We start from the raw sequence: 57,671 nt of genomic DNA on the forward strand, positions 1-57,671 counted from the left end.
GGAGATTTGAGAAGTAAGATAGAGAATTATCATTTTAAGGAGGAAAATTATTATGAAATTCATACAGGGAAAATATAATAATGCTAAAGTATTTACTGATAACATAGAAAAAGAAGCAATAGAACAATTGAGGGAGCTTTGTAATCAACCTTTCATAGAGGAATGTAAGGTTAGAATAATGCCTGATACGCATAAAGGAGCTGGTTGCGTTATAGGATTCACAGCAGATTTAGGCGATAAAGTAATCCCTAATATTGTGGGCGTTGATATTGGTTGTGGTATGTTAACGGTTAGCCTCGGTAAAATAAATATAGATTTGGAGTTATTAGATGAAATTATAAATAAGTGTATACCTTCTGGAAAAAACACTCACGAAGGCAGAACAGTTAAATTTGAAAAGTTACAAGAATTAAAATGCTTTCGCAGTTTAAAGAATTCAAAAAGGATTGAGAGAAGTATAGGGACTTTAGGGGGAGGAAACCACTTCATTGAAGTTGATAAAGGTGAAGATGGAAATCTTTATTTAGTAATTCATTCAGGAAGTAGAAATTTAGGAACACAAGTGGCAGATCTTTATCAGAACTTAGCTATAGATTTATGTGCAGGAAAAGAAGATTACTTTATTAAAAGAGATGAAATTATTAGAGTGTTTAAAGAGCAAGGAAGAAGAAAAGAAATAGAAAAGGAACTAAAGAAATTAAAAAAACAATATGATGAATTAATGCCATCATACCCAAGAAATTTATGTTTTTTAACAGGAAGGTATAGAGAAGAATACCTTCACGATATGAACATATGTCAAGAATATGCTACTCTAAATAGAAATGTTATGGGAGAAATTATTCTTAATAAACTTTTAGGTAAAGGATTAAAGGAATTTGAATCATTTACAACCATTCATAATTACATTAATTTTAAAGATAACATTATTAGAAAAGGCAGTGTGTCTGCATATGAAGGTGAAAAGTTACTTATTCCTATAAATATGCGAGATGGAAGTCTTATTTGCATTGGAAAAGGTAATGAAGATTGGAATTATTCCGCCCCACATGGAGCAGGAAGAATAATGAGTAGAACAAAAGCTAAAGAAAAAATTAATTATGAAGAATATAAAAAAGCTATGGAGGGAATATATTCTACTTCTGTAACAGAAGAAACAATAGATGAAGCGCCTATGGCTTATAAGTCTATGAAAGAAATTATAGAAAATATTAGTGAAAGTGTGGATGTTATTGGTATAATTAAACCGATATATAATTTTAAGGCTCAAGGGTAATTTATAAAAGAGAGGTGCTAAATGTTTGCTGATTTTATAAAACATTATGATCTTATACGTTCTATATTAAGAGATGTATTTTTATATGGCTGCTTTTCAAGAGATGACTATGAGAGTAAAAAAAGAGGAAGCTCTAGAAAAGTGAGCTATGAAATGAGAAGAATACAGCAATATATAGAAAAGGATTTTATTAAATTTGATAGAGATGGAAAAACGAAGCTATTAAGCTTAAGTTATGACTCCATTACAAATACTAAAAATTTTTTAGTTAGCACCTACCTAAATAAGAGCTTTACTAAATCTGATTTAAAACTTTATTATTATATACTACTAACGTTGAACCAATGTGATAGAGTAATTAATCTTAAGGAATTAGAAGTATTTTTAATAGAGAATGAGCTTTTAGATTTTGATAAAATAAGTAGTAAAACTATAGAGAGAAAATTAAGCGAACTTTGCAATTCAATGGGTTTAGTTGATATTGAAAAACAAGGTAGATGTAAAGCATATAGATTAGCTGATGATATCTTAAGAGAAATAACTGATGAAGAATTAATTAGATTATATTTATTAACTTCATTATATAAAAACATACTTTTCCCTAATATTGGAGGGTATTATTTTGAGGATACCTTAAGGCAATATATGAATTTCCATAGAAATATAACTGAAGATTATGATGATATTTTTCAGTATCAAAATCTTCATTTTCACCCAATTATAGAAGAAGAAATACTGTGGACGTTAATTAAAGCTATAAATGAAAATAGAAAAATAAAATTAGATTATAAGATAAACGAGAGTAGAAGAGCGCGATATAATCAAGAGACAGTCATACCTTATAAAATTCGTTATGACATAAATTGTGGTAGATTTTATTTGGTGGCCTTTCAAAATGAAAGGTGTTTTATTTCTAGGCTTGATAGAATTCATAAAGTTAAGATTTTAAATGAATACTACCATGAAGATGGATTATCAGAAAAATATAATCTTTCCATGGGAAATAGCTGGTCATCTGTTCATTTAAATGGAGAAAGTACACCTCAAACCTTAAAGTTTAAAATAACTATTAATAACAAAAGTGAAATGTATATTATAGAAAGAATAAAAGGCGAGCTTAAAACCTATACTGTTGAACAAGATGGTGAAGATAAGTTCCTCTTTACAAAAGTGGTTAACGATTGCTATGAAATGATACCTTGGATAAGAGGATATGCTGGTAAAATAGAGATTATAGAACCAAGCTATATAAGAAGAAAGATAGATAATGATTGGAAGGAGATGCTTAAAAACTATGGAGTTATTTCATGAGTATAAAAATAGATATTTTAATTTAGTTTTTAAGTTATTGAATTTATCAAAATATGGGTTATCTCAGGAGGAAATACTAAAAATAATAGATAAAGAAGCCTACGATGAAAAAGTAATCGGAAAGGATTTTTTAACTTTTGAAGGATTAGTTTTAAATAAGTATAAAGTTGAAGATAATCTTAATCTACTTAAGGAAGTAGATGGAAAGTACTATCCAATACTAGAAAATGATAAGGATATCCCCTTAGCTATTAGATTCTCTAAAATTGAGAAGCAATGGCTTAAGAGCATGTTAAGGGATAATATGGCAAGAGAACTTTTAGGTGAAAGGTTAGTATTAAAGCTAGAAAAAGAGTTAGTAAATGTACATTCTATTAAAAATGAAGTAATAGAAAAAACTAATAGATTTTTAAAAGAAGAAGCAAGTGATATTACGAGTATAAGAGAGACTTTTTTTACAGCAATTGAAGGAATAATAAAAAATTGTCCTATAAGATATACAAGTACAGGTAAGAATGGCAGTGTGTATAAGGATAGGCTAGCTTTACCTATTAGAATAGACTATTCATTAAGAGACGAGTTGTTAAGGCTATCAATGTACTCAATTGATGAAGATAGACCTATTATGCTTTTATTAAGAAATATTAAAACTTTGAAATTAGAACCTAATGTTAAAGTTAATAAAAGTAGAGATGAAATGCTTAAACGACTAAAAGATGAAAAGTATTCTAAAGAGCCAATAGTTATGGAACTTGTTGATGAGAGAGGATCTATGGAAAGATGTTTTATGGGGCTTTCATCTTATGAAAGAAGTACTAGAAATTTAGGTGGCAATAGATATGAGGTGAAAATTTATTATTATTTATTTAATGAAGATGATGTTATAAGAAGAATATTATCCTTAGGACCTTATGTAGTGGTAAAATCTCCTGAATATATAAGGGACAAGATTATTAATATTTTGAGAAATGCCATATGAAAACTTTATAATTATATAAGGAGTATTATATGAATAAATTGAAATTTTTAGGAAGAGGTTCTGGATATCATTTTACTGAAGCTAATACATCGGCATATATTAAAGAAAATAAAACTTTGTTGTTAATTGATTGTGGAGAAACTGTATTCAAGAAAATTTTAGAAAAAGATTTAATGGATGGGGTTAAGGAGGTTCACATATTAATTACTCATATGCATTCAGATCATGTAGGCTCCTTAGCTGGGTTTATTGGATTTTGTTATTGGAAGTATAAGATAATATCAAAAGTATACTTTAAAGAAAAAGAAAAGATAAAAGTATTTTTAGAGTTACTTGGATTAAAAGAAAATGAGAGTTTTTCAGTTTATAATCCTGATGGAATTAGAATTGAATCATTGAATTTAGAAATAAACTCAATTTTAACTAAGCATGTAAAATCAGTTAATGCTTATTCATATATTCTAGATTTTGATAAGTCAAACAGTATCTTTTATAGTGGAGATACTTCTGAAACGAATATTGATGTAATCACCTTTTTAAAGAATGGCAATTTAATATATCATGATACATGTCTTGATGATGCAATAGATAATGTACACACATCTTTAAGAAAGTTATGTGAATTAGTACCTAATAAATATAGAAGCCAAGTTTATTGTATTCATATTGACGGAGATAATTTTATTGAAGAAGCGAACAGACAAGGATTCAAAATAGTTTTTGTAGATTAAATTATTTATTTTTTTATAGAAAAGGTTAAAAGGATTTTTATGAAGCTGCACTTATGTTCTGTAGTGACTTCTTCACAGGTCTTACTAGAATCCTTTTAGGAACGCTTCTACAGAGCTCAAGGTTCTTAAATTTTTTAGAATATAAGAATAAAAGAAGCTAACTTCTTTTATTCTTTTAAAGATTACTTCTTAAGAAGTTTTATTCTTACTAAACCATGCCTTACTAAGGAGTTGAATACCTTCAGTAATCTCACTTTCAGTCATCCTACCGAAACCAATAAAAACCATATTATTAGTGTATTTATCTTTTTGTAACCAAAATATGGACACTGGATAAACTAAAACACCATATTCTTTAGCTTTTTCTATTAGTTCTTCTTCAGATAATCCATTATTTACTTCTAGTAAAACGTGTAAACCTGCATTTTTACCATGAATGATAACATTATCGCCCATAAATTCATTGATTGAATGTATTAAGATATCGTGTCTTCTCTTATTTTTAAGAGATATTTTTCGCAGATGACTTTCCCAATGGCCTAAATGCATAAACCGTTGAATTATTTTTTGCTCAACTATTGGAACAGAAGTTTGGTATGTACTAAATAATGTATCATATCTTTCTAGTAATGATTGAGGTAATATCATGTAGTTTAATCGTAAGCTTGGAGACAAAGACTTTGAAAAAGTTCCAATATATACAACATAGTCTTTTGAATCAACACCTTGTATTGAAGGTATAGGTCTAGAGTTATAACGAAGTTCACTGTCATAATCATCTTCAATAATAATTCCATTTACTCTTCTTGCCCAATCTAATAGTTGTAATCTTTTTTGAATAGGCATCACTGAGCCAGTGGGGAATTGATGAGATGGCGTTACATAAACAACTTTTGCAGAACAGCTTTCCAGTTCTTTAAGATTTATTCCATCCTTTTCTAAGCTAATTGGGAGGACATCAAAGCCGTGGTTATATAAAATCTCTTTCACACCTCTGTAGCCTGGATCTTCTACAGCTATTTTAGAAGAAGTATTTCTAAACATTTGGCATAATAAACTTAAACATTGCTCGAAGCCTGAAGTAATAATAATTTGTTCTGGGTTGCAGGAGACACCTCTAGATTTATTTAAATAATCTATTATTTCTATACGTAATTCTTCTTCACCTTTATTGTTTGTGTAGGATGTCATCATCTCAGCATCAATAGATGCTAAACATTTATTTGATATTCTTTTCCATAAGCTTAAAGGAAAATCAGAAGCACTTAGGTCTCCATATTTAAAATTATATTTATAATTATTATCATAATTAACATCAGATAATTTAGTTTTATATTCTTCAATATTTATAGAGGGCTCTCTCTTTAACTTAGCAATTAACATACTATCTAGTTTTTCAACTATAAATCCGCTACCTGCTTTACTTTTAATATAGCCTTCTGAACAAAGCTGTAGATAAGCACTTTCAACTGTATTTCTACTGACATTTAATGATGTTGCAAGGCTTCGTGTTGAATATAGTTTGCTGCCCTCTGAAAGTTGTCCTGAAACTATACTTTCTTTTATTTGTTCATATATTTGCAAGTATAATGGAACTACTGAATCACTATTCAAAACAATCATTCTTTAAAACACTCTCCTTACAAACTGTATCCAATAAAATAAAAATAATTGGCACTTTTGATGATTACACTTTGATTGTATAATTATCTCATAGGAAAGTCAATGTGCACAAATTGAGGCTTTTAAAAAAATTTAATGTAATTAAATTTACAGAATTGCATAGGAGGAATTTAAATGTTAAATGAAAAATTACTTGAGGTTATATCACATGAAGGGGTAGTAGCTATAGTATCTTGTAGTAACAACGAAGCGCATGTAGTTAATACTTGGAATTCATATCTTGTTGCCACTGAAGATGGAAGACTATTAATACCAGCAGGTGGAATGAGAAAAACTCAAAAAAACATAGAACAAAATAATAAAGTTAAGGTAACTTTAGGAAGTAAAGAAGTAATGGGACATACTCATATGGGAGCAGGATTCTTAATAGAAGGAACTGCTAAATACCTTGAAGAAGGTTCAGATTTTGATATGATGAAAGAAAAATTTGCTTTCATAAGTAGAGTATTAGAGATAACTGTTGTATCTGCTAAACAAACAATATAGTTATAATAGAATAGGATTTTCAAAATTTATAGCCTTAGACATTAAAGTGATTTGTCTAAGGCTATTTTTCTCATTTAATTATCTAAAGATTTTAAATGTTTATCAAATTTAAAGAAACAGCATCCTAAAAAGCCTAGAATAGCTATTAGAATATAGATTAAACCATTACCTGATCCTGTGCCATTACCAACAATATAAGAAAAAAATAATTGTAAGGTTGATGGCTTGTTCATAAATGGCACGAGTAGTTTATCAGTTAAAATACCACCAAGGATGTATCCAACTGGTATAGAGAAGTATTGTAAGGTATTTCTCGCTGAAAAAACTCTTCCTTGCATCTCTATTGGTATTTCTGTTCTCATAATATATTCCACGTTAGCTATTAAAAATGGAATTAAACAATTACCTAAAAAAACAGCAATCATCCATACCTTATATTTACGACCAATTCCCAGCATACTGTTACAAATTAAGAATGAAAATATCATTGTATTTATAATAGCAGGAATTCTTTTCTTTGGCTGTTTCATTAATGTTACAATAATACTTCCAATAATTCCGGCTATGCCTATCATACTGCTAACCATACCAAGTTCTAATTTATTATTTTCATTCCTAGATAAAATCATAGGTGCTAAGTTACTGTTATATATAGATGCAATAAAGTTTACAAAGGCCATAAAAATTATAAGATGGAAAATATCTTTTCTACCTAGAATATAATTAATTCCTTGTTTGCAGTTTGCAAAAAAACTTTCTTTTTTATCATTATTTTTTATAATATTATTTGGAATACTCACAAAAAATAACAAAGATATAAATGCAAATATAAAGCTGAACAAATCAAAAACAATAATTACTTTTAGCCCTACCAAAGCATAAAGTCCTGTAGAAACAATAGGCACAAATGTAGTGCTAAAGGAAGTTGTAAAAGAACGAATACCACTTATCTTTGTGTAATGTTCCTTTGGAACTATTATTGATATCACAACATTTGAGGTTGGTTCTTGAAATGCATCAACCACGCCTAAGGTAAAGTTAATTAAATATAAGTAACTAATATTTAATTGATTGAAAGAGATTAATACTAATGTTATCAAAGAAAAAATAGTTGCAATCACATTAGATATAAGCATGACCTTTTTCTTATTCCAACCATCAATAAAACTACCTGCAAAAAAACTAAGTGATATAGACGGAAGTAATGTGCAAACGGTTAAAGCTGATGCTGATATCACGGAACCACTATTTTCGTATGTCCACATAACTAATGCAAAACTAGTCATTTTATTACCAAATTGCGAAATAAATTGTCCTAATTGTAATATATAAAAATTTTTTAGTTCATTATTAAATTTTAAGTTTTTCATTTTAACTCCACTCCTTAATTATATTAGTAATTAAAGATGCAAAGTCAAAGTTTAATAGATTATTACTCCATGCAATCTCTATTTTTAATGACTTTGCATGGAGTGAAATCAACAGTAAATTTCATAAAATTCACCTCTTTTGCTAGCGATTTAAATTAAAGTTATAAATTTAGTATAACATTAACTTTTATTGATTTACAATGCTATTTAAAGTTATGATAGCCTCTTTTTATCTATCTAAAAATAACACTACCTTTTAAATTAAAATACTAGTTACTTGATACAAGTTCATAATAAGGAATGGCAGCACACTCCTCAAAACCTATACTTTTTGCTAACTTAAATGACCCCATATTTTCTTTATGACAAGCCCAAACAGGCACATAGTTATTATTTTTGCAGAAGTTCAACATCTCAATGCATGCATATTTTCCTAAACCCATACCTCTATAGCTTTTTGAGGTTTCAACACCTATTTCTAAATAATTTCCAATTATACAGGAAGAAAAGGCTATAGATACTATATCATCACCTTTCATTAAGGCGTATCCAATGCCATCGGATAGAAATTGCTCTTTAGAATTCCAAAGATATTTGGGTATAACGACTCCTTCAATATTATCATAAATATCTGAGTCTATTTGCTTAAGACTATACTTAGCTGGAGGTTCTGAATTTACATTAAATTCTTTATATTTAAGGTTTATTCTTGTCCATTTAATCAAGTGTTTTTTTCTATTTTTTTCAATGAGTATATCAAGATTTTTCTTATCATTTGTGTGTTCTAATTCAGAATAATCTATTATCCTATTATTTACTATTTGTTTTAATTTATCATTCCACTTATCAGGATACACTTGGAGCCATTCTGGTTTTATTCTATGAGGAACTACATTTAACATATAATCAGAAAGACTTTGGTTAAAAGTTTCATTTTCAGTTTCTCCAAATAAGAGAGACATTCCATAAAAATTAGCAATATAAAAAGTTTTAGGTTCGTAAATATTATCAACAAAAACACTTCCAGGGGTTTTGGATTCTAGTACAGCACATGCAAACATTGTATTAAAAGGAATCTCCTTTAACTTTTTTATTATTTCTTCATATTGGGCTACTTGTACTAATATCATTCCATTTTTCATACTAACACCTCTTTTATTTCTTTATTACTTACTATTTTAATTGGTATAGGTTGAGTATATAATATAAAATATGGTAGTTCAATTATGTAAAATAAAATCTGTACTACTACAGAACTGAGGAATTATGAATAACATAAGTAAAACAGATATAGTTAAAGAATTTATATTTAAAGAGATAAAAGAAGGCAAAATAAAGAAAAACATGCGTCTTCCAAGTTGTAGAGATGTTGCTTCAAAGCTTTCATTAAATAAAATCACTGTAAATAAAGCATATAATGAACTTGAAAGAGAACATAAAGTATATAGCATTCCACGAGGTGGATTTTATCTTGTAGATTATGAAAAAAATTATTCAAATCAAGATACTGAAGTTGACTTTGCTACGGTGAAACCAGATAGCAAACTGATTCCCTATAGAGAATTTGCACATTCAATTAATAATGCAATAGAAGAGTATAAAAGTACCTTACTTGATTACGAATCAACTATTGGATTACTGTCTTTTAGAGAATCACTTAAGAATGAATTTGAAAGCAAGGGAGTATATACAACTTCAGACAGGATTATTGTGACTCATGGAGCACAGCAGGCTATAAGTTTGGTATTTCAGGCTATTTTTAAAAATAATAAAGGAAAGTTACTTGTAGAAGTTCCTACATATAGCATTGCATTAAACTTAGCTAGTTATTTAGAAGTAGATGTTGTGGGAATTGAAAGAAAAGAAGATGGATTTGATTTTAAGAAGATTGAGATGTTATTTAAGAAAGGTGATATCGCTGCATTTTATGTGATACCAAGACATCATAATCCAACAGGGTATAGTCTTTCTGAAAGCAACAAGAAAAGACTTGCTGAACTTTGTAATAATTATAATATCATTGTGATAGAGGATGACTATTTAGCTGATTTAGGATATAAGAAGGGTTCTATGCCTATTCATTATTATGATATAACTAAAAGTACGGTTTATATAAAGAGTTTTTCTAAAACCTTCATGCCTGGATTAAGATTAGGGGTAGCTGTACTGCCTCAAAAATTAGCTGAATATGTAGTAAATCTTAAATATATAAGTGACCTTAACACCTCAAAACTTACCCAAGCAGCTTTAGATATTTTTATAAAATCAGGTATGTACGAAAAACACGTTAAAAAAGTAAAAAAATCCTATGAAGCGAAACTAAGAAGAGCAAAGGATATTATAGATACTTTAAGCCCTAATAACCTCCTTTGGTATGTTCCAGTGAACGGAATATTTATTTGGGCTAAGTTACCTAAATATATAGATATAAATTTGCTTAAAAATAATCTTAAAAACCGCGGAATATTAATAAACTCAACGGAAGAGTACTTTTTGAAAGAAGAATGGGAAAAAAGAGATTTTAATTATTTAAGATTATGCATTTCTAGCATTCCAGAAGAAGATATCAGAAATATTACTGATATCATTTCAGAAATTCGAGCTTTAATGGAAGCTCATGGTGAGGGGGATGTGACTTAAGGGATTTGATAGAATAAAAAATAGTTGAGTCCAACTTTTCTTGGATCTACTATTGTTTAATTATACATAATACTAGTTCACTGATATATATAAGTGTAGAAGGTGCATGAATGCTATATATTTATATATTTATTTAAATAAAAGAAGTTAAGTTCTTAAAATCTTAACTTCTTAAGATTTTAGCTTCTTGTGTTATATCGATAAATTGTAGAAGTTCTTCGAACTTCTACTGAGCAGCATGAAGAAGGAATTTGGTAGGGTTACCTCGAATTTATATTGGGAAGAGGGTAATGAACATGATGATTCTCTTCTAACCTTATAATAAACAGAGGTGTTTAAGTTATGAATGATAGAATTCCATGCGTTAATGTAGGGTGTAAATCTACAATATTGCAATCAACAGCTGATAGAACAGGTGGTTATTGTATGCCATGTCATCAGGCTATTAAAAGAAAAGAACAGGAAGAGTTTATAAGAAAGAATAGAAAAGATATTAATCTATATGAGGGAGTAAATGATCCTGTTGAGATATTAAAAATAATGCATACTCCAAAGAAATACAACCCTTTGGAGAACTACATAAAATATGATAAAAGTATGGAAGAGGTGTATATTACACTTTCTGAGAAAGACAAACAAAAAATGAAAGCTTATGTTTTAAGTCTAATAAAAGATGAAGAAATAGAAAAGGCTCAAGATATATTGCTACCACTTGTTTGCTTTAGAAATGCAAATGTAGAGGAATGCCTTGAAGCTTTGATTGAAAAAGGAGAATGTTATCCTGAGATAGTATTTAAGGATGCTTTTGCATATATTAGAGATATTTTGATTAGCAAAGTAGAACAAGAACTTAATACTATTAACTTAAATCATGCTTTGAGAGCTCTTGCATGGATAGGTGATAAAAAAGTAGTAGATTTATTTAATAAGTGGAGAAAGGAACCCCCTAAGTGGGCAGAAAAATTATACGTTCCACCTGAACAATATTCTTTTGAAGCTGGATGGGAGCTAACTGAGAAAGGTGAGAGAAGGGATTTATTTTATAAGGATTGTTATGTAATCGAGAAGAAAAAATCATCAGAAGAACAACCAATAACATTTTTAGAAAAACATGATGAAAAGTGTAAATGGTGTGGTGGAGATTTAACTAATTTATTTAGTTTTGATTTGACTAATTCTTTGTTTGATTTTATTAACTGTAATAATGAGAAATTAAATATTCCAACTTGTCATGTGTGTAATTGTTATGGACCATTATATATGGATATTGATACCAGAGGTACTGGACATTGGAGTGAATTAAATTCAAAACCAGAATATTTAGGAGATGTAAGTGAGGATGAATCTATAATTCTAAAGAATCCACTAAGAATTTCAAAAGTCAAGCGAAGCTGCTTTCATGCATCAAGTGAACTTTTAGAAACTACATTTTCACAAGTAGGTGGACAGCCTACTTGGATACAAGATGCCGAATATCCCAAATGTCCAAAGTGTTCTAATCATATGAAATTTATAAGTCAAATTGATTGGGCTGATATTGAGGAGTATGGAGAAGGAATATATCATGCTTTTGTCTGTGAAGAGTGTAATATAGTTGCTACAAATTATCAGCAATCTTAGAATCTAGCGTTCAGTAATAGATTTTTTGAATTATAGGATGGTAGTATTATATACTACTACCATTTAAATAGAGAGTTATTTAAAGAATAAGAACTATAAATTATTATTTAAAAGAGGAGAATACTTTGATATGAAGATACCGGAGAATTTTATTAGATTAGTTCAAGATAATTCAAAATTAAATGTGTCATTAGGATATGATGATATTTATTCAAAGTTGATAATATTGAAAAAGCACAAGTAGGTTATAGTATAGACAGAGATGGTAATTCTTTGGTTTTAAATGAGGAAGGAAGTTGGAAGGCGAATTGGTTGATAATAGGTTTCAATGAAAACTCAGGAGATTCTTATTTCATTGATACATCATCAAATGATTACCCGGTTTATATTTCAATGCATGGAGAAGGTGCATGGAATCCAACTATGATAGCAGATTCATACATGAATTTTATTGATATATTAACTGAATTACAAAGACTATCCAGAGGAAGAGAAAATCCAGTTGCATTAGAATTAAATCCTATTCCATCAAAAGATATAGAAAAATTTATTTCAGGTATAGAATCTAAAAATATGAAATCAGAAGTTTGGTATTGGGAAAACTTGTTTGATTAATGATTCGGAGGAAGAAAAAATTAAAAAAGATATTATATATTTAAAAGGTGATGCTACTACTCCTAACATACAAGGTATTAAAATCATTGTACATATTTGCAATGATATTGGTGCATGGGGGAAAGGGTTTGTACTAGCTGTTTCTAAGAGGTGGAGTGAACCTGAAAAGGAATATAAAAAGTGGTATAAAGATGGTACAAATTTTAAACTTGGAGAAGTTCAATTTATCCAAGTTTCTGAAGATAAATATGTTGCTAATATGATAGGTCAAAGAGATATAAGAAGAGGTAAATCAGGAGTTCCTATCAGATATGAGGCAGTTAATAAATGCCTTGAGAAGGTTTGTGAAAAAGCATTAGAATTAGGAGCCACTGTTCACATGCCAAGGATAGGCTGTGGGTTAGCAGGTGGTAAGTGGGAAGAAATTGAGAAATTAATAGATAAAAATATATGTTCAAAGAGTATAGATGTGTATGTCTATGATATAGAGTAGTTTTATTTAGTTGGATAAAGCAAGTTATCATATTTAGTTTGAAAAAGGAGACTTTCATAATGGGTTGGGGTTTAGACTTTAAACTAATTGAGTTGAATGGTATTTTAGCTAAATATCAATACGGACAGTGTTTACATGAATTGGAAGGAATCTTGATTAGGTCCTATAGGACAGAGGTGTTTTTTAAGAATTAAAGGTTAAAGATTCAAATTACACTTATAATAAACAGAGGTGAACTAATGGAATTTATAGAAGGAAATAAAGAGATAGTAAATGATTATGGATATTGGCCATCTTTCCATGATGACTATATTACAAAGTTTACTATAGATGGATCAAGTATTGATATGATTATAAGGATGGAAAGTACACCTAAGGGCTATAATGAGTATTCAGTATTATTTACTTTTGAAGAAGTAAATGATTTTGAATTAAAAGGAGAGCTACTTGGGACTGCAAGTATTATATTTGATCTAGAATTTAAGAAATCAGATTTTTTAGTTTGTACTATTAATTCTTCCATGGGCACATGTGGATACATAGAGGCTAAGGAAATATTGGTACAAAAGTTAGTTGTCAAAATTGATTTAACAGATATTAAGGATTCAAAGACACTGCATAAAACACTTTCTAAATATTTAAGTTTTCCTAAGTTCTATGGAATGAATTGGGATGCTTTCAGAGATGCAATAACTGGATTAGTAGTCATGCCTAAGTTTATAGCATTTGTGGGCTGGAGTAGCTTTGAGCAGAATAATAGACAAGATGCAGATATGCTAAAGAAACTACTTAAAGAATATAAAGAAGAAAATGAACCAGAATTTCATGTAGAATATCTATAGGATTTTATAAACTAGGAGTTGAGTATTATGGATAAAGATAAGGCAATACAAATACCTATTGACGTCTGGCAAGATCCACAAGGTGATATTGTGTTAAATACATCTGGAAGAATTTTTATATAACATAGATATGATGATAAGGGGAATGGAGATGTGGAAAGAGTTTATAAATAGTTTATCTGATGAATATGAATTTCAGGAACCAGCAAAGGAAAAAGATATAATTGAGGCAGAAGGACAACTTGGTGTAGAGTTACCTCATGATCTAAGGGAACTACTAAAGGAATCTAACGGAATTTTAGGTGAATATCGTATTAGTATAATATGGGACATTAAAAGAATAGTACAAGATAATTTAAACTTTAGAAATTCAAGTGATTTTAAGGAACTATACATGCCTTTTGACTGTTTATTGTTCTTTGCAGATGCAGGGAATGGTGATCAATTTGCATATCCAATACTCAATGGCACAATAAGTAAGGATGACATATATGTTTGGAACCACGAAGATGATAGTAGAACATGGGTTGCATCATCTTTAAAATGGTTTATTGATGGCTGGTCAAGTGGACAAATTAGTACCTAGTACATATTAGGTGGTGGAGTTATGAAAGAAAAATTAACTAAAAACGAATTAGTAGAGATTGTGGAAAGAATTATTAATACAGAAGGAACGGAAGAAGAAATTGATGAGATGATTGAAGTTTTTGAAAGAAATGTGCCTCATCCAGCAGCATTGGATTTAATCTTCTATCCTGAGAAAAATGAGGTAACTCCCGAAGAAATAGTTGAAGAAGCTCTAAATTATATAGCACAAATTTTGTAACATAATTTAATAAAGCAGGGCAACTTGAAAATTTACAATCTCATATTCAGTTTTGAATAAACGATAGCATTTTTGATGCCATCGTTTAATTGGTAAGATTAAATCTGTAGAAGTATAATAAATTAATAGGGGTTGATGAATTTGTGCGGAAACATTGCTTGGTTAGAACCGTGGTATTGCTTATGTACTGAAGGAAGTTCATTTGAACAGGAACTATATAAAGAGTTAGGGAAAAATCACGTACTAAATAACAAAAAAGTATCAGTAATCGGAAGACGATATGATCGTGATGATTTTTTATTTGAGATTAACGATATAGAATTTAAACTTGCAGTAGTACACCTAACTTTTTCAGGTAAAGACGAAAGCGGTACTTACCCTAAAACAAAGCTATATAAAGACTTAGATGACTGGATAAATAGGTGTATGTTACCAGATCATACTGAGTTTGAATAGTTAAGAATGGTTGAAATAAGGAGCTGATAATATGATTAAAAAAATTATTGATATAATATTTAACAGTAATAGATCTAAACAGATAAATATAGATGTTCCAGTTAGCTTACAACAAACTAATAATATAAAGAATTCTAGTAGTATCGAGCTACTAAATGACAACATCAAATTGTCAGCAATTCCAGATGTTTTTCAACTATTACTTAGTAGTGACGAAAAAGTAAAGCTACAGGCTACTGAAACTCTTAATCATGTTATGAATACTTTAAGCCCTACTAGGTTGATAAAAGTTGATAAAGTATTTAGAGAAAGAAGCTCTTATGACTGGCAGTATGATTGGAGAAATATAAATCCTAAAGAATTGTTTCATCCTTTAATGACGGAAGAGGAGAAGATTGCAATATTAGGGCTAAGTAGTTTTCACCCCAATGGATATTTTAGAGAAAAGGCAATAATAGCCCTTTCAGATATGAAAACTGGTGGAGCAATACCATATCTATTAATTAGAATAAATGATTGGGTAAGGGCAGTAAGAATTACTTCAAAAAAGCAATTACTTAGATATACAAAGTCTGAATATGCTGAGTATTTTGTAAATAACTTACCGTTGGTATTAAGACTGAAAGAATGTTCCAGAGATGAACATGTTGATGTCATAGATGCAGTTGTTTCAATTATATCTAGCGAAGAAGGCTCTAAAAGGTTAATAGATGGGCTAAAATCAGCTGATTCAAAAGTAAGACTAGCTTGTTATAAAATAATCCTCCAGATAAAAGTGATGGGCAATAGAAGTATAATAAATTATTTAATAAAAGATAATAATCCATACAATAGGTTATTTGTACTAAGGAATATAAGACAAAAAATAACGCAAGATGAGTTTATTGATATTTCGCAGTTATTACTTCAAGACAAGTTTGCTCAAATTAGGATTTTTGCCATTGAATTATTGTATTCTTTTATGCAAAAAGAAAGTATAACTATACTAGAGAAAAGCTTGTTCGACAATAATCAGTCAGTAAGAGAATTGTCACGATATTTACTCTCAAAGCATAACAAGTATGATTTTGCGGCTATATACCGTAATGAAATAGAGAAAAGTGAAAGATTACACCCTAGTATCTGTGGACTTGGAGAGATAGGTAATATAAATGATTCAGAGATTGTAGTTAAATTTATGGAATCTGATGTCGTAAAGATAGTAAAGGCTTCTATTAATGCATTAGCAAAGCTAGATATGCAAGGACATAATGATAAAATACTTTTATTTTTAAATGATGATAGGGTTGGTGTATCTAAGGCTGCTAAAAGAGTTTTAAGTAAAGAGGTTAATGCAGGCGATGCATATATTATATATAGAATCTTTGAGAAAGCCACTTACAATCATGTGAAGATTAATTCATGCGTTCTTTTATGCTCATTAAGTAAGTGGAATTCTATTAGATATATTATAGAATTTTGTGCAGATAAAAACGAAGATGTTTCATTACTTGGACAAATATCACTTCAAGGATGGAAGTTAAAATATAATAAGTCTTTTACAACTCCTAATAGTAATCAAATAAAGGAGATAAGAGAGGTTTTAGAGAACTATGGAAAGTTTATTAAAGATAGTGATAGAGAGTTTATTGAGTTTTGTATAAGAGGCTTTGACAAATAGATAGTGATAAGATGTTAAGAAAGTATAAGTAGATTAGAACTAAGGTGAAATGTAAAGGTGATAAATATGAATTCTTTAGAAATTATAAAAGATAAAGTGAAGAGAAAAGCAACAATAATGCAAATTGGTGGGTTCAAGCGAGATAATAAATTATCATCTTCATGGTTTGGAAAGGTTATGCTTTGTTCACCAGGTGAAGAGTGGCCAAGTACTAATGGCAAACTTATGAATGCATTATGTCAAATAAATTTAACTGAGCTACCATATGTACCAGAATCATTAAAGGACTTAGAGTTTATAACTGTGTTTATAGGAGCAGATGAGTATCCAAATAATGATGCTAATGGTGTAAATTGGTGCCTAAGGGCATATAGAAATATTGAAAACTTAGTGCCGCTTAAGCAGATAACTACAGAGTCACGAATAAAGCCTTTTCAAATGAAAGGAATACTAGTTGAAGAAGATTATCCTAGTTGGGATGATTTTTCAAATATCGATGATAGTGAATTAGAACTTGAGGAGGAAATTGAAGAGGAATATTGGGACCACTTTAATAATGTGGAGGGTTTTAAAATTGGTGGATGGCCTTCATTGATTCAGTCTGAAATTTACTGGGCACCTTATAACCAGCATCCAATTAACCCTGAATATGTATTTCAAATTAATACAACAGAGAAAGGAAACTGGATGTGGGGAGATAATGGTGTTGGATATTTTGGAAGAGGCACAAATGAAGGATGTAAGGATGAATGGGCCATTGAGTGGCAGTGTTATTAAGTAAAGATAGTTTTAGTTATGTTAAAGAAAGTGTTAACAATTGAAGTGATATTGTTAAGGCTATTTTTATAGGAAAATACAGTATCACAAGCAATAATAAATTTACAAAATATATTATAATGAAATATAAGAATAATATCAAAGGCTATGTTAAGGGCGATAGTAGATTATTTCTATACCATTTGCTAATTAATATTTATACTTTAGAAGTTGCAACTTAAGGTTGCAAAGAATAATAAAAAAGAAGTTAAAGGTTGGTGTAAGATAAGGCTAAATCCAATTATAATAAGTTTATTATAATGTAAAGGAGATATTAAAATATGAGCTTTGGACAAAATATTCAATTTTTAAGAAAAATGCATAAAGGAATGACCCAAGAAGAGTTGGCAGAAAAAATGGGGGTTTCTCGTCAAACTGTTTCAAAGTGGGAACTTGATTCTACCTATCCAGAGATGGATAAAGTGATAGCTCTCTGTAAGCTTTTTTCATGCTCAATGGATAAGCTAGTTAGGGAAGATATAAGCATGATAAATGAATCCTATTCAAATATCAGAGTAAAAGAAGTAGATTCATTTTCTTTTGTTAAACATGAAATTATTAGTAGAGAACCAGAAGAAAATGCCAGAAAATATATAACAGAATGGGCTAATAGTAATGGAATTATTAACCCACAAATTATAGGGTGGGATTTTCCACACGTATCACAGGAGCAAATAAATGTGTATCATATGCATGGATATGCTGCTGCTTGTATTTTACCTTCTAATTTTGAAGTTGAAAGTAATGACTTAGAAATTATTACTCAAAGAAAACAAGAATACGCAATTATTACGATCAAAGATCCCTTTATAGAAGCATTTACTCTTATTCCTAATGCATATAAGACACTTATGATATACATGGAAGTAAATTGTTATAAGTATAAGAAAACTAAAGATATTCTATCTTGCTTTGAAAAGATATATGATAAAGATGGTGTTTGTTATATGGATGTGTATATTGCTATTGAAAGTTGATTATTAATTATAAAACTATACAAAAATTTATTTTGCTTATAGGAGGAGCTATGGATACTAAAATATTATCGCAATCATTAGAAGGATTTTGTGGACAGACTTGTATATCTTTGCTTAAAAATATATCAGTTGAAGATGTTGTTAGACATACAAAGTGTGGAAAAAATAAAATGTCAGGCAAAAAATTATTCCAAGCATTAGATTTATATGATATAAAACGAGCAGAAAAAATGAAATACACAAAGGGAAAGGATGTAGAATTACCGCAATGTTGTATTTTAAGTGAACATGGCCATTTTCTCTTATATTATAATGGCACTTTCTATGATAATATACGTGGAGTTTTTACTGAGTATGATTTCTCTAAATTAGTAGCATATTTAGAAATAAATATTTAAAATAAGAAATAGATTTGTGAGGTGTTAATTTGAAATTTGCTATATTTTCAGATTTGCATTACTATGCTATACCAGATGGAGATAAGAGAATTGAAGAAATAATTACTTGTGCAAAAAAAGCCAAAGTTGATTTTATGATAGATTTAGGTGATTTATGTTATCCATTAAATGAAAATAAAAGATTACTAGAGAATATTAATAGTTCAGAATTATCGTGTTATTTTACTATAGGTAATCATAATACTGATAGTTATACTATTGATGAAGTTCTTGATTTTTTTAATATGAAAAGAAGTTATTACTCCTTTATTGTAGAAAACATTAAATTTATTATTTTAGATGCAAATTTTATTAACAAAAAGACTAATGTTATACCATACTGTAAAAGAAATTATGATAAATCTAATGATGAGTATCCTTATATACCAAATGAAGAAATAGACTGGCTTAAGAAAGAGCTAGATGATAATGATAAGTATTATATAATAATCTCACATCAAAGTTTGTCAAATGATTTTCAAAAACGTGGTATAAGTAATAGAAAAGAAATAAGAGCCATTTTAGAGGAAAGAAATTTAAAGGGAAGAAAAATATTGTTTTGCATAAATGGACATGACCATGGTAGTGATTGTAAAACAATTAATAATATACATTATTATACTGTAAATTCAACCTCTTATATTTGGCATGGAACTAAAGAAGTATTCAACTATTCACATGAAGTGCATAAAAAATATCCATATTTAAAAGATTTAATTTTATATAAAGAAGCACTACATGTTATTGTTAATATTGATAATGAGATGAATGTTTCTATTAACGGTATTAATGGAAATTATCAAAGACATTCACCAAAGGATATTGGGCTTACAGACACATGGAATGGAGTTTCAATAGAAGCAAAAACACTATCTAAATATATAAAAATGGAAAGATAAAATTGTGTAAAATATTTTTATTTATATATTATATAATCAAATAAATGAACAGTTGTATCAAAATACGAAATATATGAGGTGAGTATATGCAGAATAAAATATTTAAAATTGTTAGTAGGACTTTATGTATACCAATAATTTTATTTCTATTGAATGGATGCAATTTAAATAAATCTGATGGTGTTGAAACAACTGTAGATGCTAAGGTAGTTGAAAACAATTTATATAATAAGCAATTAGTTGTTAGTGGAATTGATAATTCATCAATTTCACAAATAGGAGATAATTGTATTATTAGCTGCAAGGATATTAAAATTTTTAATAAGTCGGGTGAAGAGATATCTCAGGATAGCATTATGGCGGATAATATAGTTACTATTATGTATGATTGGCATGTACAAGAAACTTATCCTACTACAATTACTAATTCTAAGTGGATTCAAATAAGAGAATAAAATATAAGTACAAATTTGAATTTGAAAGAATGAAAAATGTTGATTAAATTATTTATAATGAATTTATACCCTCTGCTGTGTATAAATATTTAAATAAAAGAAGTTAAATTTTTAACTTCCTGTGTAATATCTATGAATTAGATAAAGTTCTTCGAAATTCTACTGAACAGCATTAAGAAGGATTAATGGTATAGAAACAAAACTCCTTTAGAGGAATAATTTACAGAATGAATTTAAAGGAACCTCTTTGAGGTTCCTACAGAGCATGGGGTTAAAAGGAATTTGATGAAGTTCTTCGAACTTCTACAGAGCAGGGGTGTAAATATTAAACTTAACATCAGTAAGCTCTTCGCTAAGTTGCCACAATCTTTTAGCTAATTCTTTATCTATGGCCCAAGGACGAACGCCATTTCCTTTTAAGCTATCTGCTGGAACAGCTTCAGAAATGTTGCAATCTTCGCAATAAACACCACCCATTTCATTTAGTGAAGGGCTAGTTGCACACCATACCGATGTGGCAGCACCTTGCTCAATACTTTTGAATTCATTTGTATGTTCTTTATCTGGAGTTTTTTTATCATTATTCTTAAGCTCTTGTGTAGTAACTTTTCCATCAAGAGAAAATCTACCGAGGTCTGTAGTTGGAATTAACCCTGGATGTACTGCAAAAGATCTTACTCCATATTCTCTACCTAACCTATCAAGCTCAACAGTAAAAAGTACATTGGCAGATTTTGATTGGGCATAGGCTTTCCATTTGTCATATTCTGTTTTTTCAAAATTAGGGTCTTCAAAATTAACTCCTCCAAGACGTTGAGCTCTTGAGGAAACTGCAATAACTCTAGCGTTGCCAGCCCTTTTTAAAGCAGGCCAAAGTCTTGATGTTAATTGAAAGTGTCCTAGGTGGTTTGTTGCAAATTGAGATTCATACCCTCTGTTATCTCTCATTAGAGGTGGAGCCATGATTCCTGCACTATTTATTAAGAGGTGAAGAGCCCTTCCAGAAGCTATAAATTTCTCTGCAAAGCTATCTATAGAATCAGGATTCATAAGATCTAACTGTTCTAACTCTATATTTTGGATTCCATTTACAGCCTTCTGTGCTTTTTCAATATTTCTTGCTGGTACTATAACTGTGGCTCCAGCTTCAGCTAAAACCTTAGCAGTTTCCAATCCAATTCCTGAATAACCTCCAGTAACAATTGCTATCCTTCCTTGTAAATTTATATCTCCCATAACTTCTTTTGCAGTTGTAGAAAATCCATACCCTGAATTTATTGGTGATTGAATAGTATTTTTCATATATTTCTCCTTTTCTATGCATATCCTAATTTTTAAATAGTCTTAAATCACTAGCGTCACATTCAGTATATTTCTTAGAGTGCAGTGTAAGTCAATAGGAAATTTCATAAATATTTATTAATAAGTATTGTAATCTTTATATATAGAAATTATAGTATTAGATAAGATTGTAGATTGTTATTTAGAGGGGTGAAACTATGAATTTATCCATAAAAGAAGTAGCAGAAAAATTTAATTTATCACCTTACACATTAAGATACTACGAGCGTGAGGGGCTAATACCATCTGTACAACGCAATAATAGTGGAAGAAGGGTGTATACAGATATTGATTTAGGATGGCTTCAAATTGTGTGCTGTATGAGAGCTACAGGAATGTCTATCTCATATATAAAAAATTACGTTGAGCTTTGTATTAATGGAAAGGAAACATTAGAAGAAAAACGTAAGATTATGCTTGAACAAAAAGGAATAATAAAAGAAGAGATAAAAAAATATACTGAACTTCTTGAACTTGTAGATATGAAGTTAGACTATTATGATGAAAAAGTCTCCAAAGATGAATTAAGAGAGATGATTAATAAGAAAAGAAATGAGTGATTTATATTTCTATATTATGAAATTTAATAAAAAGTATAAGATAAGTTGTAAATAGTTAGGGGAACTATGAGATTCATTTTAGAAGTTAAAGATTATAAAACAAAAGAAGCTAACAATAAATGGGTTAACTTCTTTTATTTTGGGTAAACTTATAATTTAATTTAGTTCATTCAAACATTATTATATTGTGGTTAGCTTTTTAGTATATCTACAATTTGCTGCATAGCTCTCTTAGCTTCTGGAATAGGAAGCACAGGGAATACATGGTTCATTTTAGGATACTCAAAGTAGTTTATATCAATCTTTTCTTTCTCTGCTAATTTTTTAAATTTTCGAGCATCAGGTAGAAAAAATTCATGTGTTCCTATAAATAATGTAATTTTCCCTAATCCTTTTAGAGGACCATTTATAGGGCTTAACAAATAATTACTTCTGTCTGTATCTCCTGCATAAGTTTTACCAGACTCTATCAAAAGTTTAAGATTTAACATAGGCTCATTTTTTTTCATTGATTCTATCTCAGGGTGGCTTAAGGTAATGTCTAACCATGGAGAAAGAAGTACAATGTTTCCTGGCTGAGGAAGTCCTTCTTTTAATAACATTTGTGATAAAGCTAGTGATAAACCACCTCCAGCAGAATCCCCCATAATTACAATGTTTTCTGGGGAAGTCTTAGTTAATAAATCCTTATAAATAGGGAGAACATTCTCGAATACTTCATCATATTGATGATTAGGTGCCTTTGGATATATTGGAACTGTGATAGTTCCATTCAACTTTTGAGACAAATTATATAAAAAACGCCAATGCCACATTAGCGGTTGTTCAACATAACCTCCCCCAGGTAAATATAAGATTTGTCTTGTATCCGATTTTGAAGGAGATTTTAATAAATAAGTGTCCAACAAATAGGAATCAACTTTTGTTATTTTGTATTTTTGTTGTAGCTTAGTAGGTAGTATATAATTAGAGTTATCTTCTATTTTTTTTCTTTCCAAATATACATCAGGATTTTCTTGCTTCACTAATATTTTTATTAAATTTTCAACTATAAAACTTTGCCAACTTCTCATGGCTTGGACCTCCTTAATATACCTACAGTATTTTCTTTGTTGAGTTTTATAATACCACCATATTATGATAAAATATATTTAAATATAATTAATGATAATAAAGATTTATTTAAGGATGGAATTTTATGAACATCATACAATTGCAATATTTAATTACTGCTGCTAATTTTGGCTCATTTACAAAGGCTGCTAGTGTACATTATGTGACAGTGCCTACTATTAGTCAGTCAATAAAACAGTTAGAGGAAGAACTTAATACTGTTATTTTTTACCGAACAAAGAAGGGTATTGCTACAACTAGAGAAGGTGAACTCATACTTAAACATGTATCTTCTATTTTCAAAAGATTGGATTTAATGAATCGAGAACTTTCACAGCTTAAAGAAGAGTATTCAGAAACCATTATAATATCTACCATTCCAGGAATGGTTCCTTTAGTTGTTCAGGTTATCCTTGAATTTGCTGAGAAGTATCCTTTACTAAATGTTCAAATGATAGAAGGAGATACTCAGACTGTGATGAATAATGTCAATGAGGGTTATGCAAGTATGGGGTTGATTTGTTACAGTTCTAATCAGTACAAAGATACTTTATTAAAATGGATGCCTATAATACAAGGCAAAGCTGTATTAATCGTAAACAAAAATTCATCGTTAAACATGTTGAATACAGTAACAGCAAAGGACTTAAGGAATGAATCATTTGTTCTTTATAAAGATGAAGATATTGAACGTATTGGACAGCATTTACTATCTGAGAATTCTTTAAATCGTATAGTTCTGTCAACAAACAATATGGAGATTATATATCAAATGATTGTTAGAGGAAATGCTATAACTATAGGCCCTGATTTTATTACTAAATTTTTACCTTCAAGCTATCAAGAGAAACTTGTTACTATTCCTTTACAGCAGTACACTACGGAACCTGTTATTTTGGGAAGGATTACGAAAAAAGATAAACCACAAACAAGTATAGTTGAAGAATTTACCGCTAGGCTGTCAGAATTATTTAAAAGTAATTAATTTTATATATTTTCATTTTGATATGAATCAAATATTATATTTAACATACCTTACATAAATGTAAGGTTAAAAAGGGAAATGTAAGCCTAAGTTATGGCTGTACATTTCTTTTTTTATTACAATTAGTGTATAGTCAAATCAATTAATTGGAGGAAGTTTTATGAAATTATTAGAGGTAAATAATTTAAAAAAGATATACACAACTAGATTTGGAGGTAACCAAGTTCAGGCTCTTAGCAATGTAACATTTTCTGTAGAAGAAGGTGAATATGTTGCTATAATGGGTGAATCTGGTTCTGGAAAAACTACTTTACTTAATATACTTGCATCCTTAGATAAACCTACCAGTGGAGAGATTTTACTTCAAGGTAAAAATGTAGTTTCTATTAAAGAAAGTGAAATAGTTGCATTTCGCAGGGAAAATTTAGGATTTGTATTCCAAGATTTTAACTTACTTGATACCTTTTCTTTAAAGGATAATATATTTCTACCACTTGTTTTATCTAGAAAGTCTTATGATGAGATGGAAAAGAGATTAAAGCCTATTGCTGAAAAGTTAGGAATAAAGGACATATTAAATAAATTCCCTTATGAGGTCTCAGGTGGACAAAAACAAAGGGCAGCAGTAGCTAGAGCTTTAATTACTAATCCGGAGCTTATTTTAGCAGATGAACCAACAGGAGCTCTTGATTCTAAAGCTACAGATCATCTTTTAAAGCTATTTTCTGACATTAATAAAGATGGTCAAACAATACTTATGGTTACCCATAGTACAAAAGCTGCAAGTCATGCTGGAAGAGTTCTTTTTATTAAAGATGGGGAAGTATTTCATCAGCTTTATAAAGGTTCAATGTCTAATGAAGAGATGTTTGAAAAAATTTCAAACACACTTACAGTCATTGCAACTGGAGGTGTGGTGAATGAATAAACTCTTTTACCCAAAACTTGCAGCTATAAATATAAAAAAGAATAGTAAAACCTATTTGCCTTTTATAATAACCTGTATATGTACCATTTCAATGTTTTATATAATGCATGAAATCTCAATAAATAAGGGATTAGACGGTGTATCTGGATCTGAAAGTCTAAAAGTAATACTTAATTTAGGAAGTAAAGTAATAGGGATATTTTCAGCAATATTTCTTTTTTACACAAACAGTTTCCTAATAAAAAGACGTAAAAAAGAGATAGGATTATATAATGTGTTAGGTCTTGAAAAAAAACATATATCCAAAATCCTTTTTTTCGAATTTCTCTATACTTCAATATTTAGCTTATTAGTTGGACTTATCACAGGAGTTATTTTAGATAAACTTATGTTTTTACTACTTTTAAAACTTCTTAAATTTAAAGTAGCATTTGGTTTTACAATTTCAGTACCATCCATAATAATTACATTGTTACTTTTTACAGGTATTTTTATTTCAACTTTATTATCTAATTTAGTTCAAATCAAGGTGTTAAACCCTATAGAATTACTAAGAGGTTCCGAACATGGAGAAAAAGAGCCTAAGACAAAATGGATTATGACTGTAATTGGATTAATAGCTCTTGGTACTGGTTATGGTCTTGCTTTAAAAATCGAAGCACCACTTGCTGCATTACAAATGTTCTTTATTGCAGTTATCCTAGTTATGGTTGGAACTTATGCACTTTTTACAGCAGGAAGCATTGCAGTGTTAAAGACCCTTAGAAAAAACAAAAGCTTTTATTATAAGACTAGTAACTTTATTTCTGTTTCAGGAATGATGTACAGAATGAAGCAGAACGCTATTGGTCTTGCAAACATATGTATTTTAAGTACTTGCGTACTTGTAATGATTTCTACAACAGTTTCTTTATATGTAGGAATGGAGGATGTTTTAAGAACTAGGTTCCCTAGAGATATAATATTAACAGCAGCGCAAGCTAAAAAAGAAGAGGCAGAAAAAATAGATGAAATATTACTAAGGGAGTCAAAAAATAATAGTATAGATACAGCAGGTAAATTTAACTACTTTAACAAATACTTTGCTGCTATGAATAATGATGGAAAGTTAAATTTAATCAATAAGGATAGCTTGAGTTCAGATGTTACTTTGCTACAATTTGTATCTATTGCTGACTATAATAGATTGGAAGGTGAAAATATTACCCTAAAGGATAATGAAGCTGTTGTTTATTCAAATGTAAAGAACTTCGATAAAAACAACTTAACTATAGAAAATAAAATATTCAATATTAAAGAATCTTTTAATAAACCAATAGAAGCCTTAAAGATTAATATGAATGACGTAATTAATACTTATGTAGTATTTGTAAATGATATAAACATATTGGAGGCAAATGGAGATGGCGCATATTATGTGGCATTTGACGTTTCCGGCTCAGATGACAATATAGGAATTCTCTCAAATAAGCTTAATGAGAAATTTAAAGAAAATAATTTACAAGTTCATGTTGATAGTTCTGCTGGAAGTAAAGAAAGCTTCTATTCATTATATGGTGGTTTATTCTTTATAGGTATATTTCTAGGAGCGTTATTCTTAATGGCAACAGTTCTTATCATTTATTATAAACAAATTTCTGAAGGATATGATGATAAAAATCGATTTGAAATAATGCAAAAAGTTGGAATGAGTAAAATTGAGATTAAGAAGACTATTAGAAGCCAAGTGCTTATGGTATTTTTCCTTCCTCTTGTTACAGCAGTAATACATGTTGGGTTTGCATTCCCAATGATTACAAAACTTCTTGCAGTTTTAAACCTTAGAAATGTATCTTTATTTATGGTATCAACTATAATAACAATACTTGTTTTTGCTGCAATTTACGGAATAGTATTTTCTTTAACAGCAAAGGCATATTATAAAATAGTTGAATAGTTATATACGTAACTTTAGGATATAAAAATCAAAATTAACAAGTTTAATAAATAATATCACTGAAAATATAAATTTTACAATTAAATCCAAAGAAAATATTGATAATTATCAACGGATATGATATCATAAATTTATTAAAAAAGAGAGCAAAGATGTTCTATCAAGAATGTCTTCGCTCTCTTTTTGTTTTACTCATTTATTTATTATTATTTATTTTTTCGGAGGTGTATTAATGGATACTACAATGATTATTGACACGATGTGGGTATTGGTTGCTGGAATTTTAGTTTTTTTTATGAACCTTGGTTTTGCATCAGTTGAATCTGGTTTTGCAAGATCAAAGAATACAGTTAATATCCTATCAAAAAACTTTATCGTATTTGCAGTTTCATCACTTGGTTTTATGCTGCTTGGTTGGGGACTTATGTTTGGAGGAGACAACCCATTTATCGGAACTCAGAATGTATTTATTTTGGGGAATTCTGATCTTTCTTTCTACGACGGAACTCTTACATCAAATGTTCCATTTTGGGGAAAATTCTTTTTCCAATTGGTATTCTGTGGTACTGCAGCAACAATTGTTTCAGGCGCAGTGGCTGAGCGTGTAAAATACATCTCATTTATTATCTTCTCCTTTGTACTTACGCTTGTTATATATCCAATCGTAGGGCACTGGATATGGGGTGGCGGCTGGCTTTCTACTCTAGGATTTATGGACTTTGCTGGTGATACAGTTGTTCACTCAGTTGGAGGTTGGGCAGCGCTTGCTGGAGCGTTATTACTTGGGCCACGTATTGGAAAGTATAGTAAAGATGGTAAAGTCAATGCTATTCCTGGACACAATATGTCACTTGCAGTTATTGGACTATTTGTTCTTTGGCTTGGATGGTTTGGGTTTAATCCTGGATCGACAATGAGTTTTCAAAATCCATCTGATGTTATGCATATACTCATGACCACTAACACTGCAGCAATTGCAGCAGTATTAACTTCTACAGCTACAGCTTGGATTATAATAGGTAAGCCTGATTTAGGTATGACTATTAATGGATGTCTTGCAGGATTAGTAGGTATTACTGGTAGTTGTGCTTATGTAAGCATTGAAGTTTCACTTCTAATTGGAGCTATTGCTGGTATTCTTGTTGTATTTGCAGTAATGTTCTTTGACCGTATAAAAGTTGATGATCCAGTTGGAGCAACAGCTGTTCATCTTGCTTGTGGTGTTTTTGGTACAATCTGTGTTGGTTTATTTGCAAAAGAAGGTGTTACAAGCCTTTCATCTAAAAATGGCTTATTCTATGGTGGAGGATTTGAATTACTTGGTGTTCAACTTCTAGGTATAGTTGCAGTAGGTGCATTTGTATTTGCTTCATCTTTCCTTGTTTGGTATCTAATCAAGAAAACTCTTGGAATTCGTGTATCTACTGAAGAAGAGATTGCAGGACTTGATATTGGTGAACATGGAAATATTGCGTATCCTGATTTTGCTGTAGCAGCAATTTCAACTGAATATTCTAATACTTCTGTTGATATAGCAGCAACGCTAGAAACTTCTACACCTGTATCTACTGATGTTGCAATTCCAGTAGTACGCAAAGACAAGGAGCATTTAGGTGACAAAATTACAAAAGTTACTATTATAGCTAACCAAACAAAGCTTTCAGAACTTCAAGCTACCCTTGAAAAACTTGGAATTACTGGTCTGACGGTTACAAATGTTATGGGTCATGGTATGCAAAAAGGAAATACTACTTATTTTAGAGGTGCAGCTGTTGATACAAAGTTACTTCCTAAGGTTAAGATTGATGTTGTAATATGTAAAATTCCAACTCAAACCTTGGTGGATGCTGTCCAAAAGGTGCTTTATACTGGAAATGTAGGAGACGGAAAAATATTTATCTATGATGTTGAAGATGTAATTAAAATTCGTACTAAAGAACATGGCTATGATGCATTACAGGATGAGTAATAACAGTATTTTTAGCTTATAAGTATATTAAGATTGAATAATAAATTTTTAAAAGGCGTAAAATAGTTTCTTGAAAGGGCTATTTTACGTCTTTTATATATATTAGTCTAAATTCCTCTCTAATCTTTTCTTTAATCTTTTTAGTACATATGACTTTGTTCTATTTAAGTGTTGATATTTAATTTAGGAGGCTTGTCTTAGCCTAAAATAAATCGATAACTATTATCATCAACACTTCCTTATAACAATATTATAAGGTACTGAGTTTTTCTATAAAACCACTTCGACAAAAAACAATACCACTTACAGAGGATAATTTACCACTTACCTAAACAATATTTACAAAGAAAACGCATCTTACTATAATAAAAGCATGGAGAGTGGCAATATGAAAATAAGAATTGAAGTTGATAATGAAATTAAAGAAAATGAAATTATAATAAGATGCAATGAGCTTAATAAGGAAGTCAAAAATATCCAAAGTGTGCTTGGAGATTTAATTGGCATTAAGAAAAGTATAACCTTTTATAAAGGAGAAACTGAGTATTATCTAATGTTAGAAGAAGTTCTTTTTTTCGAAACAGAGGAAAGTGCAGTTTGTGCACATACCACTGATAATATATATAATGTTAAATACAAACTTTATGAGCTTGAAGAGATATTGCCAGGATATTTTATGAGAGTCTCAAAATCAACAATTCTAAACACAAATCATATTTACTCCATAACACGTAGTCTTTCATCCTCAAGTAAGGTTGAATTTCAAAACACCCATAAACAGGTATATGTTTCAAGATATTACTATAAACCATTAAAAATAAAATTATTAGAAAAGAGGAAATAATATGAAAAAAGAAAGAGTTTTTTGGGGATTTATATTTATACTATCTGGTATTTTCTTAATTGTAAGCAAGCTTGGTTACTTCCCAGACGTAAATCCTTTTAGTTTAATTTTGACATTCTTTTTAGTAGTTGTTATAGGAAAAAGTATAATTCGTTTAAACTTTCCAGGCATTTTATTCCCAATTGCATTTATATGTATAATGTATGATAATCAATTAGGAATTACGCAAATAACTCCTTGGACAGTGTTAATTGCAGCACTATTTGGTAGTATAGGTTTATCTATGCTTTTCCATAAACATGTTAAATTTATTCATCATAAACACTTCCACAAACATCACCACGATGATTATAAGTTTGAAAAAATTGATGTTGAAGATGATGGCAAAGTTTCATTTAAGAGTTCATTTGGAGCTAGTATAAAGTATATAAATACAAATAAATTTGAACAAGCAGATTTAGAGTGTTCATTTGGAGCTTTAAAGGTATATTTTGATAATGCTGTTATGAGTAAAGACAATGCTGTAGTAAAAATTGATGCATCTTTTTCAGGAGTAGAGTTGTATATACCTAAGACTTGGCGTGTAGATATTAAGACTAATGCCTTTTTAGGAGATGTTAGTGAAAAAAATAGAAGTGGTCAAGTAATAACTAATACTTTAACCTTAGTTGGAGATATAAGTTTTGCTGGAGTAGAGATAATTTATATCTAAAAAATAAAAATAACAATAAGATGAGATTAGCAGTTTCTTTAGACTAATAAGTTTAAAGAAACTGCTTTTCATTTATGAATCATTACTTTTAAATATCTCAATATGTCTATAAGATGTTATCTATTGTCGTTAATGTTAAAAAATGATAAAATTTACATATGAGGGGGGAGGGGAAATGAGTGAGTTAATAAACAATGCTGTAAAAGGTGTAAATATTATACCAACAGTACTATTAGGATTAGTTTTATTATACTGGATAACTGTAATTATTGGCGTATTTGATTTTGATTTATTTGAACTAGATTTTGACGTAGACGTTGATGCAGATGTTTTTCAGGGAATATTAGTTTTCCTAAATTTAAGAGATATACCTTTTATGGTGTTTTTTAGTATTTTATCCTTTATATTTTGGATTTTATCAATGATGTTATATAGACTTCCAATAACACCAGGAGGTTTTATAAATGGTTTAATATTAATTCCTATCTTTATAGTTAGCTTATTAGTTACTAAAGTGATAACAAGACCACTTAAGAAACTCTTTAAGAAGGACTATGAAGATATTGCTCCAAATGGCGGAGTAGTCGGACAACTAGTAACATTGATAACTAACATTGGAGATGGAAGGTTAGGTCAAGGAGAAATAAAAAGAGATGGCGCTTCTTTATTAATAAATGTTAAAGCAGAAAAAGATGATGATGTATTTATTAAAAATGAAATTGCTTATGTTTATAGAAAAGACGAAGATAAAAATATTTATTACATTATAAAGATTGAGGAGTGATATTAATGACGTATGAAATACAACTTTTATTAATTAGTATTGGTGCTGGAGTAATTATTATCGGCGGACTGCTTGCAATGTTTTCTAAATTCTATCATAAGGTAGATCAAGGGAAGGTTGTTGTAAGAAATGGTATTGGGGGTCCTGTAGTATCCTTTGGCGGTATTTTTGTATTACCAATATTACATAAAAGCGAGATTATGGATATCTCTGTTAAGAGAGTTGAAATAGCTAGAGAAGGTAAAGATGGGCTTATATGCAAAGATAACTTAAGAGCAGATATAAGAGTTGCATTTTTTGTTAGAGTTAATCAAACAAGGGAAGATGTATTAAAAGTAGGTCAACTATTAGGTTGTGTAAAAGCATCAGATCCAAAAACTTTAATGGATTTTTTTGATGCAAAATTCTCAGAAGCGCTAAAAACAGTAGGTAAAAAGTTTGATTTTGTTCAACTTTATACAGAAAGAGAAACTTTTAAAAATGAAATTCTTCAAATAATAGGAACTGATTTAAATGGGTATGTTTTAGATGATGCAGCTATAGATTATCTTGAGCAGACTGATATAAAATTATTAAACAGCGATAATATTCTAGATTCAGAAGGTATAAAGAAAATAACTGAACTTACAGCTGAACAACTTATATTAGCTAACCAAATTGAAAGAGATAAAGAAAAAACTATAAAGAAACAAAATGTATCTGCTAGAGAAGCTATATTAGAACTTGAAAAACAAAACGCAGAGGCTGAAGCTAAACAAAAAAGAGAGATTGCAATTATAACTGCAAGAGAAGAAGCTGAAGCTGAAAAGGTTAGACAAGAAGAGAGATATAAATCAGAAATGGCAAGAGTTAAGTCTGATGAAGAAATAGAAGTTGCTGAACAAAATAAACAAAGACAAGTTATTATAGCTATGAAGTCTAAAGAGAGTACAGAAGCTGTTGAAGCCGAAAGAGTTGATAAAAATAGATTATTAGAAAGAACTGAAAAAGAAAAACTTGTGGAACTTGCAAGTATTGACAAGCAAAAGGAAGTAGAAATAGAAAAGAAAAATATTCAAACAATTATAAGGGAAAGAGTTGCTGTTGAGAAAGATACAGTTATTGAAGAAGAAAAAATCAACGATACTAGAGTTCTTGCTGAAGCTAACAGAGTTAAGTCTGTAGCTATTAAAAAGGCTGAAGAACAATCAGAATCTAAGCTTATAGTAGAAGTTAAATCAGCTGAAGCCTCAAAAGAAGCAGCAGAAAGATTGGCTGAGAAAACTATTATTGATGCTGATGCTAAATATAAAGCATCTCAAAAAGAAGCTGAGGCAATTAAAATTCTTGCAGATGCTAATATTCAAAAGGAAGCAACTTCTGGTATTGCAGAATCTAAGGTTATTGAAGCTAAAGCTGTTGCTGAGGCAAAAGCTATTGAATCTAAATCTCTAGCTCAAGCTAAAGCTGATAGCGCAATGGTTGAAGTTAAGGAAAAAGAAGGAACTGTAGAAGCTGATATCATGAAGAAGAAATACATGGCTGAAGCGGAAGGAATAAAAGAAAAAGCTAGCAGTATGAAAGCTCTTGATGAAGTTGGTAGAGGTCATGAAGAATTTAAGCTTAAACTTGAAAAAGAAAAAGAAATTGAACTTGCAAATATTAATATTCAAAAAGAAATTGCTGAAGCTCAAGCGTCAGTTATCAGTGAAGCTCTTAAAGCAGCTAAAATTGATATTGTGGGTGGAGAAACAATGTTCTTTGATCAGATTATAGGTTCAGTAACAAAAGGTAAATCATATGATCGTCTAGTAAACAATAGTGAAGTTCTTACAGATATTAAGGAAACCTTTATAACTGGTGATCCTGAGTATTTTAAGAAACAACTAGGGGATTTTATGGATAGATTTAATATAACTTCAGAAGATATAAAAAATCTTTCAATTGCAGGTGCTATAAATAAGATGATAACAACTTCAGGAGATGGTGATAAAGCATTATTAGGAAAGCTGTTAGAAACAGTAAAAAAAGCAGGAATAGCTGATCTACCAGCAAAAACTTTAGAAATCCCTCGTAAATAAGGAGAAGCATTTTGAATAGTATCGAAGATATGGAAAAAGGCACCTATGAGGTTATAAAAAATCGTCTTATTAATCATGGAGCGGATTTAAAAGAGCGAGTTAATAAATTAAATATCGCTAGAAAAGAAACCTTTGGCTCCATAGAAACTAAACTTCTAGGAAGTGAAAGGATAATCACTGAAAACAATTGTGTCCCTAGAGATATGGCCCCGGTAGAGGATTTATTTATCTTTGGATATAATGTTCATATCGGTCTTAAATCAAAGACAGAGCTAAGTGATGTTTTTTCAATTTATAGATATATTGATAAAAAATTTCTAAAACAGCCTCTTGATTTAATAAATAATCAGGATTTTATAAATGATTTCGATGAGCTATATAAGTATTATAAAAACACTTTTTTTGCTAAGTTCACCATAATAGACCCTTATTTTTATATGATTTTTCAAACTGGAAAAAATCCTACAGATATTAAGGTGTTTAAATGGGCAATTGAAGGAAATAAACTTATATATGTAGATAGCAGAAGTGACCATGAGGTAAAATTTAAAAATAAAAGTGAATTCAAATTTGTAAAAGCTACTAGAGACGATCAAAGAAACGGTAGATATCCTCATATTTCAATATTGGACAAGGTCTTTGTTGAAACAATAAGAAAAGACTTAACAATTAAAATTGAGGATAATACAGATACAGGACAGGGAATATATTCAGAACCTGTAGAGGACATGGATCAAAGTCTTGATGACGCTGAAATATATTATGCAGACTTAGATCAACTTATAATTCTTAAAATTAAACCTTATAAAGAAAATGATTTTAGATATTTCATTTTTAATAATAAGCTTAAAACCGTAGTCAGAATAGATTCAATAAAAGATACCTGTATTCTACTTCCAGGACACCATGGAGTGATATTCCCAAAAGGATATTATCTTCAAACTGGAGAATACAAGATATTCGATATAGAAGCTGAAGGTTCAGTCTTTGATCAAATAATTACCTCCTCAAATGGAGAAGATTATCAGTACATTTTCTACAATACAAATAGTGGAGAATATCAAATTTACTCTTATAACATAATCGAGCAAAAAATTGATGTTCCTATAATTTGTAGCGGTTATTCTCATTTTAATAATGGAGAAATGATAGTAGCTAGACAGGAAAGTGAACCAAGAAAAAATCACATGATACAACTATGGCAAACCCCTTATGTAGGAAAAAACTACGTAAGCCAAGGTGATAAGGACTCTATTGTCTATAAAATAGGGAATAAAGATATTGTAAATGCCATGGCTGATTGTAACTCAGTATGTAAACTTGTTGATAAAAAAGATGGATATCAAAGTATTTATGAAGATATAGTTAAAGAGTGCGAAAGGATAATTGACTCCTACTTCTGGTTAGATAAAGAAGAGACCTTCAATTTAAAGGAAGTTCTTTTAGCCTTAAAAGAATCCGCAACCTTTGCTATTGGGGAATATGAAAAAGTATTACGAATTAAGGCATCTACTAAAAAACAAATAGAAGATACTCAAAAATCAACAGAAGAATTGTTAAAGAATATCAAGTATGGAACCTTCGATAATATTGATGAATATGTAAAAGCCTTAGCTGAAATCAGAAATACTAGAGGGAAAATAGCCACACTTAAAGAATTAAGATACACAGACCTTAATGTTGTAAATTCTCTTGATAAGGATGTTAAAGAAAAGTATGATGAATTCTCTACAAAATGTGTTGAGTTTTTATTAGCACCTGAAGGGTTATTACCTTATGATAAAAAAGTTAAAGAGCTGCAAGGGGATATAGTTAAGGTAACTAAGTCTAAAGAGGGTAGAGAACTTGAAGGGAAAATGAATGGAGTTTCAAGTGATTTAGAGCTTCTTATAGATATTATTAGTAATTTTAAAATAGAAGACCCAACAATGACAACAGAGATAATAGAGAAGATATCTTCATTGTTTTCTCTTATTAATAATGGTAAGGCACGACTAAATAATAAAATTGAAGAGCTTACAAAAAATGAAATGACTTCTCAATTTCATTCTCAAATAAAGCTTTTAAGTCAATCTGTAGTAAACTATTTAGATATTTCTGATACTGTAGAAAAGTGTGATGAATACTTAAATAAAGTTATGATTATGATTCAAGAACTAGAAGGAAAGTTTTCCGAGTTCAATGATTATATACTACAATTAAGTGAAAAAAGAGAAGAGATTTACAATGCCTTTGAAAGTAAAAAACAAGCTATATTAGATAAGATAAACAAAAGAATAATTGGTCTTTTTGATTCTGCAGAACGTATTTTAAATGGACTCAGTAGTAGATTGAAAAGTTTCCAAAATGTTTCTGAAATTAATGGATATTTTGCTACTGATATTATGGTTGAAAGGGTAAGAGATGTAATCTCAAACCTTAATGATCTTGGAGACTCTGTAAAAGCCGATGAAATAACATCAAGACTTAAAAAGACAAAGGAAGATGCTGTTCGCCAGCTAAAGGATAAACAAGAACTTTATATTAATGGTGGAAATGTAATTAAACTTGGAAGACACAATTTTTCAATTAACACTAAATCTATTGATTTATCCATAGTTCAAAAAGATGATGCACTATTTTATCATATAACTGGTACAGATTTCTGGGAGAAAATCAATTTATCTTCTATAGAAAAATATAATTATGTCTTTAATCAAAGTGTAGTGTCAGAAAACGACCAGGTTTATAGAGGTGAGTATCTAGCTTATTTACTATTTGAAGAAGCTAAAGCTAAGAGATTTGAATCTATCAAAAAGCTAGAAACTAAATCAGAAGCTCAGCTTATTGAAATAGTACAAAAATTTATGGAGCCTAGATATCAAGAGGGATATACAAAAGGTGTACATGATATAGATGCCTCAAAAATCTTAAAAACACTATTAGAATTACATGAAAAAATTGATTTATTAATCTATAAATGTGAAGCTAGAGCTTTGGCTAGACTATATTGGAACTTTCTAGCTGATAAAAGAGTTAAAGAAACATTAAGGAAACGCTTAAAAGAACTATCTAAGGTTAACTTATATTTTAATTCTTCACCAAATTTAGAAAAATATATTCCCTATTTAGTAGGAAAAATGGAATCACAAAACAATCTTTTAACCTTATTTTCATCAAAAGACATATATGAAGCTTCAGAATATCTTTGCCTTGAGATAATGAAAGGGGAAGAATTCATAATAAGTAAAGAAGCTAAAAATATATATGATGGGTTTATTAAATCCTTAAGAGATAAGAATGTTTTAAATGAATTTTTATCTTCAATAGAAAGCAGCAAGAGTGATCTAGAAGGTCTTTATTATTTAATAAATGAATGTATAATAGCCTATAGAGATGAAGTTTTAAATGATAAAAATAAAGAAGATATAAATTTATCAATATTTGAATCATTAAATAGTGATGAGCTAAATGGAGTGCTAAAAGAGGTTATTGTATTATTAATAGAAAACAAACCTGAACTTGGCCGAGTGATTTATTTAGATTCAAAGGTGAAAATATTAGGACTTATAGGGACTCACTCTGTAATTAATAATGGAGATTATATTTTATCCTATATGAGCTTTATGGATAAGTTAAATGGATTTAAATCTAAAGAAGTTATTGATTTTATTGAGTTTCAAGAAATTAAAAAGAACCTTATAAAAGACTTCAAAGCAAAAATTCATTTAGATGATTATAAACCTGATATTTTAACTTCTTTTGTTAGAAATCAATTAATCGACAAGGTTTATCTTCCTTTAATAGGTGATAACCTAGCTAAACAAATTGGTGCTTCAGGAGACAATAAAAGGACAGATTTAATGGGTCTACTATTACTATTATCTCCACCAGGTTATGGTAAAACCACTTTAATGGAATATGTTGCAAATAGACTTGGGCTTGTTTTAGTTAAAATAAATGGTCCTAGTTTAGGACATGAAGTAACTTCCTTAGATCCTGAGAAAGCTAATAATAGTGGTGCTAGAGAAGAACTTAAGAAACTTAATATTGCATTAAAGATGGGCAATAATGTAATGATCTATATAGATGATATTCAACATTGTAATCCAGAGTTTTTACAAAAGTTTATTTCTTTATGCGATGGGCAAAGAAAAATCGAAGGTGTATACAATGGAGTTAGCGAAACTTATAATCTAAGAGGTAAAAAGGTAGCTGTAGTAATGGCAGGTAATCCATATACTGAAAGCGGAGAGAAGTTTAAAATTCCTGATATGCTTTCAAATAGAGCAGATGTATATAATCTTGGAGATATGCTTATGGAAAATGAAGAAGCATTTAAGCTAAGTTATATAGAAAATGCATTAACTTCAAACCCTGTTTTATCTAAGTTAAGTAATAATAACTCAAAAGACTTGTATGGATTTGTTGAAATGGCTAAGGGAGAACCGAGAGAAAATGTGTCTTTAGAAGGCAACTATTCTGTTGAAGAAATGAATGAATATGTAAATCTTATTAATAAATTATTTAAGGTAAGAGACATCGTATTAAAGGTTAACCTTGAATATATATATTCAGCAGCACAAGCTGAAGAATATAGAAATGAGCCAGCATTTAAGCTGCAAGGTTCTTATAGAAATATGAATAAGATAGCAGAAAAGATTATTCCTGCAATGAATGATGAAGAGTTATTCCATAGAATACTTGCAAGTTATGAAAATGATTCGCAAACCTTAACTACAGGTGCTGAAGCTAATATGCTTAAGTGGAAAGAACTTGTTGGATGCATAAACCAAGAAGAGAAAAAACGTTATGCTGAAATTAAAGCTGTTTTTCTTAAAAATAAGTTAGTAAAAGGTGATGATAAAATAGGGCAGGCTGTTTTAGCATTAAATGGACTTACCGAAAATCTAAGCCTTATAAAAGATATCTTAAACAAAATAAATAACTAAATATAAAAAACAGCAGTCTTTTTAATCAAGGCTGCTGTTTTTCTATTCCAAAACTAAATTAAATCATCTTGTCCATTTACTGTAGTTTGTTCATTTTCATTTATTGGAATAACTATGCACTTTTGTCCATCAATTATCTGAGACTTTATTTGAGGTATCTTTTCAGGTTTTACTTGAAGTATAACATCGTATTTAACTGTATTTTCTTCATCTTCAGAGCCAGTTACTGAAGCTTCTTCTAAGGTCACAGTTTCTTCATCAGTATCCTTATCTAAGGCAACTTCTTGCTTAACAAGTTCAAGCTTATTTTGAAGAACTTGTACCTGTTTTTTTAAGTTTTCTTCTTTATTAAGCTGAGCCTTTACTTTAAGTGCTTTTGAGTCTATAAGGCTTTCAGCTAGAGGAAGATCCTCCCCAAAACTTTCCTCATAAGATTTTTCAATCTTAATAGTAACTTCTTCTGGAATTCCGCTTTCAATTAGTAGATTTTGAACGTCTTTTTTATTTAATATTATAGGCTCTGGATCCACATCTTCATAAGTTGCATTATATTCCTCAATCATTGTGTTTAAATTCTCTTGCACTTCCATAAATATTTTATCAGCCTCATCTTCATCAACAAGTAAGGAATCTTTAATGATAGATTGAAAAGCTTCTTTTTGTATGGTTGCAGTTTGCTTTTTATAACATCCTAAAGCATGTTCCATTAACTCTGGATGAGTTTCTTTAGGATTTTTTGTATAATACATAATGGAATTAACATCAGTACTACGTTCAATAAAAGCAGGGAAAATAAAACCGTTTGTAGGGGCTTCAACCACCCAATCTCTAATACGTGCTTTAATCTTATTTTCTTCTTCAAAATATCTAAGTCCAGGCTCTGACAGAGATACAGGACATGTTGCACATAAAACATACTCATAAACTTCTTCTGACTCATCAATCTTTATGTTATCTTTAGTTTTAGTTATAACATCATAAGCATCATGGAATATAAGAATTAAAAAATTCCCAGTGTAATCATAATTGTCTATAATAGAGTCATAAAATTCATCTAAAATATTATCATCCTTTAGTTTACTATTTTTAAGCTTCATAAGGGAGATTTGTTTTTCATTTACAAACTCCTCATTGATAGGGAAATTAAGCTCTAAAATATTATTGCCTACAGTTCCAGACAAAACTTTTTTTGCTATTTCTAAAAACTTAAAATACTCATCTTCCTCTAGATTTAGAAAGGTTTCTCTGAATTTTAAGAGAACATTTTTTTCTCCATTAACATAACATCCGCACATCTTAGTGAAAGTACAGTAATCTTTTTTAAAACGCTTTTTTAATTCAAGGACGTCTTTTTTTCTCATATATAAACTCCTTAATTTTAATTTCTATTTATTGGTAAATTATTATTTCTATTATTAAGTATATAATCTTTTTTATAGAATTTAAAGAGCTTATTTATGTAAAGTTGAATATTATGCTATACTGTTTATAGAAATTCAAATGGAGATTAATATAATTAAGAGGTATTTTTTTATGATTAAAGTAGTAGTAACAGATATGGATGGAACTCTATTAAATGAAAAGCATGAAGTTTCAGAAGCTTCGCTTGAAGCGATACAAAAGTTATATAAAAAGGATATAAGATTTATTATTTCTACAGGTAGACATTATAAAGGGACAATGAGCACCTTGGAAAAGCATAATTTAAAATGCGACTATATAGTAGCTAGTGGTGCAGAGGTAAGAGATCAAGAATCAAAAATTTTAAAACAGGTTCCAATGGATCATTCTAGCTTCGAAGATATTTTAGATAGAATTAAAGATTTTCCAGTAACAGCAAGATTTTGTTCAGATCAATATGACTATGCTATTGGATCTGAAGAAGAAGTGAAAGAAAGCTTAATTTTAGAGGCCCGCCACTTTTTTTATGATGGAAGTCAAGATGATATTGAATCACTTCCAGAATTTAAACAAAGATTAGATCACGTAAAATGTATTAGTTCAGTAGAGGATTTAAGGAAAGATAATATTTCTATATATAAGATATTTATTTTTTCTCAAGATGAATCTATTATTTTAGAAATAGATAAATCTCTTTCAGATGTTAATGGAATTGCTTCTGCTTCCTCATTTGCATCTAACCTAGAGCTTACACATATAAATGCTCAAAAAGGAATAGCACTAAAGGAGTACATAGAAATACTTGGATATAATATGGATGAAGTTATGGTTTTAGGAGATAGCATGAATGATTATTCTATGTTATCAATGGACTTTGGAGCTACTGTTGCCATGGAAAATTCTATGGAGCAGATTAAGAAAGTCTGCAAATATATGACTAAAAGCAATGAAGAAGAAGGGTTTGCATATTCGGTTGAAAAGATGCTAAAAGGAGAGCTCGAGGAATTAAGAATAAGATAAGTTTTAAATTTGGCTGCTATAAACTAAGAGGTTTGTAGCAGCCTTTTGGTTACTTATAAAATTCATTTAGGTAAAGAATAAAACTTCTTATATTCTTAGGTTCTTAGGAATATAAGAACAAAAATTCTTAAGTTTTTAAGTTCTTATATTCTTAGAGTAAAAATGAAGTTAAAGAAGCCTCTGTTCGGCTTCTACAGAATATCGCGATTTATGAATTTAATGAAGCCTCTATTAGGCTTCTACAGAATAGAGGTGTGTATTTCTTCTCCTGGTTCTATTAAAAGTTTACCTTCAACCTTAAAGTTATTTGCTTTTTCTTTGTCATAAAGAGCCCCAGATTTTAAGTGTACCGGAATAGAATGTCTTGCAGAAACAATCTTTGCACATTCAGCGGCTTCAACTTCATCCATGTTATAAACTCCATCACAAGGAAAAAAAGCATAATCAATATTTAAGGATTTAAGATCATTCATCTCTACTATTTTTGAAGTATCTCCTGAAAAATAAATAAGAACTCCATCAGTTTTAACAAGATAACCAACACATTCTTCCTTAGAATGATTTTTGTTGTAGGCTGGCACAGCCTTAATGTCTATATCTTTTATCTTAAACTCTTTATATTCTCCATTTATAAGTGAATCTGTGTTCATGATTATTTGATATTCAGATTTTTTAGTGGGTTTATCTATTTGATTGTGATCTCCATGCTGATGGGTTACTAATATTATATCAGCAGGCTCTTCGTATCCTTCTCCAGCATAAGGATCAATATATACCACAGTATTTTGGGATGTTATAAGTCTAAAGCTACCATGTCCATTGTAATATAGTTTTGCCATAGGTTTACCTCCTAATTATTTATATGTTTTTATTTTAATACTAATAATTTATAAATGTAAAGGGCTTATAGATATTATGTGCTCCTATAATATTGTTTGAGAGAAGTGTTGATTTTTAGGGTCATTCGTCAATAAAAAATTTTTCTGTTATACTTGGAATAATAGAAACAGGAGGTAGGCTATGTCTTATCAAAAGTGTAAAGAGGAATATATAAGAAGAATTCATAAAGTTCAGGATTACATTGAAAATAATCTAGGAAAAGCAGTGTCTATTGAGGAGCTTTCAAATGTTGCTGGCTTTTCTAAATATCATTTTAGCAGGATATTTCAAGGTGTTTTGCATGAGCCACTTGCACATTACGTGAATAGACTACGCATGGAGAGTTCACTTTTTTTACTTGCACACAGGAAAGATAAAAACATGACCGACATCTCATATGAACTTGGGTTTACTGATTCAGCTGTATTTTCAAGAGCTTTTAAAAATTATTATGGTGTAAGCCCAAGAGAGTACCGCAAGGAATATAGCAAGAATTGCAAAGATTCTTTTTTATTGTCTGAGTACAATAAGAATACAGCAAGGAGTGAGTGGGTAGATAATCTATTGACCGTGCCTGTAGATGTTAGAATATTGGACTTAGAGAAAAAACAAGTAATTTATGTGAGGCATACAGGAACTTATGAGACATTAGAAAAAGAATATGCAAATCTTATTAAAAGGCTACTTGTTAAGGCAAAGGAGCAAAACTGTATTTTAGATGATAATAGTTTAGTACTTGCTATGTATCATGATAACCCTGAATTTGGAGAAGAGAGTCAGTTTCGCACAAGTATATGCCTTACAGTTCAAGAAAGTATTAAGGTTAAGGAAGACGGTATCCTAGGGAAAATGAATTTAGAGGGTGGTCTATATGCAGTTGGGCATTTTGAAATGCAACAGGAACAATATAGTGGTGCCTGGAATTACATGTATCAAGAATGGCTTTCAGGCAATGGTTATGTTCCAAGAAATTCTTATCCCTTTGAAGTTTATCTAAACAATCCCTATGACAATGAAAAACATATCCATAAAGTAGACATCTACGTCCCAATTGAGCCCATTCATTTCTAACATGCTTAAAATCAATTTTGAGGTGAGCATATGAAAGAAATCAAAATTAATGGTGCAAAGATTCATAATCTAAAAAATTTCAATCTAACAATTCCTAAACAAAAGCTAGTAATAATCACGGGCATTAGTGGTTCTGGTAAATCTAGTCTAGCATTCGATATCCTTTTTGAAGAAGGCAAAAATCAGTATTTAAACTCCATAGGCATTTTATCTGTGCTTGATAATGACGACAAGTTTCAGAGCATAGAAGGTATTGGACCAACTGTTGCAGTACGTCAAAATAGTATTAGGCAGAGCAACATCCTATCTACAGTTGGTTCTAAAACTAGAATTTTGAATCAGCTAGCTTTAATTTATGCAAGTGATGGAAAAGCTTACGATAAAAATAATAAACATCTATCTCCAAGCTTATTTCTCTATACAACTGCTGATGGAATGTGTATTAGCTGCCAGGGAAGAGGTTTTTATTATGATATTAATCTAGAAGCTCTAATTCCTGATAAAAAAACATCACTTTTAGACGTGTATGAAAACCTAAAGGTAACAAGTGGATTTTTACGAATTCTTAAGAATAAATACGACATGTATTTTGAGACTCCTTTCTTTAAACTTCCTGAAGACATTCAAGGAGAAGTTATTTATGGAACTTATGAAAATGGTAAACAAAGTTATTGTTTAGAACGTATACTAAGAAATTCCTACGAAAAAGGGGAAGATGTGGAAGAAGTCTATAAAAGGTGTATATGCCAAAAATGCCACGGAGAGAGAGTTAGTAAGGAAGGCAGAAGTTTTTTTCTTCATGGAAAAACAATTGGGGAACTAGGAAATATGACCATATTATCTCTTTTAAACTTCTTAAATGAAATATCTAAAGAAGAGCTATCTCAGTTTGGCAACAAGGTTTTAAAAGATGTTATCAAAAAGTTGGAGTATTTAATTAAGTTTCGTTTAGGGCATCTAACTCTTTATAGAGATATCCCTTCATTAAGTGGTGGTGAATTACAGCGAATTTATCTTCACCTTCATCTCGAATCTAATCTGGATTCTCTTATCTATATATTTGACGAACCAATGGCTGGCTTACATCCATCAGAGAAAGAGAGTATGATTGAAGCCCTAAAAAAGCTGAGAGACATTGGAAACACTGTAATAGTAGTTGAGCATGATAAAGATATTTTAAGTTATGGGGATCACATTATAGAGATTGGTCCTAAAGCAGGAGTAGAAGGAGGAAGCGTGGTTTTTCAAGGAAATTATGAAGATTACAAAAAAGAGAACACCCTTCTAAGTCAATATTTCTTTAAGAAGCTCTTAATACCAAAACGAACTACAAGAAAAACTCTATTCCCTAAAGAAGATTCCATTATATTAGAACATGTCAATACCCATTATTTAAAAGACTTAACAGTAACATTTCCACTTCATGTTATGGTTGGAATATCAGGATTATCCGGAAGTGGAAAAAGTTCTTTAATAGAGGAAACCCTTTTAAAACGCCTTATTAGTTTCAAAAAATATTCACATAAAGATAATATAAAAGGAGCAGAGCGAATTAGTGGATTTATAAAGATATCTCAAGATCCCATAGGAAGAAATATAAACTCAACACCAGCTTCTTATATTGGTATATGGGATAAAATACGAGAAATCTTCTCAAAACTACCTGAGGCAAAAGTCAAAAACATGAGTTCTGGACATTTTTCTTTTAATTCTAAAGGTGCATGTGAAGATTGCGGAGGTAGCGGTTACGAAAAAATATTTCTAACCTCTGATTTTTCAGTAGATAAGATTTGCAAAACTTGTCAAGGCAAACGATTTAATGAAGAAAGTCTTTCTATATATTATAAAGGTAAAAACATAGCAGAAGTTTTAGATATGAGTATTACAGACGCTATTGTCTTATTTGCCGAACATAAAAGTATTCTAAAGCCACTAAATATATTGAATCAGATTGGAATGGGGTATTTGACTCTTGGTCAACCATCCTCTTCTTTAAGTGGTGGTGAGGCTCAGAGAGTGAAACTTGCAAAAGAACTTGGACGTCAGTTAAAAGGGAATATTCTCTATGTGCTTGATGAACCAACAGCTGGGCTTAACCTATACGATACGGCTTTGCTATTAAAACTATTAGATAAGCTAGCTGCAGGCGGTAATTCAGTTATTGTAATTGAACACAATGTAGAAGTTTTGAAAAGCTGTGATTATATAATTGAACTTAGTCCAGAAGGAGGAGACAAGGGCGGAGAAATCATTGCAAAGGGTACCCCAAATAGTCTTATAGAGAATCCTAATTCCAAGACAGGGAGGTATCTTCTATGAATCAGAGAAAAAAGATAGAATTTGAAAGGTTAATAAGTACTAACTATAAGAATATTGCAGGCATTATCGTACAAAAAAACGGTAAACTATTATATGAAAACTACTTTAATAAATATACTGCCTCTAATCCAGTGCATATAGCATCAGTAACAAAAAGCATTTTTTCTGCATTAATTGGTATTGCCTTAGAGAAGAAACATATAAAAAGTTTAGATCAAAAAGTATTGAATTTTTTTCCTGATTACAAAATTTTAGAAGGAGAAAAAGCTATACAGAATATCACAATTAGACATATGCTTACTATGACAGCTCCCTATAAATATAAAAAAGAGCCCTATGAGAAGTTTTTTGAGAGTGATAACTGGATAGAAGCTGCACTTGATTTATTAGGAGGGAAAGAGCCCACTGAAAAATTTACCTATTCAGCAATAATAGGAACACATATCCTGTCAGGTATTTTAGTAAAAGCAACTGGACAATCAGTTTTTGATTTTGCAAAAGAAAATCTATTTACTCCACTAGAAATCAGTGTTAAGCAAAATATCAGATTAGTAAGTAAAGAAGAGCATATGTCTTTTTTTAAAGATAAAAATATCAGTGGCTGGGCTACTGACCCACAAGGTATAAATTCAGCAGCTTGGGGTCTTACACTAACCCCTATAGATATGGCAAAGATAGGTCAACTATATCTAGATAAAGGACTATGGAATGGCAAAAAAATTCTTCCTAAATGGTGGGTAGATAAAAGTACAATAGAACATAGTAGGTGGGGTAAACTATCTTATGGATATCTTTGGTGGATTATAGATAATAATAAACATATCTATGCAGCCATAGGAGATGGAGGGAATGTTATTTATATAAATGAAAAGGAAAAACTAGTTATTTCTATAGCATCTCTTCCTAGCGAAAAAGCTAAAGATAGGATAAAACTTATAAGAGAGTATATGGAACCCTTGTTTGAATTTCAAATTTTTTAATATTTTAGTAAAAATATTAAAAAATTAATAGTAAATAATAAAAAAATGAAGTCATATTACTATTCAAGGTTTCTTTAGAAAACTTAAATTCAGTATTCCAGAGTACAAAAAAATCTCTTTAGATGAATATGAAAGTTGGGTATTTTTACAGATTGATGGCAATAATAGTGTGAAAGATATTGGAGAAAGTTTAGAAACAAAGTATGGTGAGTATGCTCATCTTCTTTATGAAAGACTATTGTTATTCTTAAATCATATAGACACTAATTGTCACTATATAGAAAATTTAGATTTATAATAAAAAAGCATTTTCCTTTTGTTAAGGAAGATGCTTTTTATTATGTTGTTACAAGCGATGCACTAGTTGAAGCAAATACATACACAAATTATCAGCAATATCTTAAATGCCAAATTTTAAAAAATGATGTTATAAAATCTCATAAATACTTGGTTGCAACTAAAAGTTGATAAAAGGAAATCGTCAGTTAGTATATAAAAAAATGTAAGAATCCAACATGTTGTATATATTGACAGAAGGTAACTGGTTACGTATAATTAAAAGGTAACTAGTTACCTTTGCTCGTGCATTTATATAGGTGGCTAAAGTATATATGGAGCGTGATGTGTAGTGGATAAAACTGAGAAGAAAAGAATGGAAGCTTATATTTACGGAGGAATATTTGCTTTATCAAATAAATTACAGCTAATAGGGGATAAGTTAGATTGCAATATATCTACAAAACAATGGTTCTTAATTGCTATAATAGTTAGTTTTCAAGATGAAGCACCAACAATTTCAATGACCGCTGAACGAATGGGAACTTCAAGGCAGAATATTAAAAAGATGGCTAACATATTGGAACAGAGAGGTTTCTTAGTTATAGTAAGGGATAAAGAGGATGGTAGAATACAAAGATTAGAATTAACAGAATACTGTATTGATTATTTTGACCAAAGACGAGAACGAGAAGAAAAGTATATGGAAAGTTTATTTGCAGATTTTGATAAAGAAATGTTATTTGTTTTTTTTAGAGGAATGAAACAATTTGAAAGAAATATTAATAGAATGGAGAAAGAAAATGAAGAAAAGGGGTAAGAGAAAAATGGGGTTTGCTTTAGAAGTAATAGGTCTTCTAATATTAGTAGTGATTATTTATCTTAATGTTCCTTATTCAAGATTAAAAGGAAACTTTAAGGATTACTTAGTTGAAAGTGAAAAAAATACTAATGCAAGTAAAAAATCTAGTAAATATACTTTAGAGAATTTACCACAAGCAATTCAGAACTTTTATAGCTACACTGGGCTAATGAATATGGAAATGAGTCATCATGTGAGTTTTGATTTTAAAGATGCTGATTTTGTAAATATAGACATGAAGAAAACTTTAAAAATAGATTATTCAGAGCATATTTTTGCGGATTTACCCGCAAGATTTGCTTTTATTGATTCGTCAGTTTTTGGTGTACCATTTCAAGGATTAGATTCATTTATTCATGGTGAAGGTGGAATGAAAGGCGTAATAGCAAAAAATATTACTTTATTTAATCAACGTGGGGAAGAAATGGATAAAGCAGCCTTAGTAACATGGCTTGCAGAAATTATTTTTATGCCATCACAGGTATTAAATGGCGATGTACAATTTAAAGAAATAGATAAAAATACCGTAGATGTATCCATAAGCTATGACAACCTAAATGTAAGCGGAGTTTATAAGTTTTTAGATAGTGGAGAACTTGTTGAATTTATTACTGATGATAGAGCAATTACCTATAATGGTGGAAGAGTAGAATATAGAAAATGGTCTGCACTATTTGAAGATTACGTGAATAAAGATGGTCTACAGCTACCTAATAGATTAAAATCTAAGTGGCACTTTGATACTGAAGATATAATATATTTTGATGGTAGTAATATAGAATATAAATTCTATTAATAAAGCAATGCGGAAGCGTAGGTAATACATCAATATTTATTTAATCATAAGGAAAAATTATGGAATATGTAAGACTTGGTAATATAGCATTAGTAGGTTAGAGATTATGTTTGATCAGTACGAGGTAGAGAACAAGGGTCTATATTAATACGTCATAATTGATTCTAAATTATATTTCCCTATACATAAACATCCTAATGCTAAAGAGTTATCTATAAAATGTATTATAACCGAAATGATAAAACATTAGAAAGATTACAAACTGATTATTTAGATCTTTATATCATTCATCTCTTTGATTACAATACTCCAATTGAAAAAACTATTTAAGTATTAAATGATTTAGTAAGGATAGGTAAAGTAAAATATATAGGAGTTTCATCAATTATACCTTAGGTATTTTAAGAAAAGGTTAAGGATATATTCCAATTAAATATGGTGAACTGCATAATATTAAAATTTAAGTTTAGAAATAAATAGTAATAATATAGTATCACTGTTATAATTAATTAGTCTTTATTAAGGTATTAATGAAGACTAATTAAAATATGAAAAGAGAGTATGTTTATGATAAAAGAAAGTTTAGAAAAAAAGATAAATAAGCTAGATGGAGACATTGAAGCTTTAAGAAGAGCAAAGTATTATTTATCTAATAAAGAAGAAATTAATGAAATTATTGAGGTTTTAAATAAGGAAAGACAAGTTTACTCAGATGAAATTTATCTTGGGGATGGAATAGCATATACAGAATGCCTTAAAGTAGTAGGAGAATTAATAAATAGAGAGTTAGGTAAGGATAAGCAAATTGAATTACTAGAGGTTATAAAAGAACATCATGGCAGAAAATCTCCCAATGTAAGCAAAAAAAGTCATGGACTTAATGCATGGCTTAAATACTTAGATGTGGATTGCCAGTGGATAGATACTTCAGATAGTGAATGGTCAACATTAATTATTACTGGATACACACCTCGTATACAAAATTAAAATTAAGTATGTATATTTGAAAAGACTTTATCTTCCCTCAAACTTATAGTTTGAGGGGTTTTTGCTTAAGTTCGTATTAAATTTATAAACACTCCACTATTGCACCAAGGTTTTAGTTGTATGCTATAATCAGTATACTAATTAAAAGACAGTAATTTGAGGTGAAAAGTTATGAAAGAGTATGCCAGAGAAGAATTTAAAGAAACTATGCAGGTTATATCCTCAACCATCAGTAATTGTGAAAAATTTCATCCAAAATTTGCCGAGGGTACCTCTCAACATACACTACTTAAAAATAGAATAAAAGCATTATATATATCAAAATCATTAATTATGGAAGAAAATATTATGGACAAATATACAAAGGAAGAGTTGATGAAAGCTCTACCTCCAATATCTTCAATTATAAGCAAATGTGAAAAGGCACAGTTAAAATTTACAGAAGACAGCCCTCATTACAAGCGTCTTAGGAAGACAATCCAAGCAATGCACATTTCTAAATCATTAATTGAAGATAAAATTAGTGAAATTGATTAAGCCTTAGTTAATCTTTAATAATATTAACTATTATACGTCTTGACACCAATGACTGCTATATGGATGAAAACGAGAAAGGTATATCATTAGTACCATATTTAAAATAATATAATTTACTATTATTTCAATATTAAGAATTTCTTTATATAAGTTTAATTAAACCCCAATAACTTACTATTAAAATTAAACTAAATCAATTATTTAATTTTTTAATAAAGGGGTTGTTAATAAAAATGAAGAGTTCTATAAAAAAAAATACTACAAGGTTTTTAATCATAATTTTTTTATTACTTGTTGCCATGTTATATTTTAAGTTTGACGCCTATATGTCCGTTCCTAAAGAGAAACTTAGTTTATCAGAATACTATCCTGAAATGCCTCCTGATTCAAAAAACATATATATAGACTTGCCTATAGATTATAATAATATCAATAGTGGAAAATACAGGGGTTTTTATAGATTAAGCCCTAACTTTACTCCAGGTAAAGATATAATATTTTATCTTACTGATGGTCAACAAAATAAAGTACACACAAAATCTACTTTTGACCTTTTTGAAGAAAAAATCCCTAATTTATCTTATGTAGTTATGGGGAGAAGAGGATCTTCACCATCACTATTTCCAGAGGTTTATACCAGTTCAAATAATATTGACTATAAAAAAGCTATGAATCTTTATGGAACGGACCAACAGATTGAAGATATAGAAATGGTGCGACAGGATCTTCAAGAAAAAGGTTACTTACGACCTGATGGAAAAATAATGCTTTTTGGTGGTTCAGGAGGAGGTGTATTAGTGCAACAGTATCTTGCAAAATATGGTCAACATGTTTATAGAGCTATGTTAGAAGCTACTAGTGCCCCAGACATTATAATGGATAACACTCCTAATACTACAGGATTAAATTTTAATATAATTATGAAGGAGAAAAATCCTGAATCACTAGAAAAATTAAAATATATAATAACCACAAAAAAAGTAGATAGTGCTCAATTATGTTATATGATTTTTAAAATAAGTGTTACTGATATAGAGTGGATAGATACTTGCTCTAATCTTATTGATGATATTTACAAAGGAAATAAGAAAACTTACTATGAAAATTTATTTAATCCAGAATACAATTTTTCTTTATGTAAAATCATAATGAAATCCCCTATCGTGGAATCCACAAAAGTTAGAATGTTTGAACTGGGTGGAGATCAGTTACTTAAATATTCTGAAAATCCTAATAGTGAAGTAAATATCTGTTTTGAGTGGAGTAAAGAATTATTAAAAGATTATTTAAACGAAGCTGAAGAAGAAGCTTTGGATGTTCCAAATATTAATCTATTAGAAGATAGAAAAAAGTATAAGGGTGAGGTGTTATTTTTAATTGGTGATCTGGACATAGATTTTTCTATAGATGTTGCAAAAGAAATAACACAATCTTATTCAAATTCTAAAATGATAATAGTAAATGATACTCATAGTATGACTATGAATGAAAAAAAGTATCAAGACTTAAGAACTACATTTTTTACTGAGGGTTTGTTTAGTGATAAGTTACTGAGTATAATAAATGATATAAATATTGATTAATATTTCTCATTATATATATATTAAATATTTCCAAACACCATTACTTAATTAAAAGTAGTGGTCTTTTTGTATACAAAAGATATCTTTAATATTATACTTAATACTATTGAAGAAGGTATGTAATGGCAAATGAAGTATTAACAGAATGGATAGTAACCTACTGTAAATGATAAGATTGACTTTGATACTGCAAAAATTCTAATTTCTTAATATAAAAACTATAAAAGATGAATATTCAAGACTTGGAGTAGATTTTCAAAAAAATTAATAGTAAAGATTCATATATATAAGGAGATTTTATCTATGTATACCATTAATGAAGTTGCAAAGATTTGTGATATTTCTGTTCACACAATACGATTTTATGATAAAGAGGGACTTCTTCCTTTTGTTACACGAAATAGCACTGGAAACCGTCAGTTTAATGAAGTTGATCTTGATTTAATAAAGCTGATATGTTGCCTAAAAAATACAGGAATGCAAGTTAAGGAAATCAAAGAATATATAGAATTATGTATGCAGGGAGAAGAAACTGCTCCAGCACGAAAGCAGATAATGATTAATCACCGTAAAGAAATACTTAGACAGATAGACGATATGAAAAAAAATTTGAATATTGTTGATTTAAAAATAGCTTTTTACGATTCATATATAGATAATCCAGAGAATGGTTATGATGCACTTAAATTTATGAATGAGAACAAGAAAAAGTATATTACCACACATGAATAAAATTTCGTAAATCACTTAGATATAACTCTAAGTGATTTATCTATTTTTAGGCATTTAATATAAGTATGTTAGTTTAAAAATTTATGTATTTAAATCATGTCTTTCATAGACACATTATTATGATAACTGGGTTTATAAGGTGTTTTATTATTTAAAATTCTATGGAGTAAAATTAAATAAAAGATGTACTTGACTTCGATAAATATCTAAGTGATACCATTTATTTAAAGGAAAACTAAGAAATATCTATATGATTATAAATTATGAACTTATAAGGAGTTGTTTTTATGGGAGAAAATATGAAAAGAAATTGGACATCAGATGATATAACATCACAAAAAGGTCGTTCAGTTGTTGTTACAGGAACAGGTGGAATTGGATATGAAACAGCATTAGAACTAACTAAAGCAGGAGCAGAAGTTATAATGGCTGGTAGAAATAAAGATAAAGGCGAAGAATCAATCAGAAAGATTAAAAAAATAGCTCCATCAGGAAATATTAAATTCGAAAAACTTGATCTTGCTAATCTTTCATCTATAAAATTATTTGGAAAAAAGATGAGACAAGAACGTAAAAGTTTAGATGTTTTAATAAACAATGCAGCAGTAATGACTCCACCTAAGAGATTAATTACTAAAGATAACTTTGAACTTCAGATGGGTACAAATTATCTTTCACACTTTGCATTAACGGCAGAATTACTTCCACTTTTAAAGAATGGAAAAGATCCAAGAGTAATTACCTTAAGTAGTCTTGCTAATCGTTCAGGTAAGATAGATTTTAATGATTTTCAAGCTGAACAAAAGTACGTGCCTATGGATGTCTATGCTCAATCAAAGCTTGCATGCCTTATGTTTGCATTTGAACTGCAACGTAGAAGTGATGAAGCTGGTTGGGGGATTCGCAGCATGTCAGTTCATCCAGGTATTTCAAGAACAGAATTAATTCCAAATGGATCTGGAAAAAATAGTCCTGCTGGAATAGTACGTCGTTTATTTGGACCTATTTTATTTCAACCCGCAGCTCATGGTGCTTGGCCATCACTTTATGCAGCAACTGCTAAAGAAGCAAAAAGCGGTGCTTACTATGGTCCATCTAAGTTAAATGAGATGAGAGGGTATCCTACTTTATCAAAAGTTCCCGAACAGGCAAATGATACCTTAGTATCTTCAAAGCTTTGGGAGTTATCCGAAAAGTTGACCAATATAAAATTCATTTAACTAAAATAAATATATTTCAGAATTTTTTTTAAACACCATTACTTAATTCAAAGTAGTGGTGTTTTTTAATTGGTAAAAAGATATAATTGACATATAGTCTAATTAGACTATAATATGTAAGTGTGGTTAGTCTAATTAGACTAATTTATTTAAAGAAAAGAAAGGATGAAAAAAATGATTAAATCATTTTTAATGATAGGACAATCGAATATGGCTGGAAGAGGGTTTCTTCATGAAGTAACCCCAATTTATAATGAAAGAATACAAATGCTTCGTAATGGTAGATGGCAGATGATGGCTGAACCAATAAATTTTGATAGACCTGTTTCAGGAATATCTCTAGCAGCTTCATTTGCAGATGCATGGAGTCGTCAAAATCAAGAAGATATTATTGGATTAATTCCTTGTGCTGAAGGTGGAAGCACATTAAATGAATGGGGTGTAGATGAAGCGCTTTTTAAACATGCAATAGCTGAAGCTAAATTTGCTATGCAAAATAGTGAGCTAACAGGAATTCTATGGCATCAGGGAGAGAGCGATAGTTTAGGTGGTAACTACAAAGTTTATTATGAAAAATTGCTTGTAATTGTTAATGCCATTAGAAAAGAGTTAAATGCTCCAGATATCCCTCTTATTATTGGTGGGTTAGGAGACTTTTTAGGAAAAGTAGGCTTTGGAAAAGGGTGTGCTGAATATAGCTTAATTAATGAAGAGTTGAAAAAATTTGCTTTTGAACAAGATAATTGCTATTTTGTCACAGCATCAGGTTTGACATCAAATCCAGATGGTATTCATATAGATGCAATTTCTCAAAGAAAATTTGGTTTACGATATTTTGAAGCTTTTACTAAGAAGCAACATGTATTAGAGCCATTAAGTAATGAAAATGAACTAATTGATCTTAGTTACACTAGAGAACATACAAAAACAGAAAAGATATATAGACAAAGTATGGATTTAGCACTTGGAAAAATATCATATGAGGAATTTGAATCTCAAATAATGCAGATTACTAATAGTTAAATATTTATTGTGAACATAAAGGAGGTATTCTATTGATACCATTACTTATATTAGGGTTATTAAAGCAAAACCCAGGCTCTTATGGATATGAATTATTGGCCTTAATGGAAGAGAGACACTATAAGTACATAGTAAATTTCACTAAAGGATCATTTTATTACAATCTTCAACAATTAGAAGAAAAAAAATATATTAAACAAGTTGACCAATCAGACAACACTAGAGAAACTAATAATTATATCATCACGGAGCTTGGTGAAAAAGAATTTAAAAACTTGATGCTTAAATATGGCTCCAAGACTGATTACATAAATCTATCTTTTTATTCAGCAATGCTATTTGCCAACGAGTACAATAGTGAGGATTTAAAAAAACTAATAAAAACACAAATAGACCAAACCAAAAAGAAAGTTGCTGCATTAGAACAATCTCTTCAAAATGATGAAATTAGAAATACTTATTTTGGAAAAATGTTAGAGAATTCTCTGTCTCATCACTTAGTAAATGTTAAATGGTTTAATGAGTTGTTAAAGGATATTCATTAAAATACAGAATAACTTAGATTTTAAGGTAGGAAGATAAGATGAGTAATATTTTTAAATAGTCCCATTCTTTAGTGAAAATTTTCTTGCCCATCTTAATTATACCATATAAAAAAATTAAATTATAGGCTTATAATTTAGGTATAGTGGGTGTATCATATGAACACATAGAGAATTACTTCATTGGTGTAATACAAAAAATGGGGAAGGATATGCACTACATTCAAGTTAATTTATTTGTCTGTAGTTATTAGAATCTTAATAAAAGGAGTGTGTCCGTATGGATGACAAAAAAGATATTTTAGATAACGGTCCTTTTTTTCATGGTACTAAAGCAGAACTAAAAATTGGAGATTTATTAGAACCACAACACTTGTCAAATTACCAAAATAAAAAATCTAACTATATTTACTTTACTGGAACATTAAATGCTGCTAAATGGGGAGCTGAATTAGCAACTTCTAAATTAAAAGAAAGAATTTATATTGTAGAACCATTAGGTGAATTTGAAAATGACCCTAACTTAACTGATAAGAGATTCCCCGGAAATCCAACACGTTCTTACAGATCTAAATCTCCGTTGAAAATAGTTGCTGAATTAGGTTCATGGGAGAGACATTCTGATGAAGAAATAAATCATATGCTTTCATCATTAAAGAAATTAAGCGATGAAGGAAAAAACGTTATATACGATTAATTCTAACTTTTAGGTTACTTGGACAAGAAACTTGCTTATAATATAAATGACTCTTTGAGCAACTAGTATAGGTGATCACTTAATATTATGAGTACAATTCAGAAAGGATACTTATCATGGATGTTATTAAAATAAACTTAGAAGAATTAAAAAAGCAAAATTCCATCTACTTAGATAATATAATGGATGGTTTTAATAAATATCCTAATACCACTATTGAAGGTACTGAAGAGGTGGTAAATAATGCTATCAGAAAGCTAGTCCAAGCAAATGGTTTTGAAAATTCTTATGGGGATTTTTATTATGGAAGAATAGATGAAGAAGCGAAAAACAAAGTAAAAGTTTCGTTAAATGAAGATGAAATTGTATTAATAGATTCACTAAATTTAACTAAAGATGATCTTTTTATTCGCCTTACTCCAAGATTACTTGAAATATTGCTAAAACTCACAGCTAAAGAAATACTTTTTAGCAGTTTTTATTTCACAAAATATCCTTGTCTAGTCTGGGGTAACTATGGAATGAAATACCCTGTATTTTTTAAAGATGAATCTGTAATGAAACTTGTTGAAAAAGAGATTTTTAGTGAAAATAGAATATAGATATAAGTAAGTTCTATAGATGAGTTTTTGACTAGTTTTGAAAGATGAACTAAATTTAACATCACTACTTAATAAAAGTAGTGGTGTTTTTATTTTATCTAAACTTTTATTCACATAAGAATCACATATTATTTTGAACTTTTAAAGAAATTTATAATTTATTATATAATTAATAAAGATTTTTAGGAGGAATAAAATGAAAAAAATAAATTATATTAAACTTTTTTTAGATGTAATTATGGCAATTATATTTGTGTTACTATTTAATACACATGTATTTGGCGGATTAACTTTCCATGAAGTTGCTGGTTTATTCATAGGGATCGCTATATTGGTACATATTGGTTTAAATTGGAGATGGGTAAAAAATATAACCTTATCAATTTTCAATAAAAAAATAACTTTAAAAACTAGAATTGGGTATTTTATTAACATCCTTTTATTATTAGATATAGCTACAATCATTATTAGCGGTATTTTTATATCTAAAGTTACCTTTAATGGATTAAATATTCATAGCAGCTTTTTCAATAAGTCAACACATGCTTCAGCATCATTTATAGCTTTAGCGCTTATAGGTATTCATGTTGGACTTCATTGGCAGTGGATAATGAATATATTTAAGAAGATAGTTAAGATAAATAAACCCATTAAACCACTTAATTATATATTAAAAGCCATGTCTGTTTTAGTACTAGCTTTGGGATTATATAATATGACATCAGTTAATTATTTTTCAAAAACAATACGAATATTTAATATTAATTATTCAGTTGATAAGCAAGAAAATAGAAGCATAAAATCAAATGAACACTTCCAAGTTGGAGATGGAGATACTTTTAATAATTCAAATAAAGATCGTAATAAAGTTGAAAGAACCGCTAATGAGAATATGCCTAATAAAATAGGAATAGGAAGCTCCAATATCTTAGATACATTATCAAAATACTTATCTATCATGGGTGTATTTACTGTGATTACCTACTTAGTTGAAAAGCTATTTTATATAAAAAATATCTCTATGAATTAGCTTTAATAATTAATTTAGTAAAAATACAGGTTATACTATATAATATATATAACTACTTAAGTAAAAGAAGCTACTAAAAACAGCTTCTTTTAGTAACTTTTCAAAATAGATTTTAGTCCAAAATATTATTATTTTAGGAGGTTATATTATGGAAAATGATAATAAAAAACTATCTGTAGAAGAGCATGAAAAATTATTAAATATATTGAAGGTGCGTTTTGAGAAAAATATGCATAGACATAAAAGTATAGAATGGGAAAAGGTAAAAGAGAAGCTAGACTCTAACCCTAAAAAACTTTGGTCTCTTAATCAAATGGATATAACAGATGGAGAACCAGATGTTGTTGGCTATGATGAAATTACTGGAGAATATGTTTTC

The 57,671-nt window shown here is 29.6% G+C and carries 55 protein-coding genes and 1 pseudogene (2 of these 56 cut by a window edge); 49 read left to right on the forward strand and 7 right to left on the reverse strand.

Annotated elements, in window-relative coordinates; all coding sequences use genetic code 11:
- The 5 genes in view from P8F83_RS06290 to P8F83_RS06310 are tightly spaced (at most 29 nt apart) and all read left to right on the forward strand, a layout consistent with a single transcriptional unit that may run on beyond the window.
- A protein-coding gene (locus P8F83_RS06290) for a TROVE domain-containing protein (RefSeq protein ID WP_326513919.1) crosses the window boundary here: on the forward strand, positions 1-78 show its end. The gene continues 1,392 nt to the left of window position 1, outside the view; 78 of the gene's 1,470 nt are visible here — the last part of the coding sequence; its start codon lies beyond the left edge, outside the window; it ends in the stop codon at positions 76-78.
- On the forward strand, positions 53-1,276 hold the full coding sequence (locus P8F83_RS06295) for an RtcB family protein (protein WP_326513920.1): 1,224 nt from the start codon (positions 53-55) through the stop codon (positions 1,274-1,276). Before P8F83_RS06290 ends, P8F83_RS06295 begins: the two co-directional genes overlap by 26 nt.
- Positions 1,277-1,297: 21 nt before the next feature.
- On the forward strand, positions 1,298-2,587 hold the full coding sequence (locus P8F83_RS06300) for a helix-turn-helix transcriptional regulator (RefSeq protein ID WP_326513921.1): 1,290 nt from the start codon (positions 1,298-1,300) through the stop codon (positions 2,585-2,587).
- A complete protein-coding gene (locus P8F83_RS06305; protein WP_326513922.1) occupies positions 2,571-3,566 on the forward strand; it encodes a WYL domain-containing protein in 996 nt (331 codons plus the stop codon). Before P8F83_RS06300 ends, P8F83_RS06305 begins: the two co-directional genes overlap by 17 nt.
- 29 nt (positions 3,567-3,595) lie before the next feature.
- The gene (locus P8F83_RS06310; protein WP_326513923.1) at positions 3,596-4,297 is read left to right on the forward strand and encodes an MBL fold metallo-hydrolase; all 702 of its coding nucleotides are present in this window, start codon (positions 3,596-3,598) and stop codon (positions 4,295-4,297) included.
- A 189-nt stretch (positions 4,298-4,486) separates the two neighbouring features.
- On the opposite strand, the gene pdxR is transcribed toward P8F83_RS06310, so the two are convergent.
- Positions 4,487-5,920 carry a MocR-like pyridoxine biosynthesis transcription factor PdxR gene (pdxR, locus tag P8F83_RS06315; protein ID WP_326513924.1) on the reverse strand — a complete coding sequence of 478 codons (1,434 nt, stop codon included), beginning with the start codon at positions 5,918-5,920 and terminating at the stop codon, positions 4,487-4,489.
- Positions 5,921-6,094: 174 nt separating this feature from the next.
- Here pdxR and P8F83_RS06320 point away from each other — a divergent pair, with 174 nt between their 5' ends.
- Entirely contained in the window at positions 6,095-6,466 is a 372-nt protein-coding gene (locus P8F83_RS06320) for a pyridoxamine 5'-phosphate oxidase family protein (protein ID WP_326513925.1), read from the forward strand.
- A gap of 74 nt (positions 6,467-6,540) precedes the next feature.
- On the opposite strand, the gene P8F83_RS06325 is transcribed toward P8F83_RS06320, so the two are convergent.
- Together P8F83_RS06325 and P8F83_RS06330 are read right to left on the reverse strand one after the other, a co-directional pair.
- The gene (locus P8F83_RS06325) at positions 6,541-7,836 is read right to left on the reverse strand and encodes an MFS transporter (RefSeq protein WP_326513926.1); all 1,296 of its coding nucleotides are present in this window, start codon (positions 7,834-7,836) and stop codon (positions 6,541-6,543) included.
- A gap of 269 nt (positions 7,837-8,105) precedes the next feature.
- Positions 8,106-8,978: a GNAT family N-acetyltransferase gene (locus P8F83_RS06330; RefSeq protein WP_326513927.1), complete on the reverse strand. Its 873-nt coding sequence runs from the start codon at positions 8,976-8,978 to the stop codon at positions 8,106-8,108.
- A gap of 124 nt (positions 8,979-9,102) precedes the next feature.
- On the opposite strand from P8F83_RS06330, the gene P8F83_RS06335 reads away from it, so the two are divergent.
- From P8F83_RS06335 to P8F83_RS06400, 14 genes are all read left to right on the forward strand, one after another.
- Entirely contained in the window at positions 9,103-10,476 is a 1,374-nt protein-coding gene (locus P8F83_RS06335; RefSeq protein ID WP_326513928.1) for an aminotransferase-like domain-containing protein, read from the forward strand.
- A gap of 342 nt (positions 10,477-10,818) precedes the next feature.
- Positions 10,819-12,096: a DUF1963 domain-containing protein gene (locus P8F83_RS06340; protein ID WP_326513929.1), complete on the forward strand. Its 1,278-nt coding sequence runs from the start codon at positions 10,819-10,821 to the stop codon at positions 12,094-12,096.
- Between the two features lie 273 nt (positions 12,097-12,369).
- Positions 12,370-12,711 (forward strand): hypothetical protein, encoded by a 342-nt coding sequence (locus tag P8F83_RS06345; protein ID WP_326513930.1) that lies wholly within the window; start codon positions 12,370-12,372, stop codon positions 12,709-12,711.
- Positions 12,704-13,204 carry a macro domain-containing protein gene (locus P8F83_RS06350; protein ID WP_326513931.1) on the forward strand — a complete coding sequence of 167 codons (501 nt, stop codon included), beginning with the start codon at positions 12,704-12,706 and terminating at the stop codon, positions 13,202-13,204. Before P8F83_RS06345 ends, P8F83_RS06350 begins: the two co-directional genes overlap by 8 nt.
- Before the next feature lie 239 nt (positions 13,205-13,443).
- Positions 13,444-14,046, forward strand: coding sequence for a barstar family protein (locus P8F83_RS06355; RefSeq protein WP_326513932.1), 603 nt, complete (start codon positions 13,444-13,446; stop codon positions 14,044-14,046).
- Positions 14,047-14,197: 151 nt separating this feature from the next.
- Positions 14,198-14,632 carry an SMI1/KNR4 family protein gene (locus P8F83_RS06360; RefSeq protein ID WP_326513933.1) on the forward strand — a complete coding sequence of 145 codons (435 nt, stop codon included), beginning with the start codon at positions 14,198-14,200 and terminating at the stop codon, positions 14,630-14,632.
- A 21-nt stretch (positions 14,633-14,653) separates the two neighbouring features.
- Positions 14,654-14,872: a bacteriocin immunity protein gene (locus P8F83_RS06365; RefSeq protein ID WP_326513934.1), complete on the forward strand. Its 219-nt coding sequence runs from the start codon at positions 14,654-14,656 to the stop codon at positions 14,870-14,872.
- A 141-nt stretch (positions 14,873-15,013) separates the two neighbouring features.
- Entirely contained in the window at positions 15,014-15,328 is a 315-nt protein-coding gene (locus tag P8F83_RS06370) for a hypothetical protein (RefSeq protein WP_326513935.1), read from the forward strand.
- A 31-nt stretch (positions 15,329-15,359) separates the two neighbouring features.
- On the forward strand, positions 15,360-16,988 hold the full coding sequence (locus P8F83_RS06375; RefSeq protein WP_326513936.1) for a HEAT repeat domain-containing protein: 1,629 nt from the start codon (positions 15,360-15,362) through the stop codon (positions 16,986-16,988).
- Between the two features lie 66 nt (positions 16,989-17,054).
- Positions 17,055-17,765, forward strand: a complete 711-nt coding sequence (locus P8F83_RS06380) for a DUF1963 domain-containing protein (RefSeq protein WP_326513937.1) — start codon at positions 17,055-17,057, stop codon at positions 17,763-17,765.
- Between the two features lie 320 nt (positions 17,766-18,085).
- Positions 18,086-18,781, forward strand: coding sequence for a helix-turn-helix domain-containing protein (locus tag P8F83_RS06385; protein WP_326513938.1), 696 nt, complete (start codon positions 18,086-18,088; stop codon positions 18,779-18,781).
- Positions 18,782-18,831: 50 nt separating this feature from the next.
- Positions 18,832-19,179: a hypothetical protein gene (locus P8F83_RS06390; RefSeq protein ID WP_326513939.1), complete on the forward strand. Its 348-nt coding sequence runs from the start codon at positions 18,832-18,834 to the stop codon at positions 19,177-19,179.
- A gap of 29 nt (positions 19,180-19,208) precedes the next feature.
- Positions 19,209-20,117 carry a metallophosphoesterase family protein gene (locus P8F83_RS06395; protein ID WP_326513940.1) on the forward strand — a complete coding sequence of 303 codons (909 nt, stop codon included), beginning with the start codon at positions 19,209-19,211 and terminating at the stop codon, positions 20,115-20,117.
- A gap of 86 nt (positions 20,118-20,203) precedes the next feature.
- Complete coding sequence (locus P8F83_RS06400; RefSeq protein ID WP_326513941.1) at positions 20,204-20,572, forward strand: hypothetical protein; 369 nt, start codon at positions 20,204-20,206, stop codon at positions 20,570-20,572.
- A 303-nt stretch (positions 20,573-20,875) separates the two neighbouring features.
- On the opposite strand, the gene P8F83_RS06405 is transcribed toward P8F83_RS06400, so the two are convergent.
- Positions 20,876-21,874 carry an SDR family NAD(P)-dependent oxidoreductase gene (locus tag P8F83_RS06405; protein ID WP_326513942.1) on the reverse strand — a complete coding sequence of 333 codons (999 nt, stop codon included), beginning with the start codon at positions 21,872-21,874 and terminating at the stop codon, positions 20,876-20,878.
- 197 nt (positions 21,875-22,071) lie between these two features.
- Between P8F83_RS06405 and P8F83_RS06410 the strand changes: the two genes are divergently transcribed.
- Positions 22,072-22,473 carry a MerR family transcriptional regulator gene (locus P8F83_RS06410; protein WP_326513943.1) on the forward strand — a complete coding sequence of 134 codons (402 nt, stop codon included), beginning with the start codon at positions 22,072-22,074 and terminating at the stop codon, positions 22,471-22,473.
- A 191-nt stretch (positions 22,474-22,664) separates the two neighbouring features.
- On the opposite strand, the gene P8F83_RS06415 is transcribed toward P8F83_RS06410, so the two are convergent.
- The gene (locus P8F83_RS06415) at positions 22,665-23,546 is read right to left on the reverse strand and encodes an alpha/beta hydrolase (protein WP_326513944.1); all 882 of its coding nucleotides are present in this window, start codon (positions 23,544-23,546) and stop codon (positions 22,665-22,667) included.
- 125 nt (positions 23,547-23,671) lie between these two features.
- Between P8F83_RS06415 and P8F83_RS06420 the strand changes: the two genes are divergently transcribed.
- The 9 genes from P8F83_RS06420 (at position 23,672) to P8F83_RS06460 (ending at position 38,735) form a co-directional block, all read left to right on the forward strand.
- On the forward strand, positions 23,672-24,571 hold the full coding sequence (locus P8F83_RS06420; protein WP_326513945.1) for a LysR family transcriptional regulator: 900 nt from the start codon (positions 23,672-23,674) through the stop codon (positions 24,569-24,571).
- Positions 24,572-24,731: 160 nt separating this feature from the next.
- The gene (locus P8F83_RS06425; protein WP_326513946.1) at positions 24,732-25,499 is read left to right on the forward strand and encodes an ABC transporter ATP-binding protein; all 768 of its coding nucleotides are present in this window, start codon (positions 24,732-24,734) and stop codon (positions 25,497-25,499) included.
- Complete coding sequence (locus P8F83_RS06430; protein WP_326513947.1) at positions 25,492-27,435, forward strand: ABC transporter permease; 1,944 nt, start codon at positions 25,492-25,494, stop codon at positions 27,433-27,435. The genes P8F83_RS06425 and P8F83_RS06430 overlap by 8 nt, the downstream gene beginning before the upstream one ends.
- 232 nt (positions 27,436-27,667) lie before the next feature.
- Positions 27,668-29,404 carry an ammonium transporter gene (locus P8F83_RS06435; RefSeq protein WP_326513948.1) on the forward strand — a complete coding sequence of 579 codons (1,737 nt, stop codon included), beginning with the start codon at positions 27,668-27,670 and terminating at the stop codon, positions 29,402-29,404.
- 388 nt (positions 29,405-29,792) lie between these two features.
- Complete coding sequence (locus tag P8F83_RS06440) at positions 29,793-30,248, forward strand: LytTR family DNA-binding domain-containing protein (RefSeq protein ID WP_326513949.1); 456 nt, start codon at positions 29,793-29,795, stop codon at positions 30,246-30,248.
- A 1-nt stretch (position 30,249) separates the two neighbouring features.
- Positions 30,250-30,960, forward strand: coding sequence for a LiaF transmembrane domain-containing protein (locus tag P8F83_RS06445; RefSeq protein WP_073016434.1), 711 nt, complete (start codon positions 30,250-30,252; stop codon positions 30,958-30,960).
- A gap of 175 nt (positions 30,961-31,135) precedes the next feature.
- Complete coding sequence (locus tag P8F83_RS06450) at positions 31,136-31,744, forward strand: hypothetical protein (protein ID WP_326513950.1); 609 nt, start codon at positions 31,136-31,138, stop codon at positions 31,742-31,744.
- Between the two features lie 5 nt (positions 31,745-31,749).
- Positions 31,750-33,804, forward strand: coding sequence for a flotillin family protein (locus P8F83_RS06455; protein WP_326513951.1), 2,055 nt, complete (start codon positions 31,750-31,752; stop codon positions 33,802-33,804).
- An 11-nt stretch (positions 33,805-33,815) separates the two neighbouring features.
- Positions 33,816-38,735, forward strand: coding sequence for a DNA repair ATPase (locus P8F83_RS06460; protein WP_326513952.1), 4,920 nt, complete (start codon positions 33,816-33,818; stop codon positions 38,733-38,735).
- 53 nt (positions 38,736-38,788) lie between these two features.
- Here P8F83_RS06460 and P8F83_RS06465 read toward each other — a convergent pair whose 3' ends face one another.
- Entirely contained in the window at positions 38,789-40,096 is a 1,308-nt protein-coding gene (locus P8F83_RS06465; protein ID WP_326513953.1) for a DUF4317 domain-containing protein, read from the reverse strand.
- Between the two features lie 172 nt (positions 40,097-40,268).
- On the opposite strand from P8F83_RS06465, the gene P8F83_RS06470 reads away from it, so the two are divergent.
- Positions 40,269-41,156, forward strand: coding sequence for a Cof-type HAD-IIB family hydrolase (locus P8F83_RS06470; RefSeq protein WP_326513954.1), 888 nt, complete (start codon positions 40,269-40,271; stop codon positions 41,154-41,156).
- 239 nt (positions 41,157-41,395) lie between these two features.
- Here P8F83_RS06470 and P8F83_RS06475 read toward each other — a convergent pair whose 3' ends face one another.
- Positions 41,396-41,995 (reverse strand): MBL fold metallo-hydrolase, encoded by a 600-nt coding sequence (locus P8F83_RS06475; RefSeq protein ID WP_326513955.1) that lies wholly within the window; start codon positions 41,993-41,995, stop codon positions 41,396-41,398.
- A gap of 181 nt (positions 41,996-42,176) precedes the next feature.
- Here P8F83_RS06475 and P8F83_RS06480 point away from each other — a divergent pair, with 181 nt between their 5' ends.
- From P8F83_RS06480 to P8F83_RS06565, 18 genes and pseudogenes are all read left to right on the forward strand, one after another.
- On the forward strand, positions 42,177-43,106 hold the full coding sequence (locus tag P8F83_RS06480; RefSeq protein ID WP_326513956.1) for an AraC family transcriptional regulator: 930 nt from the start codon (positions 42,177-42,179) through the stop codon (positions 43,104-43,106).
- Between the two features lie 30 nt (positions 43,107-43,136).
- Positions 43,137-45,425: an excinuclease ABC subunit UvrA gene (locus P8F83_RS06485; protein WP_326513957.1), complete on the forward strand. Its 2,289-nt coding sequence runs from the start codon at positions 43,137-43,139 to the stop codon at positions 45,423-45,425.
- On the forward strand, positions 45,422-46,405 hold the full coding sequence (locus tag P8F83_RS06490) for a serine hydrolase domain-containing protein (protein WP_326513958.1): 984 nt from the start codon (positions 45,422-45,424) through the stop codon (positions 46,403-46,405). Before P8F83_RS06485 ends, P8F83_RS06490 begins: the two co-directional genes overlap by 4 nt.
- A gap of 61 nt (positions 46,406-46,466) precedes the next feature.
- Positions 46,467-46,703 (forward strand): annotated as a pseudogene (locus tag P8F83_RS06495) (PqqD family peptide modification chaperone); the annotation flags it as partial.
- Between the two features lie 354 nt (positions 46,704-47,057).
- Positions 47,058-47,501, forward strand: a complete 444-nt coding sequence (locus P8F83_RS06500) for a MarR family winged helix-turn-helix transcriptional regulator (protein WP_326513959.1) — start codon at positions 47,058-47,060, stop codon at positions 47,499-47,501.
- Positions 47,485-48,339: a DUF6544 family protein gene (locus P8F83_RS06505; RefSeq protein ID WP_326513960.1), complete on the forward strand. Its 855-nt coding sequence runs from the start codon at positions 47,485-47,487 to the stop codon at positions 48,337-48,339. Before P8F83_RS06500 ends, P8F83_RS06505 begins: the two co-directional genes overlap by 17 nt.
- Positions 48,340-48,558: 219 nt before the next feature.
- Positions 48,559-48,669: an aldo/keto reductase gene (locus P8F83_RS06510; RefSeq protein WP_326513961.1), complete on the forward strand. Its 111-nt coding sequence runs from the start codon at positions 48,559-48,561 to the stop codon at positions 48,667-48,669.
- Positions 48,670-48,906: 237 nt separating this feature from the next.
- Positions 48,907-49,326: a hypothetical protein gene (locus tag P8F83_RS06515; protein ID WP_326514823.1), complete on the forward strand. Its 420-nt coding sequence runs from the start codon at positions 48,907-48,909 to the stop codon at positions 49,324-49,326.
- Between the two features lie 171 nt (positions 49,327-49,497).
- On the forward strand, positions 49,498-49,863 hold the full coding sequence (locus P8F83_RS06520) for a hypothetical protein (protein WP_326513962.1): 366 nt from the start codon (positions 49,498-49,500) through the stop codon (positions 49,861-49,863).
- Between the two features lie 233 nt (positions 49,864-50,096).
- Positions 50,097-51,446: a hypothetical protein gene (locus P8F83_RS06525; protein ID WP_326513963.1), complete on the forward strand. Its 1,350-nt coding sequence runs from the start codon at positions 50,097-50,099 to the stop codon at positions 51,444-51,446.
- A 303-nt stretch (positions 51,447-51,749) separates the two neighbouring features.
- Positions 51,750-52,178, forward strand: coding sequence for a MerR family transcriptional regulator (locus P8F83_RS06530; protein WP_286907354.1), 429 nt, complete (start codon positions 51,750-51,752; stop codon positions 52,176-52,178).
- A gap of 287 nt (positions 52,179-52,465) precedes the next feature.
- Positions 52,466-53,398: an oxidoreductase gene (locus tag P8F83_RS06535; protein ID WP_326513964.1), complete on the forward strand. Its 933-nt coding sequence runs from the start codon at positions 52,466-52,468 to the stop codon at positions 53,396-53,398.
- Positions 53,399-53,572: 174 nt separating this feature from the next.
- A complete protein-coding gene (locus tag P8F83_RS06540; protein ID WP_326513965.1) occupies positions 53,573-54,421 on the forward strand; it encodes a sialate O-acetylesterase in 849 nt (282 codons plus the stop codon).
- 32 nt (positions 54,422-54,453) lie between these two features.
- Positions 54,454-54,966 (forward strand): PadR family transcriptional regulator, encoded by a 513-nt coding sequence (locus P8F83_RS06545; protein WP_326513966.1) that lies wholly within the window; start codon positions 54,454-54,456, stop codon positions 54,964-54,966.
- A 277-nt stretch (positions 54,967-55,243) separates the two neighbouring features.
- Entirely contained in the window at positions 55,244-55,660 is a 417-nt protein-coding gene (gene arr, locus P8F83_RS06550; RefSeq protein ID WP_238906751.1) for an NAD(+)--rifampin ADP-ribosyltransferase, read from the forward strand.
- A gap of 116 nt (positions 55,661-55,776) precedes the next feature.
- Positions 55,777-56,262, forward strand: a complete 486-nt coding sequence (locus P8F83_RS06555; RefSeq protein WP_326513967.1) for a hypothetical protein — start codon at positions 55,777-55,779, stop codon at positions 56,260-56,262.
- Between the two features lie 196 nt (positions 56,263-56,458).
- Positions 56,459-57,292 carry a DUF4405 domain-containing protein gene (locus P8F83_RS06560; RefSeq protein WP_326513968.1) on the forward strand — a complete coding sequence of 278 codons (834 nt, stop codon included), beginning with the start codon at positions 56,459-56,461 and terminating at the stop codon, positions 57,290-57,292.
- 148 nt (positions 57,293-57,440) lie between these two features.
- On the forward strand, positions 57,441-57,671 hold the beginning of the coding sequence (locus tag P8F83_RS06565) for a DUF4256 domain-containing protein (RefSeq protein WP_326513969.1). 336 nt of this gene lie beyond the right edge of the window; only the first 231 of its 567 coding nucleotides appear in the window; the start codon lies at positions 57,441-57,443; the stop codon falls past the right edge of the window.

Origin of the sequence: Clostridium intestinale (assembly GCF_035905475.1) — a bacterium.
GTDB classification, from domain to species: domain Bacteria; phylum Bacillota; class Clostridia; order Clostridiales; family Clostridiaceae; genus Clostridium_T; species Clostridium_T intestinale.

Excerpts from the sequence above, each read along its gene's own strand:
- P8F83_RS06295 (WP_326513920.1), top strand. The coding sequence starts at position 53 with ATGAAATTCATACAGGGAAAATATAATAATGCTAAAGTATTTACTGAT.
- P8F83_RS06300 (WP_326513921.1), top strand. The coding sequence starts at position 1,298 with ATGTTTGCTGATTTTATAAAACATTATGATCTTATACGTTCTATATTA.
- P8F83_RS06305 (WP_326513922.1), top strand. The coding sequence starts at position 2,571 with ATGGAGTTATTTCATGAGTATAAAAATAGATATTTTAATTTAGTTTTT.
- P8F83_RS06310 (WP_326513923.1), top strand. The coding sequence starts at position 3,596 with ATGAATAAATTGAAATTTTTAGGAAGAGGTTCTGGATATCATTTTACT.
- pdxR (WP_326513924.1), bottom strand. The coding sequence starts at position 5,920 with ATGATTGTTTTGAATAGTGATTCAGTAGTTCCATTATACTTGCAAATA.
- P8F83_RS06320 (WP_326513925.1), top strand. The coding sequence starts at position 6,095 with ATGTTAAATGAAAAATTACTTGAGGTTATATCACATGAAGGGGTAGTA.
- P8F83_RS06325 (WP_326513926.1), bottom strand. The coding sequence starts at position 7,836 with ATGAAAAACTTAAAATTTAATAATGAACTAAAAAATTTTTATATATTA.
- P8F83_RS06330 (WP_326513927.1), bottom strand. The coding sequence starts at position 8,978 with ATGAAAAATGGAATGATATTAGTACAAGTAGCCCAATATGAAGAAATA.
- P8F83_RS06335 (WP_326513928.1), top strand. The coding sequence starts at position 9,103 with ATGAATAACATAAGTAAAACAGATATAGTTAAAGAATTTATATTTAAA.
- P8F83_RS06340 (WP_326513929.1), top strand. The coding sequence starts at position 10,819 with ATGAATGATAGAATTCCATGCGTTAATGTAGGGTGTAAATCTACAATA.
- P8F83_RS06355 (WP_326513932.1), top strand. The coding sequence starts at position 13,444 with ATGGAATTTATAGAAGGAAATAAAGAGATAGTAAATGATTATGGATAT.
- P8F83_RS06360 (WP_326513933.1), top strand. The coding sequence starts at position 14,198 with ATGTGGAAAGAGTTTATAAATAGTTTATCTGATGAATATGAATTTCAG.
- P8F83_RS06365 (WP_326513934.1), top strand. The coding sequence starts at position 14,654 with ATGAAAGAAAAATTAACTAAAAACGAATTAGTAGAGATTGTGGAAAGA.
- P8F83_RS06375 (WP_326513936.1), top strand. The coding sequence starts at position 15,360 with ATGATTAAAAAAATTATTGATATAATATTTAACAGTAATAGATCTAAA.
- P8F83_RS06380 (WP_326513937.1), top strand. The coding sequence starts at position 17,055 with ATGAATTCTTTAGAAATTATAAAAGATAAAGTGAAGAGAAAAGCAACA.
- P8F83_RS06385 (WP_326513938.1), top strand. The coding sequence starts at position 18,086 with ATGAGCTTTGGACAAAATATTCAATTTTTAAGAAAAATGCATAAAGGA.
- P8F83_RS06390 (WP_326513939.1), top strand. The coding sequence starts at position 18,832 with ATGGATACTAAAATATTATCGCAATCATTAGAAGGATTTTGTGGACAG.
- P8F83_RS06400 (WP_326513941.1), top strand. The coding sequence starts at position 20,204 with ATGCAGAATAAAATATTTAAAATTGTTAGTAGGACTTTATGTATACCA.
- P8F83_RS06405 (WP_326513942.1), bottom strand. The coding sequence starts at position 21,874 with ATGAAAAATACTATTCAATCACCAATAAATTCAGGGTATGGATTTTCT.
- P8F83_RS06410 (WP_326513943.1), top strand. The coding sequence starts at position 22,072 with ATGAATTTATCCATAAAAGAAGTAGCAGAAAAATTTAATTTATCACCT.
- P8F83_RS06415 (WP_326513944.1), bottom strand. The coding sequence starts at position 23,546 with ATGAGAAGTTGGCAAAGTTTTATAGTTGAAAATTTAATAAAAATATTA.
- P8F83_RS06420 (WP_326513945.1), top strand. The coding sequence starts at position 23,672 with ATGAACATCATACAATTGCAATATTTAATTACTGCTGCTAATTTTGGC.
- P8F83_RS06425 (WP_326513946.1), top strand. The coding sequence starts at position 24,732 with ATGAAATTATTAGAGGTAAATAATTTAAAAAAGATATACACAACTAGA.
- P8F83_RS06430 (WP_326513947.1), top strand. The coding sequence starts at position 25,492 with ATGAATAAACTCTTTTACCCAAAACTTGCAGCTATAAATATAAAAAAG.
- P8F83_RS06435 (WP_326513948.1), top strand. The coding sequence starts at position 27,668 with ATGGATACTACAATGATTATTGACACGATGTGGGTATTGGTTGCTGGA.
- P8F83_RS06440 (WP_326513949.1), top strand. The coding sequence starts at position 29,793 with ATGAAAATAAGAATTGAAGTTGATAATGAAATTAAAGAAAATGAAATT.
- P8F83_RS06445 (WP_073016434.1), top strand. The coding sequence starts at position 30,250 with ATGAAAAAAGAAAGAGTTTTTTGGGGATTTATATTTATACTATCTGGT.
- P8F83_RS06450 (WP_326513950.1), top strand. The coding sequence starts at position 31,136 with ATGAGTGAGTTAATAAACAATGCTGTAAAAGGTGTAAATATTATACCA.
- P8F83_RS06455 (WP_326513951.1), top strand. The coding sequence starts at position 31,750 with ATGACGTATGAAATACAACTTTTATTAATTAGTATTGGTGCTGGAGTA.
- P8F83_RS06465 (WP_326513953.1), bottom strand. The coding sequence starts at position 40,096 with ATGAGAAAAAAAGACGTCCTTGAATTAAAAAAGCGTTTTAAAAAAGAT.
- P8F83_RS06470 (WP_326513954.1), top strand. The coding sequence starts at position 40,269 with ATGATTAAAGTAGTAGTAACAGATATGGATGGAACTCTATTAAATGAA.
- P8F83_RS06475 (WP_326513955.1), bottom strand. The coding sequence starts at position 41,995 with ATGGCAAAACTATATTACAATGGACATGGTAGCTTTAGACTTATAACA.
- P8F83_RS06480 (WP_326513956.1), top strand. The coding sequence starts at position 42,177 with ATGTCTTATCAAAAGTGTAAAGAGGAATATATAAGAAGAATTCATAAA.
- P8F83_RS06485 (WP_326513957.1), top strand. The coding sequence starts at position 43,137 with ATGAAAGAAATCAAAATTAATGGTGCAAAGATTCATAATCTAAAAAAT.
- P8F83_RS06490 (WP_326513958.1), top strand. The coding sequence starts at position 45,422 with ATGAATCAGAGAAAAAAGATAGAATTTGAAAGGTTAATAAGTACTAAC.
- P8F83_RS06500 (WP_326513959.1), top strand. The coding sequence starts at position 47,058 with ATGGAAGCTTATATTTACGGAGGAATATTTGCTTTATCAAATAAATTA.
- P8F83_RS06505 (WP_326513960.1), top strand. The coding sequence starts at position 47,485 with ATGAAGAAAAGGGGTAAGAGAAAAATGGGGTTTGCTTTAGAAGTAATA.
- P8F83_RS06510 (WP_326513961.1), top strand. The coding sequence starts at position 48,559 with ATGTATTATAACCGAAATGATAAAACATTAGAAAGATTACAAACTGAT.
- P8F83_RS06515 (WP_326514823.1), top strand. The coding sequence starts at position 48,907 with ATGATAAAAGAAAGTTTAGAAAAAAAGATAAATAAGCTAGATGGAGAC.
- P8F83_RS06520 (WP_326513962.1), top strand. The coding sequence starts at position 49,498 with ATGAAAGAGTATGCCAGAGAAGAATTTAAAGAAACTATGCAGGTTATA.
- P8F83_RS06525 (WP_326513963.1), top strand. The coding sequence starts at position 50,097 with ATGAAGAGTTCTATAAAAAAAAATACTACAAGGTTTTTAATCATAATT.
- P8F83_RS06530 (WP_286907354.1), top strand. The coding sequence starts at position 51,750 with ATGTATACCATTAATGAAGTTGCAAAGATTTGTGATATTTCTGTTCAC.
- P8F83_RS06535 (WP_326513964.1), top strand. The coding sequence starts at position 52,466 with ATGGGAGAAAATATGAAAAGAAATTGGACATCAGATGATATAACATCA.
- P8F83_RS06540 (WP_326513965.1), top strand. The coding sequence starts at position 53,573 with ATGATTAAATCATTTTTAATGATAGGACAATCGAATATGGCTGGAAGA.
- arr (WP_238906751.1), top strand. The coding sequence starts at position 55,244 with ATGGATGACAAAAAAGATATTTTAGATAACGGTCCTTTTTTTCATGGT.
- P8F83_RS06555 (WP_326513967.1), top strand. The coding sequence starts at position 55,777 with ATGGATGTTATTAAAATAAACTTAGAAGAATTAAAAAAGCAAAATTCC.
- P8F83_RS06560 (WP_326513968.1), top strand. The coding sequence starts at position 56,459 with ATGAAAAAAATAAATTATATTAAACTTTTTTTAGATGTAATTATGGCA.